At 70.2% G+C, this 57,671-nt stretch carries 45 protein-coding genes (1 of these 45 cut by a window edge); 11 read left to right on the forward strand and 34 right to left on the reverse strand.

Annotated elements, in window-relative coordinates:
* Together AB0H21_RS03055 and AB0H21_RS03060 are read right to left on the reverse strand one after the other, a co-directional pair.
* A protein-coding gene (locus tag AB0H21_RS03055; RefSeq protein WP_358510742.1) for a gamma-glutamyltransferase crosses the window boundary here: on the reverse strand, positions 1-242 show its start. It extends 1,315 nt beyond the left edge of the window; only the first 242 of its 1,557 coding nucleotides appear in the window; its start codon is at positions 240-242; its stop codon lies beyond the left edge, outside the window.
* A 115-nt stretch (positions 243-357) separates the two neighbouring features.
* Positions 358-1,125: a GntR family transcriptional regulator gene (locus tag AB0H21_RS03060; protein WP_358510745.1), complete on the reverse strand. Its 768-nt coding sequence runs from the start codon at positions 1,123-1,125 to the stop codon at positions 358-360.
* A 117-nt stretch (positions 1,126-1,242) separates the two neighbouring features.
* Between AB0H21_RS03060 and AB0H21_RS03065 the strand changes: the two genes are divergently transcribed.
* Positions 1,243-1,695: a hypothetical protein gene (locus AB0H21_RS03065; RefSeq protein WP_358510748.1), complete on the forward strand. Its 453-nt coding sequence runs from the start codon at positions 1,243-1,245 to the stop codon at positions 1,693-1,695.
* Positions 1,692-1,988, forward strand: a complete 297-nt coding sequence (locus AB0H21_RS03070; RefSeq protein ID WP_358510750.1) for a hypothetical protein — start codon at positions 1,692-1,694, stop codon at positions 1,986-1,988. The genes AB0H21_RS03065 and AB0H21_RS03070 overlap by 4 nt, the downstream gene beginning before the upstream one ends.
* Before the next feature lie 73 nt (positions 1,989-2,061).
* Here the strand turns inward: AB0H21_RS03070 and AB0H21_RS03075 are convergent, their stop codons facing one another.
* The 6 genes from AB0H21_RS03075 to AB0H21_RS03100 form a co-directional block, all read right to left on the reverse strand.
* Entirely contained in the window at positions 2,062-3,492 is a 1,431-nt protein-coding gene (locus tag AB0H21_RS03075) for a wax ester/triacylglycerol synthase family O-acyltransferase (RefSeq protein ID WP_358510753.1), read from the reverse strand.
* A 165-nt stretch (positions 3,493-3,657) separates the two neighbouring features.
* Entirely contained in the window at positions 3,658-4,461 is an 804-nt protein-coding gene (locus AB0H21_RS03080; RefSeq protein WP_358510756.1) for a TIGR03084 family metal-binding protein, read from the reverse strand.
* Between the two features lie 265 nt (positions 4,462-4,726).
* Positions 4,727-4,864 (reverse strand): hypothetical protein, encoded by a 138-nt coding sequence (locus tag AB0H21_RS03085; protein WP_358510759.1) that lies wholly within the window; start codon positions 4,862-4,864, stop codon positions 4,727-4,729.
* A gap of 8 nt (positions 4,865-4,872) precedes the next feature.
* On the reverse strand, positions 4,873-6,030 hold the full coding sequence (locus AB0H21_RS03090; RefSeq protein WP_358510762.1) for a carboxymuconolactone decarboxylase family protein: 1,158 nt from the start codon (positions 6,028-6,030) through the stop codon (positions 4,873-4,875).
* A gap of 14 nt (positions 6,031-6,044) precedes the next feature.
* Positions 6,045-7,700: a GMC family oxidoreductase gene (locus AB0H21_RS03095; protein WP_358510765.1), complete on the reverse strand. Its 1,656-nt coding sequence runs from the start codon at positions 7,698-7,700 to the stop codon at positions 6,045-6,047.
* Positions 7,697-8,266, reverse strand: a complete 570-nt coding sequence (locus AB0H21_RS03100; protein WP_358510767.1) for a DUF5987 family protein — start codon at positions 8,264-8,266, stop codon at positions 7,697-7,699. Before AB0H21_RS03100 ends, AB0H21_RS03095 begins: the two co-directional genes overlap by 4 nt.
* A 477-nt stretch (positions 8,267-8,743) precedes the next feature.
* On the opposite strand from AB0H21_RS03100, the gene AB0H21_RS03105 reads away from it, so the two are divergent.
* A complete protein-coding gene (locus tag AB0H21_RS03105; protein WP_358510770.1) occupies positions 8,744-9,508 on the forward strand; it encodes an AraC family transcriptional regulator in 765 nt (254 codons plus the stop codon).
* A gap of 511 nt (positions 9,509-10,019) precedes the next feature.
* Here AB0H21_RS03105 and AB0H21_RS03110 read toward each other — a convergent pair.
* From AB0H21_RS03110 to AB0H21_RS03150, 9 genes are all read right to left on the reverse strand, one after another.
* Complete coding sequence (locus AB0H21_RS03110; RefSeq protein WP_358510773.1) at positions 10,020-11,429, reverse strand: cytochrome P450; 1,410 nt, start codon at positions 11,427-11,429, stop codon at positions 10,020-10,022.
* Positions 11,426-11,965, reverse strand: coding sequence for a flavin reductase family protein (locus tag AB0H21_RS03115; protein WP_358510775.1), 540 nt, complete (start codon positions 11,963-11,965; stop codon positions 11,426-11,428). Before AB0H21_RS03115 ends, AB0H21_RS03110 begins: the two co-directional genes overlap by 4 nt.
* Before the next feature lie 30 nt (positions 11,966-11,995).
* Positions 11,996-12,424, reverse strand: coding sequence for an acyl-CoA thioesterase (locus AB0H21_RS03120; RefSeq protein ID WP_358510777.1), 429 nt, complete (start codon positions 12,422-12,424; stop codon positions 11,996-11,998).
* A gap of 3 nt (positions 12,425-12,427) precedes the next feature.
* On the reverse strand, positions 12,428-18,238 hold the full coding sequence (locus tag AB0H21_RS03125; RefSeq protein WP_358510780.1) for a type I polyketide synthase: 5,811 nt from the start codon (positions 18,236-18,238) through the stop codon (positions 12,428-12,430).
* On the reverse strand, positions 18,235-19,221 hold the full coding sequence (locus tag AB0H21_RS03130; RefSeq protein ID WP_358510782.1) for an enediyne biosynthesis protein: 987 nt from the start codon (positions 19,219-19,221) through the stop codon (positions 18,235-18,237). Before AB0H21_RS03130 ends, AB0H21_RS03125 begins: the two co-directional genes overlap by 4 nt.
* Positions 19,222-19,226: 5 nt before the next feature.
* Positions 19,227-21,191 (reverse strand): CRTAC1 family protein, encoded by a 1,965-nt coding sequence (locus tag AB0H21_RS03135; RefSeq protein ID WP_358510785.1) that lies wholly within the window; start codon positions 21,189-21,191, stop codon positions 19,227-19,229.
* Positions 21,188-22,171 carry a DUF1702 family protein gene (locus AB0H21_RS03140; protein WP_358510788.1) on the reverse strand — a complete coding sequence of 328 codons (984 nt, stop codon included), beginning with the start codon at positions 22,169-22,171 and terminating at the stop codon, positions 21,188-21,190. Before AB0H21_RS03140 ends, AB0H21_RS03135 begins: the two co-directional genes overlap by 4 nt.
* A gap of 225 nt (positions 22,172-22,396) precedes the next feature.
* Positions 22,397-23,389 carry a DUF1702 family protein gene (locus AB0H21_RS03145; protein WP_358510791.1) on the reverse strand — a complete coding sequence of 331 codons (993 nt, stop codon included), beginning with the start codon at positions 23,387-23,389 and terminating at the stop codon, positions 22,397-22,399.
* A gap of 176 nt (positions 23,390-23,565) precedes the next feature.
* Positions 23,566-23,778 (reverse strand): acyl-CoA carboxylase subunit epsilon, encoded by a 213-nt coding sequence (locus AB0H21_RS03150; protein WP_358510794.1) that lies wholly within the window; start codon positions 23,776-23,778, stop codon positions 23,566-23,568.
* Positions 23,779-24,013: 235 nt separating this feature from the next.
* Here AB0H21_RS03150 and AB0H21_RS03155 point away from each other — a divergent pair, with 235 nt between their 5' ends.
* A complete protein-coding gene (locus AB0H21_RS03155) occupies positions 24,014-24,706 on the forward strand; it encodes a carboxymuconolactone decarboxylase family protein (protein WP_358510797.1) in 693 nt (230 codons plus the stop codon).
* Positions 24,707-24,940: 234 nt separating this feature from the next.
* Here AB0H21_RS03155 and AB0H21_RS03160 read toward each other — a convergent pair whose 3' ends face one another.
* A complete protein-coding gene (locus AB0H21_RS03160) occupies positions 24,941-25,336 on the reverse strand; it encodes a nuclear transport factor 2 family protein (RefSeq protein WP_358510800.1) in 396 nt (131 codons plus the stop codon).
* A gap of 638 nt (positions 25,337-25,974) precedes the next feature.
* Here AB0H21_RS03160 and AB0H21_RS03165 point away from each other — a divergent pair.
* Both AB0H21_RS03165 and AB0H21_RS03170 read left to right on the forward strand, forming a co-directional pair.
* Complete coding sequence (locus tag AB0H21_RS03165) at positions 25,975-26,298, forward strand: hypothetical protein (RefSeq protein ID WP_358510803.1); 324 nt, start codon at positions 25,975-25,977, stop codon at positions 26,296-26,298.
* Between the two features lie 219 nt (positions 26,299-26,517).
* Positions 26,518-28,113, forward strand: a complete 1,596-nt coding sequence (locus AB0H21_RS03170) for an NAD(P)-binding domain-containing protein (RefSeq protein WP_358510806.1) — start codon at positions 26,518-26,520, stop codon at positions 28,111-28,113.
* A gap of 101 nt (positions 28,114-28,214) precedes the next feature.
* Here the strand turns inward: AB0H21_RS03170 and AB0H21_RS03175 are convergent, their stop codons facing one another.
* The 4 genes from AB0H21_RS03175 to AB0H21_RS03190 form a co-directional block, all read right to left on the reverse strand.
* A complete protein-coding gene (locus tag AB0H21_RS03175; protein ID WP_358510809.1) occupies positions 28,215-29,375 on the reverse strand; it encodes a glutamate--cysteine ligase in 1,161 nt (386 codons plus the stop codon).
* A 291-nt stretch (positions 29,376-29,666) separates the two neighbouring features.
* Positions 29,667-32,072 carry a lantibiotic dehydratase gene (locus tag AB0H21_RS03180; protein ID WP_358510812.1) on the reverse strand — a complete coding sequence of 802 codons (2,406 nt, stop codon included), beginning with the start codon at positions 32,070-32,072 and terminating at the stop codon, positions 29,667-29,669.
* Positions 32,069-32,218: a hypothetical protein gene (locus AB0H21_RS03185; RefSeq protein ID WP_358510815.1), complete on the reverse strand. Its 150-nt coding sequence runs from the start codon at positions 32,216-32,218 to the stop codon at positions 32,069-32,071. Before AB0H21_RS03185 ends, AB0H21_RS03180 begins: the two co-directional genes overlap by 4 nt.
* A 439-nt stretch (positions 32,219-32,657) precedes the next feature.
* Positions 32,658-35,414, reverse strand: a complete 2,757-nt coding sequence (locus AB0H21_RS03190) for a BTAD domain-containing putative transcriptional regulator (RefSeq protein WP_358510818.1) — start codon at positions 35,412-35,414, stop codon at positions 32,658-32,660.
* A 461-nt stretch (positions 35,415-35,875) separates the two neighbouring features.
* Between AB0H21_RS03190 and AB0H21_RS03195 the strand changes: the two genes are divergently transcribed.
* Positions 35,876-36,433 carry an RICIN domain-containing protein gene (locus AB0H21_RS03195; protein WP_358510821.1) on the forward strand — a complete coding sequence of 186 codons (558 nt, stop codon included), beginning with the start codon at positions 35,876-35,878 and terminating at the stop codon, positions 36,431-36,433.
* A 594-nt stretch (positions 36,434-37,027) separates the two neighbouring features.
* On the opposite strand, the gene AB0H21_RS03200 is transcribed toward AB0H21_RS03195, so the two are convergent.
* The 5 genes from AB0H21_RS03200 to AB0H21_RS03220 all read right to left on the reverse strand — a co-directional run bounded on the left by AB0H21_RS03200 (position 37,028) and on the right by AB0H21_RS03220 (position 41,850).
* Positions 37,028-38,482, reverse strand: a complete 1,455-nt coding sequence (locus AB0H21_RS03200; RefSeq protein WP_358510823.1) for a mannitol dehydrogenase family protein — start codon at positions 38,480-38,482, stop codon at positions 37,028-37,030.
* A 94-nt stretch (positions 38,483-38,576) separates the two neighbouring features.
* The gene (locus tag AB0H21_RS03205) at positions 38,577-39,272 is read right to left on the reverse strand and encodes an alpha/beta hydrolase (protein ID WP_358510826.1); all 696 of its coding nucleotides are present in this window, start codon (positions 39,270-39,272) and stop codon (positions 38,577-38,579) included.
* 49 nt (positions 39,273-39,321) lie between these two features.
* On the reverse strand, positions 39,322-40,167 hold the full coding sequence (locus AB0H21_RS03210) for an enoyl-CoA hydratase (RefSeq protein WP_358510829.1): 846 nt from the start codon (positions 40,165-40,167) through the stop codon (positions 39,322-39,324).
* 125 nt (positions 40,168-40,292) lie between these two features.
* Complete coding sequence (locus tag AB0H21_RS03215) at positions 40,293-40,922, reverse strand: TetR/AcrR family transcriptional regulator (RefSeq protein WP_358510831.1); 630 nt, start codon at positions 40,920-40,922, stop codon at positions 40,293-40,295.
* 58 nt (positions 40,923-40,980) lie between these two features.
* The gene (locus AB0H21_RS03220) at positions 40,981-41,850 is read right to left on the reverse strand and encodes an SDR family NAD(P)-dependent oxidoreductase (RefSeq protein WP_358510834.1); all 870 of its coding nucleotides are present in this window, start codon (positions 41,848-41,850) and stop codon (positions 40,981-40,983) included.
* A gap of 101 nt (positions 41,851-41,951) precedes the next feature.
* On the opposite strand from AB0H21_RS03220, the gene AB0H21_RS03225 reads away from it, so the two are divergent.
* Positions 41,952-42,743, forward strand: a complete 792-nt coding sequence (locus tag AB0H21_RS03225; protein ID WP_358510837.1) for an enoyl-CoA hydratase/isomerase family protein — start codon at positions 41,952-41,954, stop codon at positions 42,741-42,743.
* Between the two features lie 57 nt (positions 42,744-42,800).
* Here the strand turns inward: AB0H21_RS03225 and AB0H21_RS03230 are convergent, their stop codons facing one another.
* Genes AB0H21_RS03230 through AB0H21_RS03245 form a run of 4 tightly spaced genes read right to left on the reverse strand, consistent with a single transcriptional unit; the run spans position 42,801 to position 49,542 of the window.
* On the reverse strand, positions 42,801-45,395 hold the full coding sequence (locus AB0H21_RS03230; protein WP_358510840.1) for a glycoside hydrolase family 2 protein: 2,595 nt from the start codon (positions 45,393-45,395) through the stop codon (positions 42,801-42,803).
* Positions 45,396-45,426: 31 nt separating this feature from the next.
* Positions 45,427-46,719 carry an MFS transporter gene (locus tag AB0H21_RS03235; protein WP_358510843.1) on the reverse strand — a complete coding sequence of 431 codons (1,293 nt, stop codon included), beginning with the start codon at positions 46,717-46,719 and terminating at the stop codon, positions 45,427-45,429.
* 55 nt (positions 46,720-46,774) lie between these two features.
* Positions 46,775-47,980 carry a TetR/AcrR family transcriptional regulator gene (locus tag AB0H21_RS03240; RefSeq protein ID WP_358510846.1) on the reverse strand — a complete coding sequence of 402 codons (1,206 nt, stop codon included), beginning with the start codon at positions 47,978-47,980 and terminating at the stop codon, positions 46,775-46,777.
* Positions 47,981-48,027: 47 nt separating this feature from the next.
* Positions 48,028-49,542, reverse strand: coding sequence for an AMP-binding protein (locus AB0H21_RS03245; protein ID WP_358510849.1), 1,515 nt, complete (start codon positions 49,540-49,542; stop codon positions 48,028-48,030).
* Positions 49,543-49,743: 201 nt separating this feature from the next.
* Between AB0H21_RS03245 and AB0H21_RS03250 the strand changes: the two genes are divergently transcribed.
* Both AB0H21_RS03250 and AB0H21_RS03255 read left to right on the forward strand, forming a co-directional pair.
* Entirely contained in the window at positions 49,744-50,928 is a 1,185-nt protein-coding gene (locus tag AB0H21_RS03250; protein WP_358510852.1) for a thiolase family protein, read from the forward strand.
* A 72-nt stretch (positions 50,929-51,000) separates the two neighbouring features.
* Positions 51,001-51,471, forward strand: coding sequence for a hypothetical protein (locus AB0H21_RS03255; protein WP_358510855.1), 471 nt, complete (start codon positions 51,001-51,003; stop codon positions 51,469-51,471).
* Positions 51,472-51,480: 9 nt separating this feature from the next.
* On the opposite strand, the gene AB0H21_RS03260 is transcribed toward AB0H21_RS03255, so the two are convergent.
* On the reverse strand, positions 51,481-52,215 hold the full coding sequence (locus AB0H21_RS03260; protein WP_358510857.1) for a ferritin-like domain-containing protein: 735 nt from the start codon (positions 52,213-52,215) through the stop codon (positions 51,481-51,483).
* Positions 52,216-52,817: 602 nt separating this feature from the next.
* Positions 52,818-54,344: an N-acetylmuramoyl-L-alanine amidase gene (locus tag AB0H21_RS03265; RefSeq protein ID WP_358510860.1), complete on the reverse strand. Its 1,527-nt coding sequence runs from the start codon at positions 54,342-54,344 to the stop codon at positions 52,818-52,820.
* A gap of 185 nt (positions 54,345-54,529) precedes the next feature.
* Here AB0H21_RS03265 and AB0H21_RS03270 point away from each other — a divergent pair, with 185 nt between their 5' ends.
* The gene (locus tag AB0H21_RS03270) at positions 54,530-56,674 is read left to right on the forward strand and encodes a family 10 glycosylhydrolase (protein ID WP_358510863.1); all 2,145 of its coding nucleotides are present in this window, start codon (positions 54,530-54,532) and stop codon (positions 56,672-56,674) included.
* 39 nt (positions 56,675-56,713) lie between these two features.
* Here the strand turns inward: AB0H21_RS03270 and AB0H21_RS03275 are convergent, their stop codons facing one another.
* Complete coding sequence (locus AB0H21_RS03275; RefSeq protein WP_358510866.1) at positions 56,714-57,310, reverse strand: GNAT family N-acetyltransferase; 597 nt, start codon at positions 57,308-57,310, stop codon at positions 56,714-56,716.
* Positions 57,311-57,671 lie beyond the last annotated feature (361 nt).

Genomic DNA, 57,671 nt, shown 5'->3' on the forward strand with positions numbered 1-57,671 from the left:
CCGGATCCCGACCGGCCGGACGCGTTGAGCGTGCGCGGCGTACCCTCGCCGTCGTGGACCAGCGCGAACAGGTCGCCGCCGAGGCCGCAGGCGTGCGGCGCGGTCACGGCGAGGACGGCGTTGGCGGCGATGGCCGCGTCGGCGGCGGAACCGCCCCGGTTCAGCATGGTGAGCCCGGCCGACGTGGCCAGATGGTCGATGGTGCAAACCATGCTAAACCTGGCGAATCGCGTGAACTCCATGCTCGGCACTCTACGACGCTCCGCTCCCGAGATCCGCCCCCCGGCGTACTAATACGCAAAGTCCCTAACATTCACTCCCCGGCCCCCTGACGTTCCAACCTGTGCGGGGGCCGCGTCAGGACAGGGGGCGCAGCGGGATCCGGTAGTCGAGGATCGCCCGGTCGCCCGGGATCACGATCGGGTCGGCGACCTCGACCGCCCGCCCGGCCGCGTACATCACCCGGGTGATCGCGAACACCGGGACGCCCTGCGCGATCCGCAGCGTCCGCGCCTCCGACGGGGTGGGCATGCGCGTCGCCACCGACTCGGTGATGTCGTCCACCTCGATGCCGAGCGTGCGCAACTGGTTGATCGTCCCGCCGGGCCACGGCTCGTTCTTCGGGTCGGCCACCGGCGTGCCCTCGACGTCGGCCGCCAGCAGGCACGGCCGCGACACCTGGGACGGCACGCCCGCCGCGTAGAAGACGAAGTGCCGTTCGAGGACGCGCGTGCCGGGCGCGACGCCGAACAGGCCCGCCAGTCGCTCGTCGGCGTCGATCCACCGGTAGGCGGTGTCGAGGCGGTACTGCTCCCAGGTGATGCCCTGGTCGCGGGTGAAGGAGGTCTGCCGGACCGTCTGCGGCCCGAGGTCGGCGAGGTAGCGCTGGGAGGAGATGCGGCGCACGAGAGGCCGCTCGCGCACCCAGGTGCCGCCGCGCCCGCGGGTCTCGACCAGTCCCGCGTTCTTCAGGGCGTCGATCGCCTGCCGGACGACGATCTCGGACACGCCGTACTGCCGGGCGAGGTCTGCGTGCCGGGGAAGGCGGGCGCCCGGTGGCAGGCCACCGTCGAGGATCGCGCCACGCAGTTCGGCCGCGATGTGCTCGTAGGCGTGGCCAGACACGTGCCTGCGTTCCGATCTGCCGGGGGTTCCAGATGGGGTCACCTGGTTGACACGCACCTTATCGTCTCGCCATTGTCGTATATGTCAACCGATTGCTGTAGCCGCTAAGGGGTCTGGATGGCCGGGGTTCTCCCCTATCTCACCGCCTGCCGCGCCCGCCTCTTCCGCACCCGCGCCCCCGTGCCGTGCGCACCGGCCCCGGCGGCGCGGCCCGCCCCGGAGCCGCCGGGCTGGTGCGGGTACGCACCCGAGGCACCAGAAATGCCAGAAGTGCCCGCCTCCGCGGACACCCCCTCCCCCTCCGCCCCTTCCACGGACGGCCCCACTCCCGCCGTCCCCTCCACGGACGGCCCCGCTCCCGGCGCCCTCTCTGCGGACGGCCCCTGCCGGGACGACGAGACCGCAGCCGAGGTCGAGGCGCTGCGGACCGCCCACCCCGGCTGGCGCGTGTGGTCCTCGGGCCGCACCTGGTACGCCTGCGGCCCCTGGCTGGAGGCCCGGCTCGTCCACGCCCCCACCCCCGAGCGGCTCTCGGCGCTGATCGCCCTGCGCATGGAGGGCGGCCGGTGACGGCGCTGACCGCGTCCTCGGGGCACGCCGACCACGGCCCGCACGTCCCCAAACCGCGCGACGGCTCCCGGCGCATCGTCTGGCACCCGCCCATGAACGCGGAAACCCGGCCCCGCATCCTGCGGTGGACGTGCGAGTGCCGGACACGGGTCTACTACCTGGTGGTGGGCGGCGGCCGCGCGTACGTCCGGCGCGCGGACAAGCAGTCCGGCGTGGACCACGAGACCGCGCGCATGCGTCACCGCGAGGCGGACCGGCTCTGGATGGAGATCCTGCTCGGCCTCGCCCGGTGAACGGATCCCGCCGGACGCGGCCCGCCCGGTGAGCGGATTCCGTCAGACTCGGCCCGCCCGGTGACGGGACCCCTCAGATGAGGGCCTTCAGCTCCTCCAGCGCGTCGTGCAGGTAGGTCGTGAGGGACCAGACGTCGGGCACCATCGCCCGGTCGGCGACGATGCCCACGTCGATCCGCCCGTCGTAGGAGAACGCGGTGACGTTGATCCCCCCGCTGGCGTCGGTGACGACCGAGACGGGGTACTGCGCGAGCAGCCGCCGCCCGCACACGTACAGCGGGATCTGCGGGCCCGGCACGTTGGAGACCATCAGGTTGATCGCCGGGGTGGTCTGCGCCGCCAGGCCGAAGGCCGCGCGGTGGGCGAGCCCGGTCAGCGCCGCGGGCATGCTCTCGCTGAGGGTGCGCAGCCAGCGGGCGGGCGCCAGGTTGAAGCGGTCCTTGATGCGGCCCATCGCCTCGTGCACGGCCTCCAGGCGCTCGCGCGGGCCCTCGATCTGCGTGTCCAGCGAGGTGATCATGAGGGTGACCTGGTTGCCCGGGGCCCGCGCGTCCTCGCGCAGCGAGAACGGCACTCCGGCCACCAGCGGCTCGGCGGGCAGCGCGTCGTGGTCGATCAGCCAGCGGCGCACCGCGGTCGACACCAGCGTCATCACCACGTCGTTGACCGTGTACCCGAAGGCGTTCTTGACCCGCTTCACCTCGTCCAGCGGCAGTTCGGTGAAGGCGAAGCGCCGGTGCGGGGACACCGGGCCGTTGAACGGGGTGCGCGGCACCGCGAGCCTGGGCAGCCCCGGCACCTCCTCCCCCGCTCCCCGGCCGATCCACCGGGTCAGCCGCCGGGTCGCCCGGGACACCGGCACCGCGCCGGGCAGCCGGGAGATGATCGGGATCTCGTCCAGGTGCGGCACCGCCTCGACCAGGAACCGCAGCAGGTACGCGGGGTTGGCGACCAGCCTGCCCGCCGTCCTGGCGATCATCTCGGCCGTCTCGGGGGCGCGGTCGGGCTCGGCGGGGTGCTCGGGCTCGCGGCGCGGCGGGTGGGGCTCGATGTCCATGAACGCCGCCAGCACGTCGGCGCCGCCCATGCCGTCGATGGCCGCGTGGTGCATCTTGACGTAGAGCGCGGTACGTCCGCCTGCCAGGCCGTGGATCAGGTACATCTCCCACAGCGGGTGGCGCCGGTCCAGCCGCCGCGCGTGCAGCCGGGCGACCTGCGCGGCGAGCTGCCGGTCGCTGCCCGGCGCCGGCAGGCCGATCTCCCGCACGTGGTAGTCCAGGTCGAGGGCCTCGTCCTGCGCCCAGTACGGGTGGTCGAGGCCGAGCGGCACCTGTACCAGCCGCTGCCGCAGCGGCGCGACCAGCGCCGAGCGTTCCTCGACGAGCTTGAGCAGGTCGTCGCGCGCCACGTCGCCGTCGAGGATCGACAGCCCCGCGACGTTGGCGACGTTCGTGTCGCTCTCGAAGTTGAGGAACTGCGCGTCGAGCGCGCTGAGCTGCCGCACCGCCGACCTCCTGACCCTCGGGACCCGTCTCCGTTCTACCTCCCCGCTCCGGCGGGTCCGACGCCGGGTGCCGGGACGGCCCGGATGGTCCCACACCGCGCCGCCGTGGGGCGACGCGGGCCGTGAGCGACGGGAGGCGATGGGCGGCGCCCTGACGGCGAAAGGTCAGACCCGGGCGGCGGCGAACTGGCCCGGCCTGCGGCCTTCCCCGGCGGGGCCCCGGTAGCACTGGGCGATGTCCAGCCAGTGGTCGGCCACGTCGCCGGTGGCGACGATCGCGAGGTCGTCGCGGTGACGGCGGCGGGTCGCGAGCAGGCAGAAGTCGGCGGCCGGACCGGTGATGCGCTGCGCGGCGTCCTCGGGACCGAACACCCACAGCTCTCCCGACGGGGCGACGAGCTCGAAGCGGAACTCCTCGGCGGGCGGCGTGAGACCGCGGGACAGGTACCCGAAGTCCCTGGTCAGGACCGCGAAGACCACCAGGTGCTTGATGCGGTCGGTGAACGTGCGCTCGATGCCGAGGGCGTCCAGGATGTCCTGGCCGTGGGCGAACTGCTCCATGATGCCCGCGCAGGCCAGGATGATCGGCGGCAGCGGGTTGACCAGCCACGGCACGATCTGGCCGGCCGGAACGGCGGCGAGCGCGTCGACGACGTCCTTGCGCTCGCCGCGCCACTTGGCGAGCAGCGACTCGATGGTGTCGTTGGCGAACAGGCCGAGGGCCGCGTTGACGGCGCCGTTGAAGTCCTTCTCGGCGCCCGCGACCAGGGTCTTGAACGTCTCGGCGTCGGACGCGGCGGTCCGGGCGAGGCTGAAGATGAAGGTCAGGTGGCCGATCTGGTTCGCGATGGTCCATCCGGGGGCGGGGGTGGGCAGATCCCACTGTGAGGGCTGGAGGCCGGCGACCACGCGGTCGAGCTCCTCGCCCTCAACGGTAAGAGCCTGCAGCACTTCATCCAGCTCGCTCACGCGTCTGTCCTCTCACTGAAAAGCCTTGGATTACGGGGATATCGGCGGCGCCGGGAACACCGGGGACACGTGTCCACACGTTCATACGGACGCGTCACACCAGGCCAGAGACAGTACGGCAATTCTTATAAATGCGACCGTAACGGCATTCAATTTGCTTGAGTTCTCAAATCAAGCATGCATCACGAAATTTCGGGCGTCTTCTCCGTGTGTGCTTCTTGGGCCCGCATTTCGCGATATCGGCGACGCGAATCGCGCGGACCGGCTATACCAGCGCTCCGCGCCGCGCGTCGTCCCCGGACGGCGGGGGCGCGGCGGCGGAGCGCCGGGTCATGTGCGTCGCCGGCGCGCTGCCCGCCGGCAGCGCGAGCCAGGGGTTCACGCGGGCGGAGCGGGAGGACATGACGTCGCTCAGCTCTCCCCAGCGGGGGACGCGCCCTGAGCGGGGACGGCGGCGGGAGCCTGGGCGGACGCGGAACCGGAGGGCGCCGATTCCGCAGTGACCGGGACGATCGGGATCCAGGAGCCGATGCGGCGGGCCGCCGCCATGCTCGCCCACGAGGTGAGCTCGACCAGTGCCAGGTCGCCGGGCGTCCCGGCGCGGAAGTCGGCGATCAGCGCGTCGTCGATCTGGTACGACGCCATCGCGGTCAGCAGCGCCAGCCGTCCGGCCGGGCGCAGGGCCTCGGGGAGCGCGGACGCGGCGTCCGCCACCCAGGCGCGGCTCGGCCCGGTCGGCTCGCCGTCCCAGGCGGCCAGCCGCGTGGTGACCAGCTCGCGCACCGGCACCGGAACCGCGCGAGCGCCCGCCGCGTCGATGGCGGCGGCGGCCCGGGCGAACGCGGCGGCGAGGTTCGCCGAGCCCTCCGCCCAGGCCAGGTCCGCGGGCAGGGGAGCCTCGGGCAGCAGGCCGAGCGAGGCGCCCGGTTCGCCGCCGCGGCGGGCGTACGTCCGCATGATCCGGCCGAACAGCCGCAGCAGCAGGCCGCGCGCGCCGGTGGGCACCTCGGCGGGCAGCGGCGACTCGGTGAGGAATATGTTGACCATGCGGTTGAGGTACTGGAACGTCACCGCCACCGCCGCCAGCTCCCGCAGTCGCTCGGGCGGCAGCGGCGATTCGTGCCGCGCCGCCGTGTCGCGCGTCCCACTCGCCAGCGCCCACGACGCCACCCGGCGCACCGCCGGGTCGTCGATGTCGTCGACGCGGCCGGCCGCGATAAGCGCGGCGTGGCCGCCGGGTGCGAGGCCGTCCATGGTGGCCTGGTGCACGTCGACGCAGTAGGGGCAGGCGTTGCCGCGCGACACGGCGGTCGCGACCGCCTCCTTCAGCGGCCTGCCGGTCGCCCCGGCCGCGAGGAGGGATTCCCGCAGCATCAACCACGATGCCGCGAGGGTGACGGGAGCGGGCGAGTGCAGGAGCATCGGCGGCGCCAGCATGCCGAAGTCTCGCTCCACCTGCGCGTATACCTTCGCGACGAGGTCCGGCGCGGTACGGTGACGTACCACGGATACGTGCCGGACGTGGGACAGCGTCCCCGGCAGCGTCGCACGGCTGAGCATCCTGCCCATCGCCCGCTCCCTCCTTACCGGCGTGACAGGCTCGTGATCAGCGGAGCGACGCCACGCCGTCCGCTGGTCGAGCCGTCAGGGGCCGGAGCTCCGTAGGTGACCTCGACGCCCCGCTCCTGCGCGGCCGCGACGATGCCGGGGATTGCGCGCTCGGCCAGCGCCGAGATGGTCATCGCCGGGTTGACGGTGAGCGCGCCCGGGACGGCGGACCCGTCGGTGACGAAGATGCCCGGGTGCCCGCGCAGCTCGTTGCGGTCGTCCAGCGCCGAGGTGTGCGGGTCGTCGCCGATGCGGCACGAGGCCAGCGGGTGGACGGTGTACGCGCCGACCACGTCGTTGGTCCAGGCGGCGACCTCGGCGAGGCCGTCGCGCTCCAGGATGTCCTTGACCTCGGCGTCCGCCAGCGCCCACGCCCGCAGGGTCTGCGGGGTCGGGTCGTACTTGAGGCGGCCGACGCCGAGCATCTGCTGGCTGAGGCGGTCGGCGTTGCCCTTGGCGGGCGGCGGGCCGAAGACGCCCTCATTGTTGTCCTCGATCATCTGGAAGATGATCAGCCAGGAGCGCCAGCGCCTGAGGACCTCCTTCTTGTCGACCCCGAACCAGCTCGGGCCGAGCGCGCCGGGCACCTGGGCGAGGATCGTCCCGAGGCCGGGCGGGAAGTAGAGCTGCTCCAGCGAGAACCGCTCGAACTCCGGCAGCGAGCCGTCGAGCCGGTCCCAGTTGGCGACGACCGGGCCCTTGCCGATCTGGTTGGCCTCGTAGGCCAGGCCGTTCTCGCGCTCCAGGCCGAGCACCTCGCGCACCTTGTCCTCGTTGAGGATCGCGGTGTTGAGACGCTCGCCGTTGCCGGAGAAGTAGCGGCCGACGGCGTGCGGCATGGTGCCGAGCGTGGCCTCGCTGCGCTGGAGGATGACGGGGGTGGCGCCGGCGCCGGCCGCGAGCACGATGATCTTGGCGTCGATCGTGCCGCCCTCGCGGCGGAGACGGTAGTCCTCGTCGTCCATGATGTCGTAGTGCACGCGGTAGCCGCCGTCGTCGGTGCGCGAGATGTGCTGCACCTCGTGCAGCGGGCGGATCTCGGCGCCGTGCGCGATCGCCGCGGGCAGGTAGTTGAGCAGCAGCGACTGCTTGGCGTCGAAGTGGCAGCCGGCCATCATCCAGTTGCAGTTGGTGCACAGGCTGCGGTCGACGGCCGCCGGGACCGGGTTGGCGGTGCGCCCGGCGTGGTCGCAGGCCGCGGCCCACAGCCCGCCGGCGTAGGTCACGTCCTCCCAGTTCTGCTGGGTGATCGGGATGGACTCGGCCACCCGGTCGTACCACGGGTCGAGGGTGTCGCGGTTGACGGACGCCGGCCACATGCGGCGGCCGATGCTGCCGTGCCGTTCGAAGACGAACCGGGGCGCGCGGGGCATCGCGGCGAAGTAGACGACGCTGCCGCCGCCGACGCAGTTGCCGCCGAGGATGCTCATGCCGTCGCCGACGGTGAAGTCGAAGGCCCGCGTGTAGGACGAGCCGAGCTTGAAGTCGTGGTCGAAGTCCTTGCCCGTGAGCCACGGGCCGCGTTCGAGCACCATCACCTTCGCGCCTCCGGCCGCGAGGTGGTAGGCCGTGATCGCGCCGCCGAAGCCACTTCCGACCACGAGGACGTCGGTGCGTTCCGTGCTGGTCATTTGGGACTCCCTGAAGGGGTCGTGTCCGGGTGCAGGCGGGCCAGCGGCCGGCCGTAGGAGAAGTTCGGGAACCTCCACCGGCCGTCGGCGTCGGGCTTCTCGATGCCCATCGCCAGCAGTCCCGGGTGTCCCTGGGCGATCGCGTCGGCGGTGTGCATGTGCGCCGCCGAGTCGTACGCCATGTTGCAGAACAGGGCGAGGCTGACCCAGAGCTCCTTCTCGGGGTGGCCCGGCGTGGTGAGGCGCTGCACGAGCCTCGTCCTGTGCTCGAACGGCAGGGAGACGAACGGCGGGACGGCGCCGTCCAGGTCGACCCCGTGCTCGAAGGCGTACGCCGTGGCGTGGTCGTTCAGCGCGTTGGCGAAGTTGTCGAGACCCTCGGTGAGGCCGGTCGCGTCCCATCCAAGCAGCTCAAGGGCACCGGCCTGCACCGCGCCACCACCGGTGGCGGCGCCGGCGATGGCCCGGTCGTCGGGTGAGCGCTTCTCGCCGGGGACGATCGTGTCCGCGAACGCCTCCAGCGTCATCGTCCTGGCTTCGTCTATGTCTGTGGATGGCGGTCGCATACGCGTTTCCTCGCTCGTCCAGGTCGGGCTGCTGACCAGTTCATGGAACGGCAGTCGCCCGAAGAGGTGCATCTCCTGAGTTGCTTTCGCATTCCGGACGAACACCCCCTAACGTCCGGCATCCGCGACATCGCCGCGCGAATAGTTCCCGGTGAACGCGCATGCGCGCCACCCGGCGCGGCCGTCATTCGGCGTAAAGGATCCGGGTGATTCCCGAGCCACCCGAAGCGGATATGGGCAGGCAGGGGGCGGCTAGGGGTTGTCGCAGAAGGTGCGGCACTCAATTCTGATGCCATGGCCAAGTGCCGTCGATGTGTCGTCGTCGGGCGTCGTTTGTTCCGGATATCACACCGCAGCCGAATGGGTTCCATTCGCTGTATTGGAGTGTTGAGCAGATGACAGATACTCGCGATGACGAGTTCTCCCGTGTCAATTCGGGGTCAATTCTCACAGCGCCTCCAGCGCACGGGAGGAGCCATGGAAAACGCGATTGAGCAAGCCGTCCTTCGGGTCGTCAAGAGCATGCACGAGAACCTCGGTGAGCAGCTGACGATCAACGACATGGCCCGCACGGCCATGTTCAGCAAGTTCCACTTCTCCCGGGTGTTCCAGCGGGTCACGGGGCTGTCGCCCGGCCGGTTCCTGTCGGCCGTGCGGCTCCAGGAGGCCAAGCGGCTGCTCACGACCACGTCGCTGACGGTCACCGACATCAGCCACACGGTCGGTTATTCGAGCGTGGGAACCTTCAGCTCGCGGTTCACCGCGAGCGTCGGGCTCTCCCCCACGAAATACCGGCAGCTCAAGAGCATCACGCCGCATATCAGCACCGAAACGGAACCGGCTCCCGAGCGGGACAGGCCGATGACGACCATCAGGGGCGACATCTCCTCCCCGCTCAAGGACCAGCCCATCTTCGCCGGGCTGTTCCCCGACAGGATCCTCGAGGGCAGGCCCATCCGATACACGATCCTCCGCAGGCCGGGGCCCTTCGTGCTGGAGGACGTCCCACAGGGGGAATGGCACCTGATGGCCCAGTCCGTCGCCCCCGGCAGGGAGGACGCCGTCCTCCACCCCGCCGGCTCGGACGAGGGACTGTGCATCGGGCGCCACGGGCCGATCAGTGTACGGCCCGGCACGGACACCAAGCTGGCTCACCTGCAGCTTCGTCCGATGCGTCCCCTCGACCCTCCGGTGCTGCTCGCGCTGCGCGACCTGCTCGACGTTCCCCAGCTCACCCACTGAGCCGTCGCCGCGCACGCGGCGCACGGCGGCCGGACGGGCCGCGGCCGGGCCCGTCCTTTCCATGAGACGAGGGTTCAACGCTTATCCGTGAGACGGACCGTGCGGGAAGCCGGTGCCAGCAGGGCAGCTCATATCCCTGCCATTCTGGGTAACGCGGGCGACACCCAGAGACCGCCCCTCATTTCATGGGCCGGCCCCCGAACAACACCACCTTCACCCTTATTCAGGCATGCCTGGGCCCCGCATTCGCGCGCGCACGCCGTCCCCGTCGGTTAATGGGCGGGTTCCCGCGCGAAACGGCGCCGTCCCACGTGAATCGGGACGGCGCCGCTGCGTGAATGCGAAATCGGCCGCGAGCGCGCGGCAATGCGCCCTCTGAAGCCGCCGTGGAAAAGGGCGACGTTCCCTGGAAAGCGCGAACAGACGGCGGAAGCCGGCCGGAACAGGCGGGCAGACTCGGGAAGCGAATGCCCGCCTGAACCGTGCGGCGGCCCGGGCCGCGAGACGAGGATCAGGCCCCGGCGCCCCCGGCGTCGCGGACGGGGTGGACGGTCATCGGCAGACCGCCGCGCACCCGCAGCGACAGCATGGGCTCGGGGACCACCTTGTACCCCGGCACCTTGGCCAGGCGCAGGTCACGCGCGACCATGGCGATCACGAACGTGGCCTCCATCATGCCGAGGTGGTTGCCGACGCAGAACCGGGGCCCCGCGCCGAAGGGGATGTAGGCGTACCGCGGCCGGCCACCCGGCCGGTCGGGGTCGAAGCGCTCCGGGTCGAAGACCTCGGGCCGGTCCCAGAAGGCGGGGTGCCGGTGCAGTGTGTAGGGGCTGATCAGGACGTCGGCGCCGGCCGGCACGTGGTAGCCGCCGACCTCGTCGTCGCCCTGGGCCTCCCGGGGCAGCATCCACACCGGCGGGTAGAGGCGCATGACCTCCTCCACCACCATCGCAGTGTACTTCAGCCGGTGCAGGTCCTCGTAGACCGGAAGCCGGTCGCCGAGCACCTCCACCGCCTCCGCGTGCAGCCGCTCGCGCACCTCGGGGTGGCCGTCCAGCAGGTGGAACGTCCACGACAGCGTGCTCGCCGTGGTCTCGTGCCCGGCCAGCAGCAGCGTGACCAGCTCGTCCCGCATGCGCAGCCGTCCCACGCGGGGGTCGGCCTCCTCGCGGGTCGAGGCGATCAGCCGGGAGACGACGTCGTCCCCGAGCTCGCCCGACTTCAGCCGCTCGGCCTCCAGATGGTCGACGATGCGCTGGAGGTCGTTGCGGGCCCGGCGGAACCTGATCTGCTTGGGCAGCGGCACCCACATCGGCACCTTGCTCAGCGTCACCAGCTCGAACATCGCCTGGTCCTGCACGGCCTCGAAGTCCTGCCCGATCGAGGCGAACTCCCCGAGGTCGGCGTCGAGCAGCGTGCGGCCGAGCACGCCGAGGCTGAGCCACGTCATCTCCTGGACGACGTCGACCGGCCCCTCGGCCCCCTTGGCGCGGAGCCGTTCCACCAGGTCGGCCGCCTCCTTGGCGATGACCCCGGCCTGCTGGGAGATGCGCTTGTTCTGGAAGACCGGCTGGATCATCCTGCGCTGCTTGCGCCACAGCTCGCCCTCGCTGGTCAGCAGGCCGTCGCCGATGGCCCGGCGCGCCTGGACCAGGCCGACTCCCTTGTGGTAGTTCCCGCTGTTGTCCGCCAGGACGTGCTTGGCGTGGTCGGGATGGTTGAAGAAATAGAGGGTCTTCGGGCCGATGGACAGCTTCGCCGCGTCGCCGTACGTGGCGGCCTGCTCCATCAGCGCCAGCCGGTCCTTCGCCAGTTTCTTGAAAAGGCCGGGCCCGGCCCACAAAGGCGGGCCGGGCGGCACCCGGCGGCCGTCCGAAGACCGCCGCTCGGATGCCGTGGCCTTGGGTCCGGTCAGCGTCACGCCGGTACCTCGCTCCAATCGGGACTCAATTGGCGGAACTTGGCCTTGAACACCAGCAGCGCCTCCATGTCGGTCGGCTGGTGCAGGTTCAGGACCTCGCCGATGAAGATCGTGTGGTCCCCGCCGTCGTACGCCCGCCACATCGCGCACTCGAAGCTGGCGAGGGTGCCACTGAGCAGCGGGACGCCGCTCTGACGCCCGGGGTACCAGTCGACGCGGTCGAACTGGGCGGCTCCGAGCGTCCGGTGGCGGTCCGCGAAGTGCAGGGCCTCCGCCTCCTGGTGCGAGGCGAGCACCGACACCCCGAAGTACCGCGACGCGCTGAGGTACTGGTGCATCAGCGCGCCGCGGTCGACGCAGACCAGCAGGAGCGGCGGATCGAGCGACACCGAGGTGAAGGAGTTGGCGGTCATGGCGTGCGGGACGTCACCGCCGGTCGTCACCACCGTGACCCCGGTGGCGAACGCCCCGAACGCTCGCCGCAGTGTCTTCGCCTCGGTCGCCGGGCGGGTTGGCGCGGAGTTGTCGACGTTCACGCTTTCCTCCTGCTCATCTAGAATCCGCGCCTAGGACGCGTACGGTTCGAGTGCCTTCGCCAGAGCGTCGGGCACCCTGGCCGGGACCGTCCGGGTGTTGGGCCCGCGCATGCACGCCACCCGCTGCCGGCCGCGGGCGACGAGCGTCTCGCCGTCGCCCCCGTCCAGGCGGACGTAGTCGAAGCTGAACTCGACCTGTGTCTGCGCGAGGTCCACCAGCCGCATCCGGATCGAAAGCTCGTCGAAGGCGGTGATCTCGGCGAAGAACTCGCAGTCGACCTTCAGCGTGAACAGCTTCAGGTCGTCCTGCAGGTCCTTGAGCACCTCCGGCGCCCTCTGGTAGAGGAACAACTCGCGGCAGCGTCCCTGCCACCGCAGGTAGTTCACGTAGTACACGTTGCCGACGAGGTTGGTCTCCTCGAAGCCGACCGTGTGCTGGTACTCGAAGTACTTGCTCATGGCCTACGGCCTCCCTTCGGTGAGCACCGCGAGGGCCACCGGCTTCGCCGCGTCCCGCAGCGTCGTGACCAGCGTCGCGACGTGCACCCCGTTCGAGGCGAGCACCGCCCACGCCTCCCCGCGCCCGGAGGCGAGGGTGAGCGGGGCGCCCTCGAGACCGGCGTCGCGCAGGCTCTGGACGGCGGCGAGCACGCGGGCCCCGGCCGTGTCGAGCTCCTCGCCCGTTTCGGCCGAGACCTGCTTGGCCAGCGGCAGGTGCTTGCCCAGCAGCTTCTTCCACTGGGTCGCCGTGTGGTGGGTGACCTCCGTGACGCCGGTTCCGGTCGTCCCGTCCGCGACGACGCAGAGCGTGAGCCCCGCCCCGTGCGCGGCCGACACCGCCGGGCCGCCGTCGGCGACCGGCTTGCCGCCGGGTCCGGCGGTCAGCGTGACCGGACGGCCGGCGGCGCGTCCCGCCGCGACCGCCGTGCGGGCCTCGCGGGTGGCGTCGTCGTCGGCGCCCTCCGCGTACGGCTCGACGGCGACGGCCACGCGGGTGCCGACCAGGTCCTCCACCGTGCGCTCGACGTAGGAGCCGAGCAGCGGGGTGACCCACGGGCCGCGGCCGTCCTTCTTGCGGACGGCCTGCAGACGCAGACCCTCCCACCGCTCGACGACCTCACCGGCCGCGGTGCGGACGGCGATGTCGTATATATAGGTGTCGCCGTCGCGCAGCCGCTCGGTGGCGCAGTACCGCAGCTCGCCGGCCTCGGCGAGAGCGGCCCCGCCCGCGTACACCCGCTCGATGCCGGTCGGCAGCAGGGTGGCGTCCGGGACGCAGACCTGGTTGCCGTGCATGAGCGCGTCGCGCATGCCCGGGTCGCCGAGCAGCAGCTCGCCGGGCAGGTAGCCGGCGAACCAGTCGGGCGCGGAGATCGCGGCGACGTCGGCGTCGACGTGGCGCGCGGCGGCCCGGTGGTAGCGGCGCAGGCGGTGAAAACGGCCGCCCTGGAACAGCGTGTCGCCGTACATCTCCGTGGGCGGGTCGAGCGGGACGACCGGCAGGCCCTCGCCGATCTGGACGGGCGGGCCGTCCGGCACCGGCTCGCCGGTGAACTTCACCTTCGCGCGGAAGTGGTCGACCTCGAAGCCGGTCTCCGCGCTGCGGATCGCGACCTCCACGGTGGCCTCGCCGTCGGCGCCGCTGTCGGTGACGACCGCGGCGACGCGGATCGTCGTGCTGCCCTCCGGCGGCACGATGATCGGACGGCTGAACTCCGCGCCCTCGATGACCGGCGCGGTCGTGCGGCCGGTGACCGCCTGGGCGGCCTGGGCCATCGCCTCCATGCCGAAGACGGCGGGGAACAGCAGGTTGCCGTCGAGCAGGTGGTCGGCGAGGTACAGGTCGGTGCCCGCGTTCATCTCCACCTCGGTGACGAGCTCGACACCGTGGTAGTGGACGAGGGGCTTGTCGACGAACCGCAGGAGCGGGAGCTCCGGCAGGTCGTAGCGCGCGGTGTCGATCCCCTGCGTGCGGCCGCTGATGACCACGGTGGCGGGCACGTCGGGGTCGGACACGAGCCGGCGCATGATCTCCACGCCCTGCTCGGGGGTGATGGCGGTGACGCCCATGCGGCCGAGCGAGTCGACCACCGAGAGCTTCTCGCCCATGCCGACCTCGGACCAGACCGACCACTCCATGCAGATCGCCCGGCAGCCGGGGTGCGTCTCGCCCACTTCGCGGGTGAGCTCGGCCATCCAGTCGTTCGCGGTGGAGTAGTGCGCCTCGCCCTGCAGGCCGGCCCGGCCGATGATGCTGCCGAACGACACCAGCAGGCGCAGCTTCCCGGGCTCGATCGCGTCGAGGACGTTGCGCAGACCGTCGACCTTCGGGGCGAAGGTGCGGCGGAACGCGGCGGCGTCCAGGCCGGTGATCGCGGCCGGCTCGTTGCGGCCGGCACCGTGCAGCACGGCGGTGACCGGCCCGAGCGCGGCCGACAGCTCGGCCACGGCGGCGGCGACCTTGGCGGCGTCGGTGACGTCGGCGCGGGCGTACCGCACCGTCACGCCGGAGTCCGCCATCCGCTTCAGGTTGTCGGCCAGTTCCTTGTCGTCCTCCGGGGCCGAGCGGCCGAGGACGGCCAGCTTGGCTCCGGTGTCGGTGGCCACGGCCAGGGCGCACTCGGCGGTGATGCCCTTGCCGCCGCCGGTGACCAGCAGCACGTCGCCCTCGCCCAGCGGGAGCTCGGTGCGGGCCGGACGGGTCGGCAGCGCGCGCAGCGTCGGCACCCGGCGCTCACCCTGGTCGTCGTAGAAGACCTCGGAGAACCGGGTCGTCGCGGCGACCTCGTCCACGATCCGGGCGACGGCTTCGGGGCCCGGGGGGATGTGGACGATGGTGGTGCGCAGGTGCGGCGCCTCGAGCTGCAGCGTCTTGGCCAGGCCCGCCGCGCCGGCGCCGTGCTGGACGGCGACGAAGCGCGTGCCCGGAGCGGCGGCGACGGCCGCCTGCGCGGCGCGCAGCGCCTGCTCCAGGTGGGCCTCGGCGCGCTCCCCGGGAAGGACGACCAGCAGGCCGGAGCCCACCTTGCCCTTCTCCAGGGAGTCGCGCAGCGGCGCGGCCAGCGGGGAGTCCCCCGGCGCGTAGAGCTGCCACGGGCCGTTCTCCTGGGGAGAAGCGCGCGCGGGCAGCGGCAGCTCGTCCAGGTCGACCGCGAACGGCCGCGACCACGGGGCCGCGCCGACGACGATCGCCGGGCCGGCGGGCGCGGCGGTCTTGGCGCTCTGCGCCAGCTCGTCCAGCGCCTCCGACAGCTCGCGCAGGCTCGCCGTGGCGAGGTTGGTCGGCGCGTGCGAGGCCGGGACGCCGAGCTTCTGGCTGGCCTGGTCGATGATGTGCATGACCGTGACCGAGCTGAGGTGCAGCTCGTCCAGCGGGCGCGCGTCCTCGCCGACCATCTCGATGGGGAGCTCGGCCCGCTCGGCCGCGAGGCGGCGCAGCAGGTCGATGCTCGACTCGGTGCCCTCGCCCGTCTCCCCGGTCTGCGTGACCGCCGGCGCGGCGGCCTCGGGCCGAACCGCGACGGCGTCCCGGCGGACGGTGCCGGTGATCTCGACCGTCGGCGCCTGCTCGGCAGGGCTCTGGAAGAACGAGAACCGGGCGCCGACCTCCAGCGGCCGCAGCAGCCGCCCGTGGAACAGCTCCTCGTGCACGACGGGGACGCCGACGACGTACGCGGCGCCGGCCACGCGCAGCAGCCCGGTCAGCGACTCGTCGTCGGTGTCCAGCGGCACGGCCGGAACCTCGGTCACCGACGCCGCGAGCCCGCTGAGCACCCGGCCGGGGCCGACCTCGACGAACAGGTCGATGTCCTTGGCCGCGCGCTCGACCGCCTGCGTGAACAGCACCGGGTCGGTGATCTGCGTGCGCAGCAGCGCCGGGATGTCGATGCCGGACGGCAGCGTCTCCCCGGTGACCGTGGAGACGACCTGCCGCTCGACGGCGCCGAACTCCTCGTGCTCCAGCGCGGCGCCGAGCTCGTCGGCGGCCGGGGCGACCAGCGGCGAGTGGAAGGCGTGGGACACCGCGAGGCGGGTCCACTTCAGGCCCGCGGCCGTGGCCTTGGCCCCGAACGCCTCGATCGCCTCGACGGTGCCGGCGACCACGGTCTGCTCGGGCCCGTTGTACCCGGCGATGACGACGGGCAGGTCGCCGAGCAGGTCGATGACCGCGTCCGGCGTCGCGCGGACGCCGGCCATGGTGCCCGTGGCGCTGCTGTGCTCGGTCATCGCCTTGCCCCGGACGGTGGCCACGCGCAGCAGGACGTCCTCGTCCATCGCGCCGGCCCAGTGCAGGGCCGAGATCTCGCCGAGGCTGTGCCCGACGGCGACCTCGGCGTCCACGCCGATCAGGGACAGGGCGCGCAGGCCCGCCATCGAGCCGGTGACGATGCGCGGCTGGGCGACGGCCGTCGCCACCATGTCACCGGCGGTGGGCAGGTCCGCCTGGACGTAGATCTCCTCGACCTCGGGGAAGCGGCGGCGCAGCGCGCCCCCGCTCGTGCCGCGTCCGGAACCCTGGCCGGGGAACAGGAAGCCGACCCGGCCCGGGCCGTCGGCGTGGCCGAGGAACGCCCGGCCGTCCGGCGTGAACAGGCTGGTCTCGCCCCCGTCCAGCGCGTCGATCGCCCGCCGGAGCTGCCGCTCGGCGTCCTCCGGGGAGGTCGCGACGATGGCGGCGCGGAACGGCAGGTCGCGCAGCTCGCGCTGGAGCGTCGCGGCGAGGTCGCCCACCTGGCCGTAGGAGACCTGGGTGACGAAGTCGGCCAGCTCGGCGAGCCGGTCGCGCAGCGCCTGCGGCGTCGCGGCGTCCGCGAGCAGCAGCTCGGCGTCCTGCGCGGACGCGGCGAGCTGGCGGGTGCGCGTGGACAGCAGCCGCTTGCGCGGTCCGGTCTTCTCCAGCACGACGTGGGTGTTGATGCCGCCGAAGCCCATGGCCGTGATGCCGGCGCGCACGGGCGTGCCGGCGGGCCATGGCTCGGCCTTGCGCAGCGCGCGCAGGGTGGCCGAGTCGGAGGTGAGGATGTCGTGCGGGTCGACACAGCCGATGGTCGGCGGCAGCACCTGCTCGTGCACGGCCATCGCGGCCTTGATGAGCCCGGCGACGCCGGCCGCCGCCTTGGCGTGACCGATCATGCCCTTGATCGAGGTGACGGCGGCGGGCTTGTCCGAGGCGCCGGCCTCCGCGCGCGCCTCGGACAGGGCGGTCAGCTCGGTCTTGTCGCCGACCGCCGTGCCGGTGCCGTGACCCTCGAACAGCTCGACGGTCTCGATGCCGAACCCGGCGCGCTCATAGGCCCGCTTCAGCGCCAGCTTGTAGCCGCTGACCTCGGGCCGGGTGATGCCGCCCTTGCCGTCGGAGGAGATGCCGAAACCGGCGATGGTCGCGTAGACGCGGTGGCGCGCCGCGAGGGCGTCCTCCTCGCGCATCAGCACGACCATGCCGCAGCCCTCGCCCGGCCAGAAGCCGTTGGAGTGCCGGTCGTACAGGCGGAACTCGCCCTTGGCCAGGGCGCCGGTCTTGGCGAACCCGATGATCTCGAACGGGTCGATGGACAGGTCGACGCCGCCCGCGATGGCGACGTCGATGTCGCCGTCGATCAGGCTCTTGCAGGCGTTGGTCACCGACAGCAGCGACGAGGAGCACGCGCCGTCGACGGTGTAGCCGCCGCCGTGCAGGTCGAAGTGGTTGCAGATGCGCCCGGCGATGGTGTTGGACAGGCCACCCGCCAGGGTGTCCTCGTCGACGGGCGGGAACGGGTTCTTGTAGGTGGCCTCGAGATCGGCGAGGAACGTGGCGAGACGGTCGTCGTCCCAGCCCTGCTCCTTGAGGACCGCGCCCACCGTGCGGCGGACGTACGGCCAGCGCAGCCGCATGACGTTGGCTCGGGTGAACTCGCCGGTGAGGGTGTTGCCCACCACAACGCCGGTGCGTTCCCGGTTCAGGCCTTCCGCGCCGGGGAATCCCGCGTCCGCCAGTGCCTGGCCCGCCATGTCGAGGGCGAGCCAGTGGGTCAGATCTGTGGAGCGGTACGTGCTGCCGGCGATCTTGTAGCGGACCCGGTCGAACTCGTAGCCCTCGATGACCGCCGCCGTGCGCGCGTAGAAGGTGTCCGGGGTCGCCGGATCGGGATCCCAGTAGTCTTCGAGACGCATGCGCACGTCGGGCAGTCTTCGAAAGGCGCGGCGACCGGCGAGAGCGTTCTCCCAGAGCTCTCTCGGCGACGTGGCGTCCGGATATCGGCACGCCATGCCAACGATCGCGATCCTGGTCATACGGTGGCAACCTCTTTACCGTTGACCGAAGCCGGGTCGACGGACAGCGGCGGAAGCGGCGGCGGAGCCTGGGCCGCCTCGCGCTGCTCGCGAGCCTTGTTGACGAAGTGGAGCGCCCAGAAGAACCCGCCGCGGATGGCGCAGACGCCGGCCGTGGCGAAGAAGAGCGCGTACGAGATGTGCACGGCCGTCAGCAGGCCGTACAGGAGGGCGACGCCGCCGCCGAACACGACCTGCGAGGCCGGCTTGGACGGGCTCGTACCCGGGTCGGTGATCATGTAGTTGCTGAACAGGACGAACGCGACACCGGTCATCATGGCGAGACCCGCCGAGATGGAGGTGCCGAAGAAGATTCCACGAAGGACGGCCTGGAGGGCGAAGACGCCGATCCAGCTCAGGATCAGCGGCATACGGCCGGTGAGCTTGCCGTTCAGCATCGTGCCGCCGATGATGATCAGGCCGGGGATCAGCCAGTCGGCCCACGTGTCGATGTTCTCCGTGAAGTGGTACGGCGGAGCGATGCTCGCCCAGGGGAACACCAGCAGGATGACGGCGATGCCGAAGTTCGACGGGTTCATGTAGTGCCGCATGCGGCCCTTCACCGGGGCCCGCAGCACCCACTTGGCGCCGACTGCCACGACCACGCCGAAGATCAGGACCCAGACCTGGTCGTTGACGTAGGTCAGCATGTTCATGGCAAGGCTGGTGATGTGCGCGGGGTACAGGAACTCGCGCAGGCCACGGACGCCGTTGCCCATGTAGCGCGGCGTGCGGCCCTCGACCCGCGCGCTGATGTACTCAAGCCCGATCTCGGTCGCGTAACCGACCCCGACGGCGAGGAAGGGCCAGGTCCACGGCTGCTCGAACCCGAGGATCGTGTAACCGACGATGTTGAAGACGGTGATCGACATCGCGAAGTTGCGCAGGGCGATGACGACCTTGGGATCGTGACGCGGTGGCGCGGCGGGCTTCGTGTCTACCATTTCGATCACTTCTCCTTGGCCTGCTGGCCGAGCTCGAGCGAGTGCCAGCCGGTGGTCAGCTGGAGTTCCTGCTTGTGCTTCGCGCCCGCGCGGTCACGCCACTGGATCTCCGCCTTCAGCGGGCCGGAGATGTTCGGGCCGAGGCCGATGTGGACGTCGGTGCTGCGACGGCCGGAGTGGCCGCTGCTGCCGTCGACGCGGGCGATGAACTTCTTGCCGTCCGGGGTCATCACGCAGACCTGGGCGCCGATGACCGGCGAGCCGGGGGCCGCCAAGGTGCCCTTCGCCGTCTTGGCGGGCGGGGCGGCGTGGGTGAGGCGCAGGCCGACGAACGCACCGGCGTCCGGGCTCTGGTTGTGGTAGAAGACCGGAGCGTCCCACTGGCGGGCGACCGCGAAGTCCAGCAGGCCGTCGCCGTCGGCGTCACCGGTGGCGATGCCGCGGGTGGGCACGGGGATGGCGAGGCCGAGCTCCTTGGCGAGGTCGACATAGCGGCCCGAGGGGCCCTTCACGAAGAAGTGCAGGGTCTGGTTGCCGCCGATGTCGTCACCGGCGGTCGCGTTCGGCCACCAGAACGGGTTCTGCAGCATTTCGTCGTTCGCCGTGGCGAGCTCCTGGAGCTGCGGCCAGCGGTCGGTCTGACCCTTCACGAAGCCGGTGGCCTGGGCGATCTGCAGCTCGCCACCGTTGTTGAAGTCGTCGATCTTCACGTCCCAGCCCCAGCCGGACCACGCCGTGCCGGACGGACCGCTCTTGTCCTCCCAGGGGGCGACGCCGTCACGCAGCTTGGCGCGCAGGTCCTCCTGGTTCTTGGCCGTGGACATGAACTGGAAGTTGCTCTCCTCGATGCCCCACGAGGTGGTGATGTTGCTGACGAACATGTCGTAGATGCCGTCGTGGTTCAGGTCGCCGAAGTCGACGCCCATGCCCTTGAAGGAGTCGTGACCGACGGACTTGGACTTGGGGACGATCGGCGAGCGCACGCCCTCGACGAGGGAGAGCTTGATCTGGCCGGGGGTGGACCGGTTGTAGTACATGCGGTCCGGGCCGAAGTCGTTGGCCAGGTACAGCTCGGGAAGCAGGTCGCCGTCCAGGTCGGTGGCGGCGGCGGCGAGCTCCCAGCCCTTGGCCTCGTCCTCGGGCAGGACGTCGTCCAGGCGCTGGTAGGCGGGAGTGCCCCCGATGACGCCCGTCCAGCGGAAGAAGTAGTCCCCACCACCGTTGTGCGCGGCCGACATCGAGTGGTTCATGTGCACGCCGCCCGCGACCTTCGGGTCCAGGACGGGGCCGTCGGCGAAGTAGTTGCCGATGAAGATGTCGTCGTGGCCGTCGCCGTCGAAGTCCGCGACGGTGGCGGCGTTGGTGTTCCACTGCGGGCCGGTGTACTTGCCGCCGGCCGAGTTCGGGCCCGGCACCAGCTCGACGGACTTGTAGGCGTCCGCGTTGAGCTTGGTCGCGCCCGGCTGGGCCAGGTAGATGATCGGCGTGCGGCCCCACATGTAGACCAGCAGGTCGATGCGGCCGTCCTCGTTGTAGTCACCGGGGACGCAGCCCATGGGCGCCATGACGTCGTTCATCGGCAGCGTGCTCTTCAGCACGAACGGCTCGTACCGGTCCGACTTCGCGCCCGGGGCCGGGGTGATGACGACCTGGTCGATGCGCGTGTCCACGAGGCACAGGTCGTTGGACAGGCCGTCGCCGTCGAGGTCGTTCATCGCGATGGCCGCGCCGACCGAGGAGATCCACGCGTCGATGTGCTTGTAGTCCTTGTTCACCTGGCGGATCGACTTCTGGGTGTATCCGCTTGGCAGCGCGATGGACTGGGGCTTGAACGCGAACTTGCTCGCGACGGTCGCCGCTTCGGCGGCGGAGTAGCTAGGCAGGCGGGCGATCAAGAAAGCGCTCGTGACCAGCACGAGAGCGACGATTCCCGGTAGCTGTCTGCGAAGCCAGCCAAGGGTCGCAGTCACGGGCTAACACCTCCAAGGGTTACAAGTTGATCGGCGATGCGCGTGCGCCACACTTCGTAGGCGGGCACATCGCCCTGGTCAGGCTGGTCGGGAATGGTCTCGTAGCAGACCATCGCCGCCTGCTCCGCCGTGCCCCCGCAGAGAATGCTGGTCGCGAGCTCCGTGGAGGGCACGACGAGCCCCGGCCTGAAACGGGCCTCGGCGGCGAAGGCCGAGCCCTGGGCGAGCTGGGGGCGGTACTGGCCGGCCCGCTCGCGGAACCTGCGCAGCTCGCCCTCCTCGACGCCGCAGGCGTAGGTCGCCGCGAGGCCGGAGCCGGCGAACAAGTCGCCGCGGCGGCGCTCGGGGAAGGTCTCGATGAGGTCGGCCACCACGTCGACGTCGGTGCCCCCGACGAACCACATGGCCCGTCCGATGCCCTGGTCGATGACGCGGTTGGCGTAACCGCGAGGGCCGCCGGCGGGCCACGGGAACGCGGGATCCTGGTACTGCTCGCGCACGTACTTGTCGGTGTGGAAGTACGCCTGGTGGAAGCCGTATCCGTCGAGCGCCAGCCACTTCAGCAGCGGGTCGGGCGCGTGGATCTTCGACCACAGGAACTTCGGCAGGCGGGCCATGGCCCACCCGACGCCGACGTAGATCAGGTCGGTCTGGTTCTGGCCCTGCGGGTCGGCCAGGAAGTCGGCGACCTTGCGCCCGCCGGAGAACGGCATGGCGTCGAGGATCGCGAAGCCCATGCCCGCGCCCTCGTAGGCGAACCCGCGGAAGCGCATCGGGAGCATCTCCAAGCGCTCCACGGCGTCGGCCGGGGTACGCGCTTCGGCGGCGTAGGCGAAGCCGGTGAGGAACATCTCACCGACCGTCTCCAGCAGCTCCTGAGACTGCGAGTCCTTCACGTGGAAACCACGCGTCGAGAGTTTCGTCTCCGAGACGTTCGGCGTGAGAATTCGACGCCTCAATGACCGTAGAAGGCTGGCCAATTACCTCTCCTTCCCGCTGGAGTTTCCCCTTCTCCAGGGGGCGGTGTCTGGTTAACTGTAGACGCACGGGTTGATATCGGGTCCACTTCAAATGTGCGCATTCGGCCGTTCGCGCGCATTTCAGGGCATGCCTGAGCAGGCCGTACGGCGAATGAATATCTCCGGCCCGCGCGATACCGCGGGCCGGACGACCCCGTCCCGGAAGATTCTCGGGAAAGGGAGGAATCAGCCCGCGACGGCGGCGTCCGTGGACGCGAAACGCGCGCGCACGCCGCGCCGCCACAATTCATATGCCGGGACGTCCGAGGACGGGGCGCTCACGGCCGCGTCGTCCGCGAGCGCCACGGCGCCGCCGACGGTGAGCCCGGCGAGGACCGAGGTGGCCAGTTCGGTGTGGGGTGGTACAAATCCCGCGAAGTCGCGGGCCTTGGCCGCGAAGACGACGCCCTGGGCCAGCTCGGGGCGGTACTCGCCCGCCTCGGCGCGCAGGACGGCGAGGACCTCGGCCTCGGCGCCGCCGGCGAAGGTGGCGGCGAGCCCGACGCCGCTCCACAGGTCGGCCTGCCGGTGCGAGGCGAACGCGCGCACGTGGGCGGCGACGTCGGCCGCCTGGCCGCCGTGGATGAACCACAGCGCCCGGCCGATCCCCTGGTCCACCGCGCGCAGGAAGTAGTCCGGCGAGCCCTCCCAGGGGTACGCGGCCGGCACCCGCTGCTCGTCCACCCAGCGCCTGGTCTCGAAGTAGGCGCGGTCGAACCCGTACCCGTCGACGGCGAGCCAGCTCATCGTCGGGTAGTACGCCGAGCCGGTCAGGTCGGGCATGACCTTCTTCCACAGCGGCCTCGGCAGGCGGGCCATGGCGAAACCGATGCCGATATAGGTGAGGAAAATATGCGGCTGCCCGGGGCCCATCAAAAGGTCACGGGTGCGGTGACCGCGACCGCCCCCCATCGCGTCCACGACCGTGAAGGCCATCGTCGCGCCCTCGTAGGCGAACCCCCGGTACTCCGGGTCCACCAGGCTGAGGCGGCGCTCGACCTCCCACTGGTCACGCGCGTCGATTCCCCACTCGAAACCACAGATCACCGACTGCGGAATGGCCTCCAGCCGCCGTGTGGCATCCGTCGGGGTCACGGGAAAGCCTCGCTCACCGAAAGTCACCTCGGCCAGCGACGGCGTCAACAAGAGTCTGCGCAGCGAACCGAACAGGGTAGGCATAATGCTCCTCACGTTTCACCGTCAGCCGATGACGGTTACTCACATCAGCTGGACCATTTCATGGTCATATAAGCTCTAGGAGAGATACATCTCCCGTATTGCGGGTGCTATGTGGTGATCCGTAATAACGTGCGGGAGCGATGCCCGGAACCGGGCAGGGGAATATACGGGGGCCGCTAACGGGCCCAGCCGCTGAGACGCCAGGCGCTGCCGCGGGCCTCCTGGCCCGGCCGCCCGGGGCGCGTGCGCTCCGTCCACTCCGAGGTCGCGGGCGGCGGATCTGCGGGGACCTCCTGGCCGGCGCGCACGACAAGCGCTACGATTAACGCCGCGAGCTCCTCCGGAGACGGGTTGCCGCGGACGACTTCGAGCTTCGAGTCTCTCGCCACGGCACGCCCCCGATCGATGTCTCTCCCGATCGTCTCCGGCGCCGGCCACCGTCGGCATCTTCTCGCTTGCGCAGCACCGTCAGGGCCGCGGTGAAACCACTGTCAAGGCTCTGACGTCGCATCTAGCGGGTATCGCCCCGCAGCTTCATGAGCCCGCGGAACCTCGTTTTCCCGCTTCCCGGCGACGCAGAGTTGCAAATGCGCCGACACGGCGAGAAGAGAGAAGGGTTTCGACATGACGAACTCGGTGACATACCCGGAGCGGCCGGACGCGACCGCCTCGGCGACGCCCGAGAACAAGAACGTGAAGGCTCACCTGAATTGGCCGCAACGCCTCCCGGCGGTACCGCTCGGTGAACGCAGGACCTCGGAGCCGCACATTCCCCTTGACAGCAACGAACCCGGGATTCGCGCGCTTTTCCGGTACCGCCCGGAAACGGCGCACCCGCTGATCCTTTTATCCGAGGTGCTGCTGTGCGGCGAGAGCACGATGACCCGCGGCGAGCGTGAGCTGATCGCGGCGTACGTGTCCGCGCGGAACAAGTGCCGGTTCTGCTTCTACACCCACGCGGCGTTCGCGGCCGTCCGCGCGCCCGAGGGGATGACGCTGGTGGAGCAGGTCTGCGAGGACCTGGACACCGCCCCCGTCTCGGAGAGGCTGCGCGCGCTGCTGCACATCGCCGGCACGGTCCAGGAGGACGCGCGGCAGGTGACCTCCGAGCAGGTGGAGGCGGCGAAGGCGGCGGGCGCGACGGACGTCGAGGTCCACGACACCGTCCTCATCGCGGCGGCCTTCTGCATGTACAACCGCTACGTCGACGGCCTCGCGACGTTCACGCCCGACGACCCGGCCGTTTATATGGCGCGGGCCCAAATGAGCGACGGATACATCGCGGTGAACGGCACAGCGGAACTTCTGGCGTCCTGATCGGGAGCCGGTGGCGCCCGGCGTTCCACGGCCGAGAAGGCCTCGTGACAAAAACTCACGGTATTGATCGGAGACCCGGCCCGCGCGTTTTCCGCGCGAGGCCGGGTCTCCTCATGGAGCCATCGGGAAACGGGCCCGGCGGCGCGGTCGTCCCGCCGTCGCGCGGGGACACCGTCGGCCCCGGCACGGCATCGCCGGCCGCGCGGGCGCGCGGCTCAGCCGGACAGGCGTGGCTCAGCCGAAGAATTCGTCGATGACGTAGGAGTCCTGCGGGAAGCTCCAGCGCTCGGCGATCTTCCCGTCGACGAGGCGGAACACGTGCACGCCGCGCTCGTCGAGCGTCTTCCCCCCACGTTCGCCCGTGATGCGGAGCATCACCGCGACGCGGTCCTCGTCGGTGAGGAACGCGTCCGGCTCGTAGCGCATGGTGTTGCCCGTGACGTCGACCAACCGCGCGAGATAGCCGACCACCTCGGCCTTGCCGCGGTAGTCTCCCGCCAGCTTGCCCTGGCCGGGCACGTGGAAGACCACGTCGTCCGCGAGCAGGTTGTCGCGTACGTAGTCGAGGTCTCCCTTGATGATCGCCTCGTAGCTGGCCTTGGCTGTGGTGATGTCGGGTTGTGCGGACATGACGGCCTCCTCATGAACGGTGCGGATCTTTCCGAGGGCGCGACCGCGACGCTACGCGAGAAGATCGCACAGAACAAAAGGGAGTAAGGACAGACTTACCAGCGCGCCATGGGACCTAACGGACTAGCTGATTAACCCCTATTTCGGACACCCCGCACGAAATATCCCGGCCGTTGACAGGCGGTCGTTCACTGACGAACATGAGCATTCGTTGGAGAGATGCGTTCGCACCAGGGGCCACGAGACGGAGTCCCCGTCACTCGAAGGCCGGTTAAGGAGCGTCATGCCCCATATCCCCCTCGGTTCCGACGAGCCGGGAATTCGCAGTGTTCCGGTCTTCAGGCCGGGGGTGACGCGGACTCTCCCGCGTAGCGGGGCAGGGAAAGCCGATCCGCCGCCAAGGCGGATCGGCGTCTGTTAGCCTGCTCGCGTCAGGTACCGCTGGACGGGCGGGAACGGAGCCCTCGGGTTCGAAAGCCTGTGGAGACCCGGTAAGACCGCTTCGGTGGCACAGGTCGGTGAAGCAGGAAGCCGCAGAAGTGCCGCACGCGCGGCACAGGCTGAATCTCCGGCATTCATGCCGGAGAGCGCGTCAATCCTCGCACGCTGCCTACGCCGCGGCGCAGCTCCCCGAGGGCATGAACCTGGTCGAGCGGGTCCATGCCCTCGGCGCCGCTCCGGTGTCCGAAAAGCTCCGCGCCCTGCTCGGCATCGCGGGCCACGTCCAGCAGAGCGGCAAGCGGGTCACCGAGGCCGACGTCGCCGCCGCCCGCGCGGCCGGCGCGACCGACCGGGAGATCCACGACACCGTCCTCATCGCGGCGGCCTTCTGCATGTACAACCGCTACGTCGACGGCCTCGCGACGTTCGCGCCCGACGACCCCGCGAGCTACGCCGCGCGGGCCGAGCGCATCACCAAAGACGGCTACCTCTCCCTGCCGGCGGATTCGCAGAAGGGGTGAGCCCGGCCGGTCGTCCCTGCTAGGGGCACCCCCTATCAGGCCGGTATCCTGCGGCTGATCATCTCTGGGGGGAATCACCCCGACCTAGAATTCGATCGTGTTCGCGCCCATGGCGGTGACAGGGGGCCGCGCAGCAGGCCGAACGCCGCCGAAGCGCGTCGCGATGACCTGCCCATGCCGCGAGCGCGGCGTTCACGTCCCCCCGCAGGAGGACCGCCCATGCCCGAGACCAGCCCGGCGACGGATCCACGCGAGCACACGCACCGCTACCTCATCATCGGAGCCGGTCCCGCCGGCCTGCAGCTCAGTTACTTCCTCGACCGCGCGGGCGCCGACTACCTGACCCTGGAGCGCGAGGACGCCCCCGGGGGCTTCTTCCGCCGCTTCCCCCGCCACCGCCGGCTGATCTCGCTCAACAAGGTGAACACGGTCGAGAAGGACCCGGAGATCCTGTTGCGCTGGGACTGGAACTCCCTGCTCAACGACTCCCCCGACCTGCTGTTCCCCAACTACTCGCGCGAGTACTTCCCCGCCGCGGACGACCTGCTGCGCTACCTGGCCGACTTCCAGCGCGAGCACGCGCTCAACGTGCGGTACGACACCGCCGTCGACCGCATCGAGAAGGTGGACGGGCGGTTCGTCGTCCACTCCGGGGACGAGGTGTTCCGCGCCGAGTGCCTCATCGTGGCGACCGGCTGGGGCGGCCCGCACGTCCCCGACATTCCGGGCATCGAGCTGGCGTCCGGCTACGAGGACGTCAGCACCTCGGGTGAGGAGTTCACCGGCAAGCGGGTGCTGATCATCGGCAAGGGCAACTCGGCGTTCGAGACGGCCCACGCCCTGCTGCCGCACGCCGCGATCATCCACATGGCCAGCCCGAGCCCGGTGAAGCTCGCGTGGACCAGCAAGCACCCCGGCCACGTGCGCGGCCAGTACGGGTCGCTGCTGGACAGCTACTGGTTCAAGACCCTGCACGGCGTGCTCGAGTGCCAGATCGACCGCATCTGGCGCGAGGGCGACGCCTACAAGGCGGCCATCACCTACACGCTGGCCCAGGGCGAGCAGGCGCTGCTGGAGTACGACGCGGTGATCCGCTGCACCGGGTTCACCATGGACGGGGACATCTTCGACGCGTCCTGCACGCCGGAGCGGGCGCCGAACGGCCGCATCCCGGCGATCCGCCCCGACTTCCAGTCGGCCAACGTCGACGGGCTGTACTTCGCCGGCACGCTGATGCAGGCCCGCGACTTCAAGAAGGCGTCCTCGGCGTTCATCGACGGCTTCCGCTACAACCTGCGCACGCTGGCCGCCCTGTTCGCCGAGCGCTACGAGGGGACGCCGATCCCCCGGCACGTCGTGCCCGCCAACCCCGACGCGCTGACCGGCACCATGCTGGAGCGGGCCAACTACAGCTCCGCGCTGTGGACGCAGTTCGAGTACCTCTCCGACGCGTACGTACTGGAGAAGGCGTCCGGGAACTTCCAGCGGTACGAGGACCTGCCGGAGGACTACGCGGCCGAGCGCTTCGCCGACGAAGAGCTCATGTTCACCGTCACGCTGCGGTGGGGCCGCCAGGACTACGGCGACGTGTTCGCCATCGAGCGGCACCCGACGCCGGACCGCGCCGAGGAGAGCGCGTTCCTGCACCCGGTGATCCGGGTGTGGCGGCGCGGCGAGCAGGTCGCCGAGCGGCACCTGCTGGAGGACCTGCAGGCGCGGTGGCTCGACCCCGTCCGGCACGTGGAGCCGCTGTGCCGGTTCCTGGGCGAACAGCTCCGGCCCGGCGACGATCGGCTCCCGACGATCGGCTCCTGACCAGCAGCTCCTGACGATCGGCTCCTGACGGCGACCGAGGCCGGTCACCTGGGCGCGTGCCCGGGTGACCGGCCTCGTCGTTCTCGGCACGAGGGTTCGCGTCAGGCGGGCCCGTCCGGCTGCGCCAGGCCGGTGAAGTGCGCGATCAGATGGTCCACCACGTCGGACGGACGCCCGTGCATGGCGTGGGCGGCGCGCTGGCGAGCCGCGCCGGTGCCGCCGGTCAGCAGCCGCTCCAGCCGCCGGCTCACCACGGACAGGTCGCCGGTGCGGACGAGCGAGGGCCTGATGTGCGCCAGCAGCGTGTCGACCAGGTCCTCCGCGGGCCTCAGGCGGCCGGTCAGCGGATCGATGCCATGCCCGGCCAGGCCGTCGCGGGCCGCGCGCCAGTACGCGACGCGCAGCCGCTCGCCCGACAGGCGCGGGCCCGGGTCGCCCCGCTCGACCCGCTCCAGCGAGACCACGACCAGCGCGCGCACGATCGCCGCCAGCAGCGCGGACTCCTCCACCGTGCCGGCGACGTCGGTCACCCGGACCTCCAGCGTGGGGAGGCGCGCCGAGGGCCGTACGTCCCAGAAGATCGTCCCGGGGTCGACCAGCGCGCCCGACTCGCCGAGCGCGGCGGCGAGGTCCTCGTACTCGGCGAGCGAGGAGAAGTACGGCGGCGGGCCGGCCACCGGCCACTTGCCCCAGCACAACGTGCGGTAGGAGGCGTACTCGGTGTCGCGGCCCCGCCAGTACGGCGAGTTGGCCATCAGGGCGATGAGCACGGGCAGCCACGGCCGCAGGTGGTTGCTCACCAGCACGGCGCGCTCGCGGTCGGGCAGGTGGACGTGGACGTGCGCCGCGCAGATGGCCTGCTCGTCGTGCAACGAGCGGTAGTTGGCGATGCCGACCGCGTACCGCGGGTCGTCGTGGATGAGCGGCGGCACGTAGTCGCCCAGCACGGGGGTGCCCGTCGCGACCGGCGCGAGCCCCTCGGCGCGGGCCGCCTCGGCGACCTCGGCGCGCATGCGCCGCAGCTCGTGCTCCAGCTCGGGCACCCGGGCGCAGGGCGGCGTCTTGGCCTCGACCTGGTACATGGTGATCTCCAGGCCGACCCGGTCGTGCAGCCGGTCCGCCGCGCGCCGGACGACCTCCGCCCCGCGCGGCGCCACCTCGCGCGTCGCCGGATCGACGACGAAGTACTCCTCCTCCACCCCCATGAGCGGGCAGATCGGGTCATATGGCAACGTTTCCGCCGACTCTGCGGTCGCCGTCATCTTTCTTCCCACCTTAGAAATGATCACGCGTGACCCCCGCCCGCGCACGGACCAGGACACGCTACCGGCGCCCGCCGATCCCGCCACTCGTCCATGGTCGTCCGCCAAGGCGCGCCCGTCTTCTTCCGGCGTGGCGTGTTCGTCCCGGGCGTGTTCGTCTTCTCGCGCGGCGCGCCCCCATTGCCCGTCGCCCGCCCATGGCCCTCCGCCATGGAGGGACCCCGAACAGGCGTCGCCGTGGTGGAGATCGTCCGGTGGGGGCTTCGTCGGGTGGCGAACCGGCGGCGGTGGTCATGGCGTGGCCTGGACGTGGCCGACGAGGGCCACGCGGAACTCGCTGGTGTGGGCGCCGCCCGAGCGGTGGAGCCAGAGCCGGCCCGGCCCCGGGAGCATCTCGGACACCGCCAGCGGGCCGGCGGCCGCGAGCAGCCGCAGCTGCTCCTGGGCCTGCGGCACGTCGAGGTCGAGGTACACGGGCTTGGTCTCGGTGGGGCTGAGCGCGAAGACGTGCCTCGGCCAGCCGCGCCGCTCACGTTCGGCGACGACCGCGCGGAACAGCTCCAGCCGTCCCTCGGCGGCAACGATCCCGGCCGGCGCCCCCGCGGGCAGGTCCCAGCGCTCACGCTGGACGACGAGGTCGCCGAGCACGAGCCGCGGCGTGTGCCCGCCGGTGCGCAGCCGCGGGAAGTCCACCGGGACGGGCGCGAAGACGCGCAGGTGAGGGTGGTCGTCCTCGCCGACGTACAGCGAGATCGGCCCGTGCGGCCCGACGAGCTCGGGTTCGCCGTCGCGCAGCACCGCCCGCAGGTCGCCGACGGCGAGCCGACGCTCGGGGCCGACGCCCGCGCGCCCGGCGACCTCGATGAAGCGTCCGGGGTAGGCCTCGCCGACGAGTCCCTTGTGCCGGCGGCGGTGCAGGACGGTCGCGGCGTGCGCGATCCCGCCCCACACGTCCAGGACGGGCGCGATGTCGGCGGCGAGCCGGGCCGGGTCGGGCGCGAAGACGCCCTGGAGCCCCCAGGCGAAGACGTACGGGTGGATCTCGCCGAGGACGAGCGGCGCGTCGTCGTCCCCCTGGAGCATGACGTCCGGGCTGACGAAGTAGGAGCCCTCGGGCGGGTCGGCGAGGTCCTCGACCTCGTAGGACGCGAGGTGGGCCATGCGCCCGTCCGAGGCGGCGAGGAAGCGGTCGAGCAGCGTGTCGCGCCACCGGCCCCAGACGTCGAGGACGGGCTCGAACGCCCCCTGGCCGAGGCGGGCGGCGAGGGCGTCGGCGAACTCCAGGAACGGCATCGACCCGCCGTTCGCGGCGAGCACCTCGGCGGCGATGGCGCGCAACCCGTCGCGCTGGATCCGGCCCGCGGTGAGGCCGAGCCGCAGCACCGGGTCCAGGACGTTCTCGACGCGCCGGGCGACGGCGGCGGGCCAGATCAGCGGCTCGTCGTCGGCGCGGCAGTCCTCGAACAGGACGAAGCGGTCGGTGTAGGTGCGGCCCTGGTTGCGCCGGGCGGGCACCCCCGTGACGGACTCGAACAGCTCCTCGGCGGCGGCGAGGAGCTTGGTCCGCTGCGGGACGGCGGTCTCCTCGGCGAAACGTTCCAGCAGCGCGGCCATGTCGGCGGCGGCGGACGTGAAGCGCCGCGCCTCCGGCACGTCGGGCAGGCGGGACACGACGTCGCGCAGCGGATGGACGGTAGTGGAGCTCGGTTCGAGGTCGCGGCGCAGCAGCAGCGCGCGTTCCAGGACGGCGATCCGGCGCGCGGCCTCCTCGGGGGAGATGCCGAGGCCGGCCGCGAGCTCGGCGGGGGTGCGGGTGCCGTCGGCGGCGCGCAGCAGCGCGACCGCGGTGGCGTCCAGCTCGACGGGCGGGCGGCCGGGGATGGTCGCCCGCGTGTCCTCGATCACCACGACCGGCAGGCGTCGCGGCGGCAGGTGGCGGCGGATCGCCGGGACGGCCGCGGCGGCCTTGCCCCAGGCCGCCGCCGCCCAGAACGCGAAGAACGCCTCCCGGTGGACGACCCCGGTGGGCGTCTCGGGGCTGCGGCCGACGGCCTCCGCCTCGGCGTCCACGCGGCCGAAGCAGCTGGGGCCGAAGAAGCTGGTGGTCTCGTTCTTGGCGGCGAGCCGCTGGAGGAAGGCGTAGACGCGGCGCTCCAGCGCGCGGTCCCGCGCCGTGCGGGCGCCGTCGGAGTCCGCGTCGCCGCGCAGGTCCCTGCGCAGCAGGCTTTCGAGGAAGTCGGGCGAGAGGAGGAAGATGGCCTCCCGGACGTCGCCGCGTCCGGTGAGGGCGAGCAGCCGGGCCGCCGCCTCGGGCTCCTCCTCGGCGAGGAGCTTCCCGCCGAGCGCGGTCTCGCGCTCGGCGGCGTCCAGCGCGGCGTCCCAGGCCATGTGCGCGGCCGCGAGGGCCGGGGACCAGTCGCCCGGCGGCAGCTCGGCGCGGGTACGACGGCCGAGCCGGCTCCGCAGCCGGGACAGGGCGCGCAGGGACGCCTTGTCACCGGCCTCGCGGAACCGGGTCACCTCGGCCGGGATCGCCTGTCCCAGCAGTTCGGAGCGGACGGCCTCGGCGCATTCGTCCCACTTGTGGGCCTCACGCAGCGCGGCCGCGGTGCGGGGGCAGCCGAGGCCGGCGATCAGGCTCAAGGCGAACCCCGCGCGCCGCAGCACGAAGGAGTCCAGCATCCGGAACGCGGTCATGCCGACGGGGCCAGGTCGAGTGCGATGAGCCGGAACGGACCGTTGAGTTCGGACGTGGGCTTGGGCAGCGCGACGGACAGGGCGGCGTCGTCGCCCCCGGCCGCCGCGTCGAGCGCGGCGATCAGCTCGGTCTCTTCGTCGGCCATCCAGGTTCTCCTCTCGAAAGGAACCCGATGACACGCCGAGAACGTGTCACCCGCGCTTTCCTCGTCTGCGCCGTGCCCCTCGGCGACCTGGAACGTCCGCGCCGAACCCGGAAGGCACGACGGACACGCGCCGATGATCACAGAGGGTTTCGGCTCTGCTGTCGCGCACCGATCTTGCAACAGCACGGATCCGGTTGTCTTCTTCGGACGTGCTGGCCTTCGGCGCCGTGCGCACGCTCGAAGAAGCCCGCGCCGCACGCACGCACTGCCCCGCGGCGCGCGAGACGGCCCTGATCAGGGGCTGAACCCCGGGGGACGCCCGCCGGAGTGATGCTCGGCGCGACGGCTCCCCGGCCCGGCGGGGAGCCGCCCCCGCATACTCGGCATCTTGGAAGATGGCCGATCCGGTCCCGATGGCCAGCTTGGGCGTCGATCCTGTCTACCTGGCCGGAATGACGTCGTGAATTGGGGCGAGTTCGAGGGCGTGCAGTTTGGTCCGCAGGGTATCGGCATCGGGATGGCCGAGCTCGGCGAGGATGGAAAGGGCGCGTAGCCAGGCTCGGTAGGCGGCGTCACGGTCGCCCGCGGCGCGCTGGGTCTCGCCGAGGCGGGTGAGGGTGTAGGCCTGTCCGTAAGGTTCGCCGAGCTGCTGGAAGAGCGTGAGAGCCTCCTGGTAGCCGGCGACGGCCTGGGCGTGCCGGCCGAGGTGATGCAGGGTCTGACCAAGGCTGTCCCAGGCGGCCGCCTGACCGTAGCGGTCGCCGCTTCGCTGGTGCAGGGCCAGAACCTCCTGACAGTGAGGCAGGGCTTGGCGGTGATCGCCGAGCTGGCTGTGGGCCCACCAGATCCCCACCAGGGCGAAGGCTTGTCCGATCTGGTGGCCGGCTGCGCGGAACAGGTGAAGTGCTTGCTCGGCGTGGCGCAGCATGTCGTGGTAGCCGGCTTGGCGGGCGAAAACCAGGGCGAGGCTGAGATGAGTTCGACCCTTGCCAGAGGATTCGGTCAGTTTCTCCCACTGCGACAGGGCGTGCCGGTAGTGGGTCAGGGTGTCGTCGCCGAGCCCTGGGGCGTTCGCGTCGTGGCGCCCGCACTGGGTCAAGAAGTCGGCCAGGCCGCCTCCGAGGACGAGGGTCCACACCAGTTGCCAGGCGTGGGTGTCGAACCCGGCCTCGGCTGCGTGCTGGACGACACCGATGAGGACCGTGTGCTCGGCGGCGGACCAGGCCAGCGCCTCATCAAGGCCGGTGAGGGGGTGGATGGTCACCCCCGGCTGCGCCGGGACCAGGGAAAGCGGATCGCGAGCCGGGTCCAGCAGCAGCGCCGCGGTATGAGCGGTATGCAGGTAGTGGTCGAAGACCCGGAGCAGCGCCGCGTGCCGTTCGGTGTCGCCGTCCCACCGCCGGGTCAGCTCGGTGGCGTAGGCGCGCAGCAGGTCATGCATGCCGTACCGGCCTGGGGCCTGTTCGGTGAGCAGGTGGGCGCGGGTCAGCTCGGCCAGCAGTCGCCGGGTCTGTGCCGGTGGCAGGCCGGCCAGGCTGGCGGCGGCGGGCACCGCGAGATCGGAGCCGGGATGCAGGCCCAGCAGCCGGAACAGGTTCGCCGCCTGGGCGCTCAGGGCGTGGTAGCTCCAGGAGAACACCGTCCGCAGGTCGGTGGTGGCATCGTCGGCGGCCAGCCCGTGCAGCCCGCCGCTCGTCTCCCTCAGCTCGCCGGCCACGGTCGCGAGCGGGAACGCGGGCCGGGTGGCGGCACGCGCGGCCACGATCGCCAATGCCAGGGGCAGCCCCTCGCACGCGGCGACGATCTCCTCGGTCGCTTCGGGTTCGGCGGCCACCCGGCCGGGCCCGAGGCGGGCGGCGAGCAGTTGGCGGGATTCGGCGGCCGTGAGCAGGTCCACGGTGAGCGGCTGGGCGCCTTCGACCGCGACCAGACCGGCCAACTGCTCGCGACTGGTCACCACCGCCACGCAGCCGGGCGAGCCGGGCAGCAGCGGCCGCACCTGCTCGGCGTCGCGTGCGTTGTCCAGCACCACCAGCACCCGCCGGTCGGCGAGCAGGCTGCGGTACAACGCCACCTGCGCGTCGAGGACGGGCGGGATATCGTCCGCCGGGACGGCAAGAGCGTGCAGGAACCCGCGAACCGCCTCGCCCGGCGTCATCACCGGCCCGTTCGGGTCGAACCCGCGCAGATTTACATATAACTGCCCATCGGGGAATCGGGCGGCGACCCGATGCGCCCAGTGCACCGCCAGCGCCGTCTTGCCCACCCCCGCGGTGCCCGACAGGAGGGGGATCGCGGCCGAGCCCGCTGGAGCCGTCCCGTCGACGGGCAGAAGCCGGTTCAGTGCCTGAAGGACACTCGCCCGGCCGGTGAAACCCGGCACATCACGTGGCAGCTGCCGCGGCACGGGTATGCCTGGTCGCACATCCACCGGCTCTCCGGCCCGCGGCGGTTCAAGGGCAGGGGAAGAGCACAGGATCTGCTCGTTGAGAGCGCGCAGCTCCGGCCCCGGCTCGATGCCGAGTTCCTCGGCCAACAGGGCACGTGTGTCGCGAAAGACCTCCAGGGCCTCGGCTTGGCGACCAGAGCGGTACAACGCCAGCATCCAGAAGCAACGCAGCCGCTCCCGATACGGGTGAGCTGTGGCGAGCCGGCCCAGTTCTCCGATCAGCGCATTGTGCCGGCCCAGCTCCAAATCCACGGCGACGCTGAGTTCCTGGGCGCGCAGTCGTGCCTCCTCCAGCCGCCGGACCTCCTGCGCCACGGGGGTGACATCAATGACATCCGCGTACGGCGTGCCCCGCCAGAGTTTCAGCGCCTGCCGCAACAAGGCGCCGGCCGATTCGAGGTCCGCGCGGTCATAGGCGCCTTGTCCTTGGTCCACCAGATCCGCGAAACGCAGCGCGTCCATCTGGTCCACGCCGACGATGATCGCGTATCCGGCCGTGCTGTGCACGATGTGCTTCTGCGCGGCAATCGAATGTCGCAGCCGATGCACGTAGCCCTGGAGGGTCTTACGCGCGCTGGCGGGCGGCTGTCCGTCCCACAGCGCCTCGATCAAGGCCGGCACCTCCACCGGCTCTCCCACCTTGCACAGCAGCAATGCCAGCAGACGACGCCACTTCGCCGGCTCCACCGCCACGGCCACCCCGTCGCGACGCACATCCAGCGGTCCAAGAACGCCGAACTCGATCAACCGCCCCCCCTTCATCGGATGACATCCCGAATCTGGCGGTGATCAGTCGGCTAGTCAAGGAGGGAGACAACTGCCACACAACCACCGCACAACCACCACGGCTCACCATCAAGATAGATCAGGCAGACGGCCGGAAATCCGGCTCACAAGTCGGGACACGCCCGAGAATTCACCCTGCCTGTTTCGTGTGGTCCGTCGTATCCCGTCTCGGCCAGTGAGAACACCGGCCAAAACGAAGGAAGGGGCACATGCTGAAGAGACTAGGTCCTTCTGAACTTCCCTCCCTGCCGTGCCGGTGGTCGCCGGACGCTCGTGGCCAGGCATATACCTCGCCTATACCAGTCCTATACCTGCGTATGCGAGGCCCCGCCCGAGCCGTCCCGGCCTGATCTTTTCCTCGCGCTCCTCGCGCCGAGTTCCGGAAACCGGCGCGGGGCACCGACACAGAAGGAGTGATCACGTTGCGTACCAGGAAGTTCCTCGCGATTGCGACGGCTGGCCTCGTCGCGCTGGTGGCCACGCTCGTCGGCACCACACCGGCGAACGCCATGGCCTACCCGCTCCATACCTACGTCAGCGTGTTTCCGCAGACCAGCACCAAAATGGTGCTGGACGTGCTGGACGGGCAGATGAACAGCGGGGCTCCGGTCCAGCTGTGGGAGAGAAACGGAAACTCCCAGCAGACGTGGGACATCTATCAGGGCCCTGACCTGTCCAACGGCCACCACTGGTACCGGTTGTTCAACGGCAAGTCCAAGCTGTGTCTCGACATGGCCACCGACGGCCCCGTGGGGAACGGCACCCGGGTCCAGCAGTGGGGATGCGGTTCCTCGGACAACCAGTACTGGGTGGCGTATCCGGTCGAGTCCTCCGGGCAGTACGCGGCCTGGGTCGAACTCCGGCCCAAATCCAACCAGAATCTGTGCCTCGACGTCAGCGGCGCCAACTACGGCAACGGCGCGCGGCTCCAGGTCTGGCAGTGTCACCACGGGTGGAACCAGCGTTTCAACATCTCCTGACGCCGTGACACGCCGCCGGGGTCTCTCCTACGGGGAGGCCCCGGCCTTTCCGGTTGTGACTGCGTCGAGACTTCCCGATGCGAAGATCACCGCGTAACTTCCGGCAGTGAGGAATGACCGCGAGGACCTCGGAGCCAACCGGTCAAACTCGCTGCGGCGGCTCACCGGATCCACCACCAACAGCCGCAACAGCCGCGCTCGGGCCGCCCGGCCGCGCCGCCAAGCACGACGGCGGCCACTCCTTCACCGCGCAGGGCTGAGTCCAGGAGCGTCCACCTCGGCCTCGACTGGCCGTCCTAGTGGGGTTGGCTCACGGGGTCGCATGCCCCCACGACGGTCGAAGCGCTCAGATCGTCTGTGAGACGTTCACCGCTCTTGATCGGTAGGAACGCCGCTGCACGGAGGCGTACCGGCCGCCGCCCACAGCGCGCCGCGATCCCCCTGCCGGGGGTTCGGCCGGTAGCGTCGCGCTCACCCGACGAGGAGGCTCATTCCGTGCGTCCCTTCAATGCGTGGCGTCGCGGGGTCAGGCGCATCCCCGTCTTGTCGCGGTGCCCGGCGGCATCGACGAGATGGGTAGTGCGGCGGAGATCATCAGCCTTGGACGAGTCGCTCGATCTCCGAGCGGGGGTCGTCGGCCCGGCGGAAGGCATCGAGCGCTGCGACGTAGTCGGCCACGAAGTCGGCGTCGTCGGCCAGGGTGCCGAACCAGTCGGGGTTGCGAAGGAACCCGACCGGGTCGTCGGCGTTGCGCGCGACGGCCTCAAGGACCGCTGCTTCCTGACGGTCGCGGAACGGCACGTCATCGGTCGTGGCGTGACGTTCGGCATACCGCACCCAGCCGGCCACCACGGATGCGCTCAGCGGCACGCTTTCGCCGGCGTCGCGGCGTTCACGGATGACGGGGACGAGCCACTTCGGTATTCGATCGGAGGCATCGGTCGCCAGCCGCGCCAGCGTGTCCCGCACGTAGGGGTTCGCGAACCGCTCGATGAGCCGGTCCTTGTACGCGTCGAGATCCACCCCCGGCACCGGCGCAAGGGTCGGGGTGGCTTCCCGGTCCATGTAGGCGCGAAGGAGGCCGACGATCACCGGGTCTGACGCCCCCTCATGTGCGAACTCGTATCCGGAGAGGATGCCGGAGTACGCAAGCGCCTGATGGCCGGCGTTGAGGAGCCGCAGCTTCATCAGCTCGTAGGGGCGCACATCCCCGACCAGCTGCACGCCGACCTGCTCGAAGGCGGGACGGCCCAACGGGAAGTGATCCTCGAGCACCCACTGAACGAAGTCCTCGCTCAGCACCGGCCAGGCGTCGTCGACGCCGTACCGCTCGAGCACCCACGCGCGGTCCGCGTCGGTGGTGACGGGTGTGATGCGGTCGACCATGCAGTTCGGGAACGACACCGACGACTCGATCCACGATGCCAGCTCCGGGTCGATCAGGCCCGCGAACGCGGCGAAGCTGCGGCGGGCGACGTCACCGTTTCCCTCGATGTTGTCGCACGACATGATCGTGAAAGGAGCGACCTCCCGCTCGCGGCGCAGTCGCAGGCCCGCGACGATGATCCCGAAGACCGTGGCCGGCGCAGCGCCTGGCTGCGCGTCCGCAACGATCGCGGGGTTGGCGGTGTCGAACTCGCCGGTGACGTCGCTGATGTTGTAGCCACCTTCGGTGATGGTCAACGACACGATGCGAGTGGCGGGGTCGGCCAGGCGTTCCAGAACGGCGTCGATCTCGTCGGGGGCGTAGAGGAAGTCGACGATCGACCCGACGCACGTAGCGGGAGCAGCCCCGTCCGGGTGGCGCTCGATGAGGGTGTACTCGTGGCCCTGGCTGCGGAGCGCGTCCCGCATGCGGGCGTCGCTCGGCAGGACGCCGATGCCGCAGATTCCCCACTGTGCAGCGGCAGCGAACGTCGACGGGTTGCGCAGCAGCCGGTCGAGGTACATCGCCTGGTGGGAGCGATGGAAGTTCCCGACACCGAAGTGCACAATGCCAACGCTGATCTGGGCTCGGTCGTAGGTGATGGGGGCAATTGACTCAGTCATGGCTCAAGCCGGCGATCGGGGTGATTCACGACGAGCGTGTACTCCGGGCTCGGGACGGTGTCGACCTCCGACGCGGCTGCTGCGACGATCCCGTTCACAGCCAGTCCGCCAGGGCCTGTTCGGTCGCCGTGAGATTGTCGAGCTGCAGGTCGTGCAGGCCGCCCGGGACTACGCGGACGACGTAGCCGCCGTCGCGCAGTCGCTCCTGCAGATCCGTCGGGACGTACGCGGAGGGGTCCGCGAGCACGAGGAGCGACGGTACCACCGGCGTCTGAGGCGGATCGAAGTCAGCGAGCCCGCCATCCGCCTTGTGGAACATCGTCAGATCGAAGCGCTCGGTGAACTGTACGATCTGGCGATGCTGCGCGGGGCTGCGGGTCGGCATGAGCACCGCCAGCTCGTCGGCGGTGATCGGCGAACCGTCCTCGTGGATGAGGATCGTCGCGGTCTCGCCCTCTGGGATGGTCCATGCGGGATCGAGGTAGACCGCTTTGGCCGGGCGGAGGCGATCGACGACGTGGCCGAGCAGCCGGCCGCCGAGGGAATGGCCGATGACGAGGTCCAGGCCGGTGGGGAGGGTGTCGACCAGGTCGTTCGCGATCTCCCAGTAGCCGTACGACTCGGCGCGGGGACTCTGGCCGTGGCCCCGCAGATCTACGAGCGTCACGGTGTAGCCCTGTCCGGCAAGCCACGGCGCGAACTCGAACCAGATGCCCGAATCGGCGGTGAATCCGTGGATCAGCGCGGCCGTCTTGGCGCCGTCTCCGAGTGCGGCGGTCCAGAGCTTCATCTCTTCGTCCTCGTGGATCGTGCGGTCTCGCGGGTGGGGGTGGTCGAGGTCATCGCTTTGACAGCTCGCGGATGACCGCGATCCCGGCCGGGTCGACCGGGATGCCGTCGAACACCGCGCGTGCGTTGGCGTGACCGGCCTGGTGCAGGGCGAATGCGTGTCGCAGAGCGTTGTACTGCCCCTGGGCCTCGAGCGCGCCGTTGACAGAAAGCTTCGCCAGCTTCAACCCGAACGGCGGACGCTGAGCGATCTCGCCGGCGATCTCCAGCGTGAACGCCTCGAGATCGTCGCGAGGGACGACGTGGTTGACCATCCCCAGGCTGCGACACTCTTCGGCGGTGAGCGCGTTGCCGCGGAACAGCATCTCCTTCGCCTTGCGCGGGCCGAACTCCCACGTGTGGGTGTGGTATTCGTGGCCGTTCAGCGCGAACGCCACCGTGGGGTCGGAGAAAGTCGCATCGTCACTGGCGATGATGATGTCGCAAGGCCATACCAGCATGAGCCCGCCGGCGATCACCTTGCCCTGTACCTGCGCGATGGTCGGCTTCGGCACGTTGCGCCACCGCCAGCACATCCCGAGGTAGAACTCCTCCTCGTTCGACATGGCGCCGGCCTGCCCGGGCTGCAGGTATCCGCCCGTCATGTTCTTCGGCTCGAAGTCCGCCCCGGTCGAGGTGCCGGTGAGGTCGTGTCCCGACGAGAAGTGCGGCCCGTCCGCGGCCAACACGATCACGTGGATGTCGTCGTCGAGGGTGGCGCCCTGGAACGCGTCATCGAGCTCGTGGAGCATCAGGTAATCCTGGGCGTTGCGCATCTCGGGCCGCGCCAGAGTGATGCGGGCGACGTGCGCCACGGGGGTGTCGACGCGGATTCGCTGATAGGTGACTTCCGACACGTGCTCGTTCCTTCCGGCGACGGAGCAGCGTACTTGGCTGCCTTGCCAATTCTATGTTGATCAGCATAGAGCATGCGCGATGACCTTCCAAGCGTCGGCTAGATGCTCGAGGCGATCGCCGCGGCTCAGGGTCGGGGGTCCGCCCCTTCGACCCAGACATCGTCGAGGTTGTCGTCGATGAGCTGCGCGATGAGGGCCAGACCGGCCTGAAGGTCGACCCCATCCGGATCGATCAGCGCCTGGAGGTGAATGCCCATGACTGCGCCGTTGATCGCCGCGGCGAACGCCCTCTCACGCTCGCCCGCCCAGTCGGCGGCGACGCCCTCCGGCCGTTGCGCACGAAGCCATGCCTGAACAGCCGCCCTGCGCGATTCGAGGAACTCCTGGTACTGGGCGTGGACGACACCGGTGCTCGTCATCGCCTCGGTGAGGATCATGAACATCAACCCGGAGGGAGTGTCCCGCGCCCACGTGAGGTAGTCCGCGAGCACCTCCCCCAGCGACGGCACGGTGCCGTGCCGCTCGGATCGGCTCAGTCGGTTCATCGCCCGCTCGACCACGGCGAGGATGAGACCGTCCTTGTTATTGAAGTGCCACGGGATGCTGCCGCGGCTGATGCCCGATCGCTCGGCGATGTCGACGAACGACGTGCGGTCGACGCCGCGCTCGGCGAACAACTCTTCCGCGGCATCCAGAATTCTCCGCCGACTCTCGTCGCCGATCTCGTCGATCCGGCGTCGGGGGAGAGAACTCATGGGAGCATCCTAGAATCGCGGCCGAAGTCGACAGCGGGCGCCGCCGACCGGGCGACCATCATGCCCGAGTGGACTGACATGCGAGGAACTCGTCGGCGTGAGTCATGGCCGCCCCGACCGCTTCGGTGCGCAGCCGAAGGTACGGCAGCAGCTCACTGCGCGTGGCGATATAGGCGGCATCGGTCTCGACGCCGTCGAGCACGAGCTCGCCAACTGCATCTGGCGATGCGCCCTGCGCCTTGAGCACCTCGTGAGCCGTGTCGAGGATCTGCGTCACCCGACTCGACTGAGCCGGCGCGCTCGTCGGCCGGAGTCCGCGGGTGTTCTGCACGATATCGGTCGCGACGGGGCCGGGGAAGAGCACTGACACACCGATCTGGAAGTGTGCGAGCTCGCGACGGAGCGCTTCGCTGAGCCCGACGACCGCGTACTTGCTCGCGTGGTACAGAAAGCCTGAACCGGCCTCGAGCAGCCCCGCTTCCGACGACGTGTTGACGATGTGACAGCGCTGTTCAGACGCGATCATTCCCGGCAGGAAGCTCTGGACGCCGTTGTACACACCCTCGAGGTTGATGCCCATGACATGATCCCACATCGCGTACGAGAGCTTGGTCGGACTCACGCTGTCGATGACGCCGGCGTTGTTGAACAGCAGCGTCACGTCTCCCAGCTCAGCCTGGACCGCGCTCGCGGCCTCGGCGTACTGAGCCCGATCGGCGACGTCGAGCTGATAGCAGCCCAGTCGGCCCGTGTCGGCACCGAGGTCCTCGCGAAGCTGCTCGAGCGCGTCAACGCTGATGTCGGCGACGCCGACGCGCGCGCCGCGCCGCAGCAGGGCCTTCACGATGCCGCGACCGATGCCGCGGGCACCGCCCGTCACGAACGCTGTCCGGCCTTCAAAGTCGGTGAGAACCCGATCTGTTGTCATGCGCGCATGCTCCCTGGTTTCGAACGGCCGTCCTCCGTCGGACGGCCGCTGACCACTCTAGATCGCATGACCAACTCTATGTTGACTGTTATAGTCCTGTCATGAACAACGACGCGTCCGCAGCCTCGCTCGAGACGGTCCGCATCCGGATCGATGGTCCAGTCGCCACAGTCAGACTGGCGCGGCCTCACCGTCTCAACGCGATCACCTTCGCACTGCTGCGCGAACTGCGGGATGCGCTCGAAGGACTCGGACGACGCGGCGACGTGCGCGCGATCGTGCTCACCGGCGAGGGGCGCGCGTTCTGCGCAGGACTCGACCTCGATGAAGGACTCGCCGATCCGGCAGTCGCCGATCCCGTCGAAGCCATGCACGCCGGCATGCAGGCTGGAGCGGCGGTCACTCAGACGCTCCGCTCGATCCGCCAGCCTGTCGTCGCCGCGATCCGCGGGCACGCGGTCGGAGCGGGATTCTCGTTCGCCGCCGCGGCCGACCTCCGCATCGCCGCGCCGGATGCGCGCTTCTCGGCTCCGTTCCTGCGCCTGGGAATGACCGCCGGCGACTTCGGCTTGTCCTGGCTGCTCCCGCGCCACATCGGCTACGGCCGCGCCGCGCACCTGTTCCTCACGGGCGGATCGCTCGACGCCGAACAGGCGCTCGCGTGCGGCCTCGTCTCCGCCATCGATGACGATCCGCTCGCAGCAGCCACCCGCCTCGCCGAGCAGATCGCCGCCGCACCGGCCTTCGGCGCGCAGGGCACGAAGGCGCTCGTGGATGCCGGTCTAGAGACCTCGCTGTCGGCCCACCTCGCGTCGGAGGCTCGCGCGCAGACGATCGGGGCGCTGTCGGGGGCCGCCCAGAAGGCGTTCGCCGACGCGGCCACGAAGAAGTAGACGAGGGAGCACCGGCGAACCAGCACCGGTGCTCTCCCCCACGCTTCGATCGACGAGTCAGCTTCGGTTCGGCATGCCGGCATAGGTCTCGACCCGCAGGTCATCGGCTCCGAAACCCGACGGCAGACCGGTCACGTGGATCCGCCGACTGGTCCCTGCTCGCAGATCGACGTAGTTGTCGCTGAACCTCACGCCCGGGGCGGGGGTCGGCAGGTGCACGAAGTAGGCGAAGTGCTCCGCAGCGATGTCGACCACGGCCTCACCGTCCCCCGCATCCGTGATCGTCACCTGGAGCGCCTGCTCGGAGAACGGCAGATCCTTGATCTCGGCGAAGAACAGGCGGTTCTCGGGGAACGCTCCGTCAACGCTCTCGACCCAAGCGAACTGGTCTTCGCCGAACGGGCCCTCCGTGCGCCACACGAGCGAGGCGGAGCGCGGTTCGACGGTCGCCGCGACGGTCTCACCCTCCCCGCGCCCCTCGAACGGGCTGACAGACACGCGAGCGGTCGTCGTCACCAGCGACGCGGTGCTGTTGCAGATCCAGAGCTCGAGGCCGTCCCCGACCTGGCGGAAGCTCGCAAGGACGGGGGCGTAGGCGCGTCTGGCGTACCAGTACCCCGCCTTCGGCACTCCCTCGTAATCGACGACGGACCAGCTGAATCCCGGCCAGACGTCGTTGAACTGCCATACCAACGTGCCGTTGTTGCTTGGCTGCCGACGTCGATAGTGCTCGATGCCGAACTTCAGCCCTTCGGCCTGCGTGACCATCGTGAAGTCCACATACTGTGGCATCGACTGGGGCAGGCCCGTGATGATCTCCATGATGGCGTCACCCTTGTTCTTCGGGTGATCCTTGTTGTGCGCATCCATCGTCGGGCTGTGCACGTCCAGTTCAGCCGGCGTGATCCAGCGTTCCAGCGTGCTCAGTTCGGGCGACGCGTGGATGCCGAACTCACTGATGAACTTACCCGTGTCGTTCGCGTAGCGGCGGTAGTGGCGAGCCTCGCCGGCCGACGCGTAGTCTCCGCCGCCGGCGCCGACGTCCATCCCGTGCCAGACCTCCCACGCGTGGCGATCGCCGTCGCGAACCCCGTTGATCGCGAGGAAACCCTCCTCCGGCGAGTCGCCCCACGGACTGCCCGGCCAGTACGGGACTCCGCCGCCGTGCTCCGCCACCGCGCGCGGCAGGATGTCGTGGAAGAAGTGCCAGCCCCAATCGCCCGGGTCGTGATTCTGATACGCGTAGCCGTGGAGCACGTGCACCTCGTTGTTACCCGCCCACAGCGCCATCGATGCCCGGTTGCGCAGCCTGCGTACCTGATACTCGGCTTCTGCGGCCACCTCCGCCGCGAGCTTCGGGTCGGCACTCGGGTAGTCGACGCACGCGAACATGAAGTCGTGCCAGATCAGCACGCCAAGTTCGTCGCACGCGGAGTAGAAGGCGTCGTGCTCGTAGATGCCCCCGCCCCAGATGCGGAGCATGTTCATTCCGCCGTCGCGCGCGAGTCCGACGAGTTCGCGGTGCCGCTCCGCGGACACCGAACCGACCAGCATGTCCGCCGGCAACCACGCCGCACCGCGGGCGAAGATCGGCACGCCGTTGAGCACAAAGCCGAACCGTCGGCCGCCCTCGGGGTCGTCGGATCTGTCGAGCTCGATGCGCCGGATCCCTACTCGGTCGCTCAGGGCATCGACCTCGACGCCGCCGGCAACGAGCACGACCGTGACGTCGTACAACGACGGCTCACCCAGGTCGTGCGACCACCACAGCTCGGCGTCGGCGATCCGCAGCAGACCCCTTGCGCGCCCGTCAACGACGGGCAACGAGACATCGTGGCGTGCGCCCCGGGGCGAGACCAGCGAAACGGAAGCCTGCAGGGATGGCGTCGGCGAGAAGTCCTCCACCTCCACGAGCACGGTCACCAGAGCCGTGCCATCCGGCTCGATCGCTTCGGTGCGGATGTGGTGTCCGGTGATCGTGGCGATCCGTTCGCGACGGAGTTCGACGGGCCGCCAGATCCCGATCGACGGCACCCGCGGGCCGAAGTCCCATCCCCACGAGAATGCCGCCTTCCGGCGCAGAGTCGCGAGGGGAAGCATTTCGCTGATGAAGGTTCCCCCGCCTGTGTTCGCTTGGGGCGCGGCATCCTTTGACCGGCGTCCGCTTATTGCGGCGAGCACCGCGGCCAAACGGGTGAACAATGCGGTGGCCTGGGGCGGAACGTCGAGTCCGGCGAGGGGCGGTCTGAACCTTACGAGGATCTCGTTGACGGGTTGCAGAACTGCGGTGACGTCGAAGTCCGCGGGCCGGAACATGTTCTCGTGCCCCCCGACGTGACGACCGTTGAGCCAGACATCTGCCACAGTATCGAGGCCGTGGAACACGAGACGGACACGTTCGTCGGCCGCGAGCTCGCTCGGCCCATCGAAGCGCGTCCGATACCACCAGTCCCGCTCTTCGATCCAGCGGATCGAGGCCTCGTTCTCATCGCGGTAGGGGTGTTCGATCAGGCCGGCAGCGAGCAGGGACTCGTGCACACCGCCGGGGACGATCGCGGGGATCCAGGACGACTCGGCAAGGAGTGCGATGTCGACATCGAGGGGGGCCTCTGCGATCTCGAAGCCCGACAGAGTGATGCTGGAGCGGCTCACGCCGACCTCCTCCTTCCGTGGGACGGACAGTTCATTCGCCGCGAGTGATCGCGGCGAATCGGGGGTCGCCTTCGCGACCCAGTTCCGGGAGTCGCGCCACCGCGACGGCGCCCGCGAGGCCGAACGCGGCCAGGGTGAGATACAGCGCGCTGTATCCACCGAGCGCGAGCAGCGCGGGTGCGATGAACGGCACGAACGACTGCGGGACGGTGTTCGCGATGTTGATGATCGCGAAGTCCTTGCCCGCGTTCTCGGCGCTCGGCAGCATGCGCACGCACAGTGCACTGTCGATCGCGAAGAACAGGCCGGTACCGATGCCGAGCAGCGCCGCTGCCACGTACACGTACTCGATCGAGGGCGCGAAGGCCTGCAGCGTGAGCCCGGCGGCGCCGATTACGCCGCCCGCGACGACGAATGGCTTCTGCCGCTGGAGCTTGTCTGAGACGAAGCCTCCGACGACGCTGCCGAGGGCGAGGAGGGCGACTGCGAGCAGCGACGTCAGCAGGACGGGGCCCGCGACATCCTCGGGCGTGAACCCGAACCGGTCCATCATGAAGAAGGCTCCGTAGGTTCCGCTCGCATACGCGCAGGTGACGAGGAACCGCACCAGGAATGCCCACCCGAACGCGGGGTGCTTCCAGGGGTTGAGCCAGAACGAGCGGAGGAGTTCCTTCAGGTTGAGTCCGCCCTCGCCGGCGGCAGGCACGTGCTTCGGATCACGCAGCATGAGGACCGCGATTGTGGTGAGTGCTGCCGAGGTGACGGCGATCACACCCCACTGCACGGCCGGGTCGGTGACGATGCTCACCAGCGCGATGCCGACGAGCGGCGCGAGCGCTCCCGAGAGCCCCATGAAGCCGGAGACGGTGCCCCGTCGCGTGTGGGGGACCTGGTCGGCCAGCAGTGCACTCGTCGCCGCGAACTGGAAGTTGTACATGACCTGAGCGACGCACCAGATGACGGCCACCTGCCAGATCTCGGTGGTGAATGCGAGCCCGAAGTACACGAGGGCACCGCTGAGCCCGCCGACGAGGATCCAGGTACGGCGACGGCCGAGGCGAGCCGCCGTGCGGTCGCTGATGCGCCCGGCCAGGGGGTTGGCGATCAGGGCGAACAGCGCCCCGAAGCCGGTGATGACTCCGAACGCGGCGGCGGCCTCACCGGCGATGCGCGTCGTCTGGAGCGTCAGCAGCAGCTGCGTCGCGGTGAACAAGGCGACGAATACGCCTGCGTTCGAGGAGAAGATCACTCCGACGAGTCGGGCGAACGGGGTGGCCGCGGGAGCCTCCAGAGCGGCTACCGGGGCGTCGTTTTGGATGGGCATGGCACTCCAATGTGCAGGGTGTGGCGCCGCATCGGGGTCGGGTGGATCCTGCGGGCTACCGCTGAAGGTCTGTCGCGGTTTCGAAGAGGAGCAAGTGACACAGGGCGCCGAGCGCTCCCGGCACGCCCCGGTACCTGTTGAGTTGCGGGACCCGCGCGGCGCTGTTGATGATGTCGACCACAGCGTGAACCCGGATCCGCGCTTCACCCGGTGTGAGCGAGGGCCGGGACAGCTGCAGGAGGTGCGTCCACTCGGTCAGGTAATCGTGCTGAGCGCGCCGCGCGACCTCCTGTTCGACGGGCGACAGGTGGCGCGGCTCGGTGATCAGCACGCCGACGAAGTCCTGATTGCCTCGGGTGAAGTCGACGTAGGAACCGGCGAGCGTCCGAAGCGTGGCCTCGGCGTCCCCGCCCGAGGCATAAGCAGCGCCGACTCCGGAGAACAGCACCTCGATCGTTCGACGGAACGACAACGTCAGCAGGTCGGCCTTCGTCGCGAAGTGGTTGTAGACGCTGGGACCGGCGATGCCGACCGCAGCGGCGATCTCCTCCAGGCTGACGCTCTCGAAGCCGGATCTGGCGAACATCCGCGTCGCCTGGGCGAGCAGCGCTTCGCGACGGGATGCCGGCATCAGCGGCTGTGCCGACGCTCCCGTGCCGGCGCGCAGCTCGACATCGCCGAGACGGAACTCGAACACCGCGCCCAGAAGCCGCGCGAGGATCTGCTGGTACTCGGCGCGACCGATGTCGACATGGTGGAAGGAAGGACTGACGAGCAGAGCGAGCAGCGCCCACGCGAGGAAGTCTGCGGAGCCGTCGTTCACCGCCGGGCTCGCGGTGCGCACCCAGGCGGCGAATCGCCGATGTCCGGCCAGGAGTCGCCGCGTCAAACGGACCTGGTCGACGGGGAGGAGATGGCGTGCCTCGCGTTGCCAAAGCACACCGAGCTCGTGCCCATCCAGCGCGATCCCCGCGAGATGGTCCAACGCCGCGTCAACATCGTGCAGTTCGGCGGTCTCGATGGCGGCGAACATCGGCTCCAGCCCGCCCGAGACGACTTCCGAGAGCATGTGACGCTTGCTCGGGAAGTGGCGGTAGAGCGCGGAGGCGCTGATGCCGACGCGCTCGGCGATATCGCTCATCCCGGTCTGCTCGAAACCGCGGGAGACGAATAACGCCGCTCCTGCGTCAAGGATCTGCCGGCGGCGGTCACGGGGCCGCCGGCGCGGAGCCTGATCGGCGACAGGGCTCGGCGTTGTCATCGGCAGTCCTCTTCCCCGCGGCCCCGTACCGCCCGCGACCAGTGTCGTCACGATCGGGTCGACCCGACAAGTCGGCTGATGACCTCGTCGCGGACCGCCGTGCGGCGGGCCTTGCCCGCAAGGTCGCGCAGCGGAGCGTCTCTGAACTCGATCTGTCGCGGCACTTTGTACCCGGCGATTCGTTCGGCCAGGAATGCGACAAGCTCATCGGCCGTGAGCTCGGCCGAGGGGTCTGCCTCGACGAGGGCGTAGGGGACCTGCCCAAGGTCGTCATCGGGAATGCCGACGACGAGGCAGGAGAGGATCGCGGGGTGCGCCGAGATCGCGGACTCGACCTCAGCGGGGTACACCTTGCGACCGCCGACGTTGAACATGTCGACCCGGCGATCGCTGATGTACAGGAACCCGTCCTCATCGAACCACCCGAGGTCACCGACCGTGTCCCATCCGTCCCTCGTCTCAGGCTCGGACCCGATGTAGCGATACGTGGCGCCGGCGGTCGGCCGCATGAAGATCTCGCCAACCTCCCCCGCGGGGAGCATACGCCCCTCCTCGTCGACGATCTTCATCTCGCCGACGAGCGGGCGACCCACCGACCCACGGTGCGCCAGCCACTGGTCGCCGCGGATGGCCGTGACCGAGACCATCTCGCTGCCGCCGTACATCTCCCAGACAGCGGTCGGGCCGAGGATGTCCATCCACGCCTCCTTCAGCTCCGGGGGGCACGCAGCCGCCATATGCCACAGGTGGTGAATCGATGAGACGTCGTAGGCACTCGGGTCTGCCTTGTAGACGGGGAGCATCCGCTGCAGCACCGTCGGGACGGTCGACATGAACGTGACACGGTGCTCGGCGATGAGGCGCAGGCACTCCTCGGCGTCGAAGCGAGCCATGAGGACCACGTGCTGCCCGAGCAGCAGTCCCTGGATCGTGGTGACGAACGGGGTGTTGTGGGTGAGCGGGCCCGTGACGATCTGCGTCTCGCCGGGGATCAGCCCCATCGCCGCTGCAAGCGGGCCGGCGTCGATGCGGCTGTCCTGGGTGGCGGCGATGAGCTTCGGACGGCCCGTACTCCCGCCGGAGGGCACGACCTTCCACACCGGCGACACGACCGACGGGAGCGGCTCGTCCGAAAGCGATGACGAGGGTTCGAAGCCGCTCGGAACACTGGGCGTGGACACATCGGTTCCCTCGCGTCCGACGATGAGCGCTCGCGGCACGAGCGCCAGGATGTCGCGGTACTCGTTCTCGGGCAGGCGCGCCGAGAGCGGGGCGACGATGGCACCGAGCTTCCATGCAGCGACCGCCGCCTGAATCCACTCGAGGCCGTTGGGGAGAACGATCGTGACGTAGTCCCCCTGCCCGACCCCCAGTTCCGCATAGGCACGCGCAAGCCGGTTCGTCGAGGACTCCAGCTCGCCGCGCGTGATGGTGACGGCGCCACAGGTCACCGCGGGCGCGTCGGGCTTCTCGGCGGCAAGGCGTCCGAGCTGGTCGCCGATCGGCGGCACGGCGTTCTCGGCCTGACTCGTCGACTGCTCGGACCGCTGAGTGGACGTCATGGTCTGCTCACCTTCGTTGTGGGTTGCAGCAGTCACTTCGTCGTGCGGCGTTCGGTCACGTCATTGTGAAGCTGCATTAGTTCGTGAGTAAGACCATCATCCCAACAACGTCCGCTTGTCAACCGACCTTGTGGGCAATATGTGAACCTGCAATAGTCATCGTCGACCTCACACGGTCACTCACCAACGAGGAGCATCGCCGTGCCGACCCCCGTCATCGTCGACATCGTCCGAACCGCCTCAGGGCGGGGCAAGCCGGGCGGCGCGCTATCGACCTACCATCCCGTCGACCTGCTCGCAGAGCTTCTGCGCGCGGTGACGGCACGGAACGAGCTCGACCCCGCGATCATCGACGACGTGCTGATCGGCTGCGTCGGGCAATCGGGTGAGCAGGCCATGAACATCGCGCGCAACGCCGTGCTCGCAGCAGGCTTTCCAGTGACGATTCCCGGCGCGACCGTCGATCGGCAGTGCGGCTCCGGACTTCAGGCTGCGACGTTCGCCGCCGCCTCTGTCGCCGCAGGGATTCACGACACCGTCCTGGCCGGCGGCGTCGAGATGATGAGCCGGATCCCGCTCAATTTCGCCACGTCTGGTCGAGACCCGTTCGGACCCGCAATCGGCCAGAGATTCACGGGGGGCCTCGTTGGGCAGGGGATCTCGGCCGAACTGGTCGCCCAGCGCTGGGGCCTGGACCGAGACGAACTCGACGCCTACGCGACGCTGTCGCACGCCCGCGCCGCCGCCGCAACCGCTCGAGGAGTCTTCGACCACGAGATCGTCCCGGTGACCCCGCCCGGAGCGGCCGCACCCCACACGGCGGACGAGACCATCCGTCCGGGCACGAACGCGTCGGATCTGGCGGCGTTGCCCTCGGCCTTCGCGTCATCGGACGCTGCCGCACGGTTCCCTGACATCACGTGGCGTGTGACGGCGGGAAACTCTTCGCCGCTTACCGACGGCGCGAGCGTCGCGCTCATCATGAGCGAAGCGAAGGCGTCGGAGCTCGGCCTCCCCCGGCGGGCGCGGTTCGTCTCCCATGCCGTGGTGGGGAGCGACCCGATCGAGATGCTCACGGGGGTGATCCCCGCAACAAGACGCGCCCTCACCCGCGCCGACCTCACGATGACCGACATCGGCGCATTCGAGATCAACGAAGCGTTCGCGTCCGTTCCGCTCGCATGGGTGCGCGACCTCGCCGCGGACCCGGAACTTCTGAATCCGTACGGCGGCGCGATCGCGCTCGGCCATGCCCTCGGCTCGTCGGGGACGCGACTGCTCGGCACGCTTCTCACACGGCTCGAAGACACCGGGGCCCGCTACGGCCTGGAGGCCGTCTGCGAAGGACAGGGGATGGCGAACGCCGTCGTCATCGAACGGCTCTGACCAGCCGCAACCGCAGTGACACGCCCGTCATGCCACCTTGACGTCAGGATGGCCTGACGAAATACTCGGGGCATGGTCACACCTGACGAGCTCGAGAAACGGTTCACGCTGCTGACGGCCACCGCCCGGTACGACGACCTGCGCGCCCGCGAGGCGCTGGCGTCCTGGGCGCGGGACGATTCCGGCGAAACGGGCGACGCCGATCCGTACGCGCCGCCTCCCCTGACGCGGGAAGAGGCGCTGGAGGCGCTCGCTCTCGGAGAGGTGATCGCGCGCAAGGCCGCGTACGGCCGGCAGCTCGCCGTGCGGTCGGCGCGCGCGGCCGGGGCCTCCTGGTCGCAGATCGGGGCGGCCCTCGGGACGAGCAAGCAGGCGGCCTGGGAGGCGCACAGCCGATGGATCGACGACCAGGCGGAACGCCATCGCCGTGACGGCTACTCCGGCATGGACGAGCAGTACAGCGCGGCCGCGCGTGTCCTCGCCGGCGAGCTCGACGCCGAGCCCACCCCGGACGACGACGGCGTACCGCCACCCGTCCGGTGAGGGCCGCGGTCACGTGAGGGCGGCGAGGGACCTCCGCCCGCGGGGGAAGACCTTGTGCGTCACCGCGGCGAAGAAGGCCGTCACATCGGTGACGAAGACCGTCGCCGGGACGCCGAGGCGGCGCAGCGCGGGGCCGTGGTCGAGGGCGACGACCGCGCAGACGCCGAGCGTGAGCACCCACCAGCCGTAGCGCACGGCCGCGCGTAGCGGCCGGGGCAGGTCCCGGAACCCGTCGCGCAGCCGGTCGCAGTGGAAGGGGACGTGCCGCCGCTCGTCGTCGAAGATCCGGCCCGCGACCTCCGCGGTGAGCCGATCGCCGCTCCCGTCGCGCAGCGCCCGGTAGTAACGCAGGGCGATGACCTCGGCGATCATGAGCACCATCAGTTCGAGCCGGAGCCCCAGCATGCGGCGCAACCGGACGAACACCGCGTCGCTCCAGTGCCCGCTGATGATCGGCGCGCCGGCGGCGGCCAGCAGGCGTGCGAGCAGCCGCGCATGGTCACGCTCCTCGGCGACGAACAGGCGCACCGCCCGCGTGTAGCGGTCGTCACCGGCCGCGGCGGCCTTGGCGACCAGGTTGGCGCCGTCGCCGTCCTCGCCGACCTGGAAGCGTTGCAGGCTGCGCAGCACCGAGCCGTGCAGGCGTGCGCCCGCCGTCCAGTCGGGATCGCCCCGCAGCTCGCGCCGCCGCGCCTCGGCCTCGAAGTCGCGCAGCCAGTCGTCGAAATCATGCGTGTCCGCCATGTCAGCGAACGTATGGGTCGCCTGTGCAGAAACCGCGCAGCCGTTGTGGGGGCTTTGCCAGAGCCATGTGCGAGTACGCCGCACCGCGACCGCCCGGCGGAGTGCGTTCCCCGGACGCGCGACCGCCTTTCCGGCACGCCTTGACAATGGGTCGACAGTGATATTCACGACGGATTGTTCGAGGCCGTGAAATGACCGCCGCGCCCGCTCACCGCGATGCCCGCCGGCGCCGACGCCGAGCTTGGCGAGAATTCCGGCCTTGTTCCTCATTACTTACGCATTTTCCCGGTGGGGGTTTCTGAGTCATTTCGCGTCCGGGACAGGGGAATCGTAGTCAGCATGTTATCAGATGTATAGCAACTAATTGTCAAGAACGGAGTGGCGGACAATTGGTGGTGATGGTGTATGAGCTACTGGGGGTTCCCGAGCGCTCGCTGGGCCTGGACGGGCGTCGCCGGACGACCGGCGGAAGGCGCGTGGCCCGCGCCTCCGGGCGGAGGCGCGGGCCACAGGGGTGGAGCTACGGGCGTCCCGTCAGGCGCCCCCGAACACGGCGCTTACGGACACGGCACTGACGGACACGGCACTGACGGACGCGCCCGTCAGACGCGCGAGATGCGGATCGCGTCGGCGATGACGTAGCCGACGCCGGAGGTCCAGCGGCTCACGGCGACCGCGTTGTAGTCGCCGGCGTTGAGCGCGAAGGTGCCGACGCTGCGCCAGCCTCCGCCGCCCGATCGCTGGTCGACGTACACCGTCTGGTTGCCGCTCGACGTGGCGACGATGTACGGCGCCGAGCTGTTGTAGCCGGGGTCGGAGGAGTACCAGACCTCCACCCGGTAGTTGCCCGCGCTCGGGATGGCCGCCTTGTACCAGGCCGGGTCGCTCGACGCGACGGGGTTGGCGAAGCGGTAGTCGGCGCCGTACCGCTGGGAGGAGAAAGAAGACGTGCCCCAGTTCGCGCTCGCGGTGAACCGCCCCGCGGTGGTGTTGTCGAGGGTCGTGGACCAGGACGGGGTGCCGCCGCCGGTCACGTACGACATGTAGGTGTTCCAGTTCCAGTGCGGGCCCGGGTCGGTGTGCGTCGCGCCCGGCACCTCGACGTGCCCGATGATGTGGGTGCGGTCCTTGGGGATGCCGTACTTGTCGCAGATGTAGCGGGTCAGCGCCGCCGAGCCGCGGTACATCGCGTCGGTGAACCACGAGGCGTTGTCGACGAAGCCCTCATGCTCGATGCCGATGGACCGGGTGTTGTAGTTCCAGTTGCCGGCGTGCCAGGCGACGTCCTTGTCGCGCACCATCTGGGTGACGGCGCCGTCGGAGGAGCGGACGACGTAGTGCGCCGACACCTGGGCGCTCGGGTTCTGGAACCACGAGATGGTACCGGCGTACGAGCCCTGCGTGACGTGGATGATCACCCGGTCGATGGCGTAGCTCGACGGGCGGCTGGAGGCGGTGTAGTTGCTGCTGCTCGCCGCGACCCAGCTCCCGTTCGGGTAGTCGGGGCTGGCGGCGAGGGATGCGTTGAGGTCGCGGGTGCGGGCGTAGGCGCCGCGGTCGGCGGTGACCTCCTGCGGGGCGACCGTCACCCCAGCGGCCTGGACCCCGGTGCCGAGCAGCTGGTACACGGTGTCGGCGTAGAGCCGGGCGATCTCGGGGGTCGAGGCGTTGGCGTACGCGGCGACGGCCTGGTACCACCGCCCGGCGTCCTTCCTCGCCTCGGCGTCGAGCCCGGCCTTGTCGGCGTACGAGCGCAGCACGGCGGCGCCGCCGAGGATGTTGGCGCCGGTGTCGGAGCGCAACGCGTCCACCGACAGGCCGGTGAGCTCGGCCGCGCGTTCGAGGGTGTGGTTGGTGGGGTTGCTGACGAGGTGCATGACGCCGTACCCGCCGCCGGCGCTCGGCTTGCCGCCGTGGCCGTCGAGGTGGGTCTCGGAGTAGGCGAGCGCGACGAGCAGGTCGCGGGGCACCTCCTGGGCGGCGGCGGCGCGGGCGAACGCGTCGGGCAGGGGCGCGGGGGCCGTGGCGTGGGCCGGGCGGACGGTGAAGACCAGGACGGAGCAGGAGATGACGAGGGCGGTGAGCAGGCGGTGTGCGGCTGTGGCCGGCCTGACATCGGGGGGTGTCATGGGGACTCCTCGGTAGAGGGTGCCAACGGCTGCACAGTAGGAAGTTTGATGACAAATGTCGATAATTGACATTACTTTCCATTTGACCGAAGATTTCTGTCCGACTCGACCGCATGTCAAGATCGATCCGACTGACCGTGTGAAGACTATTGCGTTCCGGCGCGCTTGCGATGAAGATTCTTTACATGACCACACCCGGAGCGGGCCGTACGGGCCGGCTCACCGCCGCACCCCCGGTCACCACTCCCCGCACCACCCCCGGCACAGCCGCCCGCACAACCACCCGCGCGGCCGCCCCCCGCCGCGGCGTACTCGCCTCCCTCGCCCGTGCCGCCGCCCTGGGCCTCTCCTTCCTGCTGCTCGGCGCGCTCCTCACGCCCACGGCGTCCGCGAGCGCCGCCCCCGCCTCCGTTTCCGCGACGGCGCCGGCCGTCTCCGTCTCCCCGACGACGTCGGCCGCCTGCGCCACCGACCCGGCGACCCCCAAGCGCCAGCTGCGCGCCATGTGGATCGCGAGCGTCGCCAACATCGACTGGCCGAGCCGCACCGGCCTCACCGCGGCCGCGCAGCAGTCCGAGTTCCGCGCGTGGCTCGACCTCGCGGTCCGCGACCGGATGAACGCAGTCGTCGTCCAGGTCAGGCCGACGGCCGACGCGTTCTGGCCGTCGCCGTACGAGCCGTGGTCGGAGTGGCTCACCGGCACCCAGGGGACCAACCCCGGCTACGACCCGCTCGCCTTCATGGTCGCCGAGGCCCACGCCCGTGACCTGGAGTTCCACGCGTGGTTCAACCCGTACCGCGTCGCCAACCACGAGGACCCGAACCGCCTGGTGGCGAGCCACCCCGCGCGCAGGAACCCGTCCTGGCGGTTCGCCTACGGCGGCAAGATGTACTACAACCCGGGCATCCCCGCCGTGCGGACGTTCATCGAGGACGCCGTCATGGACGCCGTGACCCGCTACGACATCGACGGCGTGCACCTGGACGACTACTTCTACCCGTATCCGGTCAGCGGCCAGACGATCCCGGACGCCGACACCTACGCCCAGTACGGCGGCGGCTTCGCCACCATCGACGACTGGCGGCGCGACAACGTCAACCTGATGATCAAGGAGACGGGCCGGCGCATCCACCAGGCCAAGCCCTGGGTGCGGTTCGGCGTGAGCCCGTTCGGCATCTGGCGCAACGCCTCGACCGACCCGCTCGGCTCGCGCACCTCCGGACTGCAGTCCTACGACGCCATCTACGCCGACACGCGGCTGTGGGTGAAGCAGGGCTTGATCGACTACATCGCGCCGCAGATCTACTGGCACATCGGCTTCGCCGCCGCCGACTACGCCGCCCTCACCTCCTGGTGGTCGGACACGGTACGGGGCACCGGCGTCCAGCTCTTCATCGGCCAGGCCGCCTACCGCGCGGGCGTGTCCGGCCAGGACCCGGCGTGGCAGCAGCCTGGCGAGCTGTCCAGCCACCTGTACGAGAACCGGGGGCATCCGGAGGTCGCCGGGGACATCTACTTCAGCGCCAAGGACGTCCGCGCCGACCGCATCGGCGCGTTCACCCGGGTGATGACCGACCACTACACCAGGCCCGCGCTGGTCCCGGCGTACGGCTCGGCGTCCGCGCCCCAGGCGCCGTCGATCACCTCGGCGACGCGGGTCGCGGGCGGCGTCGCCCTGGCCTGGCGCGGCGGCTCGGGCGCCCCGGTGTCCTACGCCGTCTACCGGGTCGGCGGCTCCCCGAGCGCGGACCCGTGCCAGTTCGCCGACGCGCGCAACCTGCTCGCCACGACCCGTGCGACGTCGTTCACCGACACCACCGCGTCGTCCTCCGGCGCGTACACCTACTACGTGGCGGCGTCCGACCGCACGCACCACGAGAGCGCGCCCAGCGCGGGCCGGGCGGTTCCGGGCACCGGCGGCGGGTTCAGCGTCATCGTGGACAACGCCGAGGCCGGCTTCACCGCGAGCACGGCCTGGGGCACGTCCGCGTACTCGCCCCAGCGATACGGCGCCGACTACCGGTTCGCGACCCCCGTCGCGGCGAGCGACCCGGCGTGGTTCTCGGTCGCCGTTCCCGAGGCCGGCTCCTACCGGGTCGAGGTCCGATACCCGGCCGACCCCGGCTACAACTCGGCCACGCCGTACATCGTCGCCACGGCCACAGGCAACCAGGTCGTCACCGTCGACCAGCGCACGGGCGGCGGCCAGTGGCGCGACCTCGGCACGTTCACGCTCGCGGCCGGCACGCGCGACATGGTCGGCGTGAGCCGCTGGACCTCGGCGACCGGCTACGTCATCGCGGACGCCGTGCGCGTCACCCGGGTGTGACGCGCACCGGCGACCATGCCTGCCCCATGTCTGCCCGGCTCACGAGCGGCCGGGCAGGCGCATCATCGGGTACAGGGCCGGCCCGTCCGGCAGCACCATCGGGTCGCCCACGTCGCGGTAGCCGTGCCGCAGGTACAGCTCGCGGCTGCGGGTGCTGCTGGCCTCCAGGTAGGCGGGGACGCCCGCCGCGTCCAGCGCGCGGTGGTGTTCGCGCAGCAGGGCGCTTCCGGTGCCCCGGCCCTGCTGCTCGGGCAGCACGGCGAGGTAGGCCAGGTAGTGGTGCGGCAGGTGCGGGTCGTACTCGTCCCTCAGTTCGGCGAGCGTCGCGAAACCGTCGGCGTAGACGTCCTTGAGCGACATGACGTACTCGTCAAGGCCGGGCGCCGGGGGAACCGGGGGCCCGTCATTGCGGAACCACACGGCCACCGCCGCCCCGTCGGCCGTCGCGTGTACGTCGCCGTAGGCGAAGGCGTGCCCGGCATGCCGGGAGTAGATGCCTCGCAGGATCTGGCGGCGGTCGTCCTCCGGCGGGACGAGCCAGGCCGACACCTCCAGGTCGTGGAACGCGGTGCCGATGACGCCGCCGATCTTCTCGGCGGCCCCGGGCTCATCGTGAACACGGATGATCTCGGTCATTTGCTTCCTCCGATCGCCGCCTGGGCACCCAGGCCGATGCCGGCGTGAACGCGCACGTCATCGGCCGGCCGGAGATCCGGCAGAGCGACACCAGTCACGATGCGTGATCTTATAGGCGTTTTGTCAAATCTGCCATTACTCACTCCGAACAAGATGTCCGGGACGGACCATCAGTGATCGTGCGCGAATGGGAACCGGACGGCCTCCACCCGTCGAATGCCGTGACGCGCGTCCGGCCGGCACGTCAGCACGATCGAGACGCCCAGAATCCCGGATGAACCAGGGAATACGACTGCCCCACCAACCCCACCGGTCCCTGACGGAGGCCGTGCCCGATTACGGATGCCCGGCCGAAAAGAAC

The organism is Sphaerisporangium sp. NPDC051011 (assembly GCF_040653595.1).
Classification (GTDB): Bacteria; Actinomycetota; Actinomycetes; order Streptosporangiales; family Streptosporangiaceae; genus Sphaerisporangium.

Bases quoted from the DNA above. Each gene is read 5' to 3' on its own strand.
- AB0H21_RS03100 (WP_358510767.1), bottom strand. From the start codon at position 8,266: ATGCGACCGCCATCCACAGACATAGACGAAGCCAGGACGATGACGCTG.
- AB0H21_RS03240 (WP_358510846.1), bottom strand. From the start codon at position 47,980: ATGACAACGCCGAGCCCTGTCGCCGATCAGGCTCCGCGCCGGCGGCCC.
- AB0H21_RS03275 (WP_358510866.1), bottom strand. From the start codon at position 57,310: ATGACCGAGATCATCCGTGTTCACGATGAGCCCGGGGCCGCCGAGAAG.
- AB0H21_RS03255 (WP_358510855.1), top strand. From the start codon at position 51,001: ATGGTCACACCTGACGAGCTCGAGAAACGGTTCACGCTGCTGACGGCC.
- AB0H21_RS03235 (WP_358510843.1), bottom strand. From the start codon at position 46,719: ATGCCCATCCAAAACGACGCCCCGGTAGCCGCTCTGGAGGCTCCCGCG.
- AB0H21_RS03065 (WP_358510748.1), top strand. From the start codon at position 1,243: ATGGCCGGGGTTCTCCCCTATCTCACCGCCTGCCGCGCCCGCCTCTTC.
- AB0H21_RS03225 (WP_358510837.1), top strand. From the start codon at position 41,952: ATGAACAACGACGCGTCCGCAGCCTCGCTCGAGACGGTCCGCATCCGG.
- AB0H21_RS03125 (WP_358510780.1), bottom strand. From the start codon at position 18,238: ATGACCAGGATCGCGATCGTTGGCATGGCGTGCCGATATCCGGACGCC.
- AB0H21_RS03220 (WP_358510834.1), bottom strand. From the start codon at position 41,850: ATGACAACAGATCGGGTTCTCACCGACTTTGAAGGCCGGACAGCGTTC.
- AB0H21_RS03155 (WP_358510797.1), top strand. From the start codon at position 24,014: ATGACGAACTCGGTGACATACCCGGAGCGGCCGGACGCGACCGCCTCG.
- AB0H21_RS03270 (WP_358510863.1), top strand. From the start codon at position 54,530: ATGACCACACCCGGAGCGGGCCGTACGGGCCGGCTCACCGCCGCACCC.
- AB0H21_RS03265 (WP_358510860.1), bottom strand. From the start codon at position 54,344: ATGACACCCCCCGATGTCAGGCCGGCCACAGCCGCACACCGCCTGCTC.
- AB0H21_RS03205 (WP_358510826.1), bottom strand. From the start codon at position 39,272: ATGAAGCTCTGGACCGCCGCACTCGGAGACGGCGCCAAGACGGCCGCG.
- AB0H21_RS03130 (WP_358510782.1), bottom strand. From the start codon at position 19,221: ATGGTAGACACGAAGCCCGCCGCGCCACCGCGTCACGATCCCAAGGTC.
- AB0H21_RS03200 (WP_358510823.1), bottom strand. From the start codon at position 38,482: ATGACTGAGTCAATTGCCCCCATCACCTACGACCGAGCCCAGATCAGC.
- AB0H21_RS03175 (WP_358510809.1), bottom strand. From the start codon at position 29,375: ATGACGGCGACCGCAGAGTCGGCGGAAACGTTGCCATATGACCCGATC.
- AB0H21_RS03120 (WP_358510777.1), bottom strand. From the start codon at position 12,424: ATGAGCAAGTACTTCGAGTACCAGCACACGGTCGGCTTCGAGGAGACC.
- AB0H21_RS03105 (WP_358510770.1), top strand. From the start codon at position 8,744: ATGGAAAACGCGATTGAGCAAGCCGTCCTTCGGGTCGTCAAGAGCATG.
- AB0H21_RS03185 (WP_358510815.1), bottom strand. From the start codon at position 32,218: ATGGCCGACGAAGAGACCGAGCTGATCGCCGCGCTCGACGCGGCGGCC.
- AB0H21_RS03165 (WP_358510803.1), top strand. From the start codon at position 25,975: ATGAACCTGGTCGAGCGGGTCCATGCCCTCGGCGCCGCTCCGGTGTCC.
- AB0H21_RS03245 (WP_358510849.1), bottom strand. From the start codon at position 49,542: ATGACGTCCACTCAGCGGTCCGAGCAGTCGACGAGTCAGGCCGAGAAC.
- AB0H21_RS03160 (WP_358510800.1), bottom strand. From the start codon at position 25,336: ATGTCCGCACAACCCGACATCACCACAGCCAAGGCCAGCTACGAGGCG.
- AB0H21_RS03095 (WP_358510765.1), bottom strand. From the start codon at position 7,700: ATGACCAGCACGGAACGCACCGACGTCCTCGTGGTCGGAAGTGGCTTC.
- AB0H21_RS03260 (WP_358510857.1), bottom strand. From the start codon at position 52,215: ATGGCGGACACGCATGATTTCGACGACTGGCTGCGCGACTTCGAGGCC.
- AB0H21_RS03170 (WP_358510806.1), top strand. From the start codon at position 26,518: ATGCCCGAGACCAGCCCGGCGACGGATCCACGCGAGCACACGCACCGC.
- AB0H21_RS03090 (WP_358510762.1), bottom strand. From the start codon at position 6,030: ATGGGCAGGATGCTCAGCCGTGCGACGCTGCCGGGGACGCTGTCCCAC.
- AB0H21_RS03085 (WP_358510759.1), bottom strand. From the start codon at position 4,864: ATGTCCTCCCGCTCCGCCCGCGTGAACCCCTGGCTCGCGCTGCCGGCG.
- AB0H21_RS03215 (WP_358510831.1), bottom strand. From the start codon at position 40,922: ATGAGTTCTCTCCCCCGACGCCGGATCGACGAGATCGGCGACGAGAGT.
- AB0H21_RS03145 (WP_358510791.1), bottom strand. From the start codon at position 23,389: ATGCCTACCCTGTTCGGTTCGCTGCGCAGACTCTTGTTGACGCCGTCG.
- AB0H21_RS03180 (WP_358510812.1), bottom strand. From the start codon at position 32,072: ATGACCGCGTTCCGGATGCTGGACTCCTTCGTGCTGCGGCGCGCGGGG.